40 protein-coding genes (1 of these 40 running past the window's edge) are annotated in these 57,671 nt (G+C 41.6%); 18 read left to right on the forward strand and 22 right to left on the reverse strand.

Features of this window, described 5'->3' with window-relative positions; genetic code table 11:
- Positions 1-296, forward strand: a 296-nt coding sequence (locus tag KKA81_08560; GenBank protein MBU2650973.1) for a hypothetical protein, incomplete at its 5' end; no start/stop codon positions are given.
- A 34-nt stretch (positions 297-330) separates the two neighbouring features.
- Here KKA81_08560 and KKA81_08565 read toward each other — a convergent pair.
- A complete protein-coding gene (locus tag KKA81_08565; protein MBU2650974.1) occupies positions 331-864 on the reverse strand; it encodes a hypothetical protein in 534 nt (177 codons plus the stop codon).
- A 276-nt stretch (positions 865-1,140) separates the two neighbouring features.
- Here KKA81_08565 and KKA81_08570 point away from each other — a divergent pair, with 276 nt between their 5' ends.
- Entirely contained in the window at positions 1,141-2,349 is a 1,209-nt protein-coding gene (locus KKA81_08570) for an ATP-binding protein (protein ID MBU2650975.1), read from the forward strand.
- A 291-nt stretch (positions 2,350-2,640) separates the two neighbouring features.
- On the opposite strand, the gene KKA81_08575 is transcribed toward KKA81_08570, so the two are convergent.
- The 15 genes from KKA81_08575 to KKA81_08645 all read right to left on the reverse strand — a co-directional run bounded on the left by KKA81_08575 (position 2,641) and on the right by KKA81_08645 (position 23,828).
- Positions 2,641-3,057 carry a hypothetical protein gene (locus tag KKA81_08575; protein MBU2650976.1) on the reverse strand — a complete coding sequence of 139 codons (417 nt, stop codon included), beginning with the start codon at positions 3,055-3,057 and terminating at the stop codon, positions 2,641-2,643.
- A 39-nt stretch (positions 3,058-3,096) separates the two neighbouring features.
- Positions 3,097-3,288: a hypothetical protein gene (locus tag KKA81_08580; GenBank protein ID MBU2650977.1), complete on the reverse strand. Its 192-nt coding sequence runs from the start codon at positions 3,286-3,288 to the stop codon at positions 3,097-3,099.
- A gap of 1 nt (position 3,289) precedes the next feature.
- Positions 3,290-4,912 carry a toll/interleukin-1 receptor domain-containing protein gene (locus tag KKA81_08585; GenBank protein MBU2650978.1) on the reverse strand — a complete coding sequence of 541 codons (1,623 nt, stop codon included), beginning with the start codon at positions 4,910-4,912 and terminating at the stop codon, positions 3,290-3,292.
- A gap of 9 nt (positions 4,913-4,921) precedes the next feature.
- A complete protein-coding gene (locus KKA81_08590; protein ID MBU2650979.1) occupies positions 4,922-6,448 on the reverse strand; it encodes a hypothetical protein in 1,527 nt (508 codons plus the stop codon).
- Positions 6,449-6,451: 3 nt separating this feature from the next.
- On the reverse strand, positions 6,452-6,667 hold the full coding sequence (locus KKA81_08595) for a hypothetical protein (GenBank protein MBU2650980.1): 216 nt from the start codon (positions 6,665-6,667) through the stop codon (positions 6,452-6,454).
- Positions 6,668-6,787: 120 nt separating this feature from the next.
- Positions 6,788-8,617, reverse strand: a complete 1,830-nt coding sequence (locus KKA81_08600) for an NAD-binding protein (protein ID MBU2650981.1) — start codon at positions 8,615-8,617, stop codon at positions 6,788-6,790.
- Between the two features lie 262 nt (positions 8,618-8,879).
- On the reverse strand, positions 8,880-12,533 hold the full coding sequence (locus KKA81_08605; GenBank protein ID MBU2650982.1) for a hypothetical protein: 3,654 nt from the start codon (positions 12,531-12,533) through the stop codon (positions 8,880-8,882).
- 10 nt (positions 12,534-12,543) lie between these two features.
- Positions 12,544-13,533 (reverse strand): hypothetical protein, encoded by a 990-nt coding sequence (locus KKA81_08610; protein ID MBU2650983.1) that lies wholly within the window; start codon positions 13,531-13,533, stop codon positions 12,544-12,546.
- 22 nt (positions 13,534-13,555) lie between these two features.
- Complete coding sequence (locus tag KKA81_08615) at positions 13,556-14,869, reverse strand: SUMF1/EgtB/PvdO family nonheme iron enzyme (protein ID MBU2650984.1); 1,314 nt, start codon at positions 14,867-14,869, stop codon at positions 13,556-13,558.
- Between the two features lie 122 nt (positions 14,870-14,991).
- Positions 14,992-15,345: a DUF4062 domain-containing protein gene (locus tag KKA81_08620; GenBank protein ID MBU2650985.1), complete on the reverse strand. Its 354-nt coding sequence runs from the start codon at positions 15,343-15,345 to the stop codon at positions 14,992-14,994.
- Between the two features lie 9 nt (positions 15,346-15,354).
- Positions 15,355-17,583: a DUF1566 domain-containing protein gene (locus KKA81_08625; protein ID MBU2650986.1), complete on the reverse strand. Its 2,229-nt coding sequence runs from the start codon at positions 17,581-17,583 to the stop codon at positions 15,355-15,357.
- 17 nt (positions 17,584-17,600) lie between these two features.
- The gene (locus KKA81_08630; GenBank protein MBU2650987.1) at positions 17,601-18,107 is read right to left on the reverse strand and encodes a hypothetical protein; all 507 of its coding nucleotides are present in this window, start codon (positions 18,105-18,107) and stop codon (positions 17,601-17,603) included.
- A gap of 142 nt (positions 18,108-18,249) precedes the next feature.
- On the reverse strand, positions 18,250-19,857 hold the full coding sequence (locus KKA81_08635) for a sigma 54-interacting transcriptional regulator (protein MBU2650988.1): 1,608 nt from the start codon (positions 19,855-19,857) through the stop codon (positions 18,250-18,252).
- A gap of 114 nt (positions 19,858-19,971) precedes the next feature.
- Positions 19,972-21,894, reverse strand: a complete 1,923-nt coding sequence (locus KKA81_08640) for an ATP-binding protein (protein ID MBU2650989.1) — start codon at positions 21,892-21,894, stop codon at positions 19,972-19,974.
- A gap of 29 nt (positions 21,895-21,923) precedes the next feature.
- Positions 21,924-23,828: an ATP-binding protein gene (locus tag KKA81_08645; protein ID MBU2650990.1), complete on the reverse strand. Its 1,905-nt coding sequence runs from the start codon at positions 23,826-23,828 to the stop codon at positions 21,924-21,926.
- Positions 23,829-24,330: 502 nt separating this feature from the next.
- Between KKA81_08645 and leuS the strand changes: the two genes are divergently transcribed.
- The 3 genes from leuS to KKA81_08660 are packed head-to-tail and all read left to right on the forward strand — an operon-like array spanning position 24,331 to position 34,066.
- Positions 24,331-27,117, forward strand: a complete 2,787-nt coding sequence (gene leuS / locus KKA81_08650) for a leucine--tRNA ligase (protein MBU2650991.1) — start codon at positions 24,331-24,333, stop codon at positions 27,115-27,117.
- Positions 27,118-27,161: 44 nt separating this feature from the next.
- On the forward strand, positions 27,162-27,971 hold the full coding sequence (locus KKA81_08655) for a DUF3108 domain-containing protein (GenBank protein MBU2650992.1): 810 nt from the start codon (positions 27,162-27,164) through the stop codon (positions 27,969-27,971).
- A gap of 23 nt (positions 27,972-27,994) precedes the next feature.
- Entirely contained in the window at positions 27,995-34,066 is a 6,072-nt protein-coding gene (locus tag KKA81_08660) for a hypothetical protein (GenBank protein MBU2650993.1), read from the forward strand.
- A gap of 96 nt (positions 34,067-34,162) precedes the next feature.
- Here the strand turns inward: KKA81_08660 and KKA81_08665 are convergent, their stop codons facing one another.
- Positions 34,163-34,321 (reverse strand): T9SS type A sorting domain-containing protein, encoded by a 159-nt coding sequence (locus KKA81_08665; protein ID MBU2650994.1) that lies wholly within the window; start codon positions 34,319-34,321, stop codon positions 34,163-34,165.
- Between the two features lie 211 nt (positions 34,322-34,532).
- Between KKA81_08665 and elbB the strand changes: the two genes are divergently transcribed.
- The 6 genes from elbB (at position 34,533) to KKA81_08695 (ending at position 40,813) form a co-directional block, all read left to right on the forward strand.
- Positions 34,533-35,180, forward strand: coding sequence for an isoprenoid biosynthesis glyoxalase ElbB (elbB, locus tag KKA81_08670; protein MBU2650995.1), 648 nt, complete (start codon positions 34,533-34,535; stop codon positions 35,178-35,180).
- 87 nt (positions 35,181-35,267) lie between these two features.
- A complete protein-coding gene (locus KKA81_08675; protein ID MBU2650996.1) occupies positions 35,268-36,410 on the forward strand; it encodes an acyl-CoA dehydrogenase family protein in 1,143 nt (380 codons plus the stop codon).
- Between the two features lie 61 nt (positions 36,411-36,471).
- Positions 36,472-37,218 carry an electron transfer flavoprotein subunit beta/FixA family protein gene (locus tag KKA81_08680; GenBank protein ID MBU2650997.1) on the forward strand — a complete coding sequence of 249 codons (747 nt, stop codon included), beginning with the start codon at positions 36,472-36,474 and terminating at the stop codon, positions 37,216-37,218.
- An 18-nt stretch (positions 37,219-37,236) separates the two neighbouring features.
- Positions 37,237-38,214, forward strand: coding sequence for an electron transfer flavoprotein subunit alpha/FixB family protein (locus tag KKA81_08685; GenBank protein ID MBU2650998.1), 978 nt, complete (start codon positions 37,237-37,239; stop codon positions 38,212-38,214).
- A 217-nt stretch (positions 38,215-38,431) separates the two neighbouring features.
- Entirely contained in the window at positions 38,432-39,451 is a 1,020-nt protein-coding gene (locus KKA81_08690) for a VWA domain-containing protein (protein ID MBU2650999.1), read from the forward strand.
- Between the two features lie 309 nt (positions 39,452-39,760).
- Positions 39,761-40,813 (forward strand): T9SS type A sorting domain-containing protein, encoded by a 1,053-nt coding sequence (locus KKA81_08695; protein MBU2651000.1) that lies wholly within the window; start codon positions 39,761-39,763, stop codon positions 40,811-40,813.
- A 67-nt stretch (positions 40,814-40,880) separates the two neighbouring features.
- Here the strand turns inward: KKA81_08695 and KKA81_08700 are convergent, their stop codons facing one another.
- Positions 40,881-42,965, reverse strand: coding sequence for a (Fe-S)-binding protein (locus KKA81_08700; protein MBU2651001.1), 2,085 nt, complete (start codon positions 42,963-42,965; stop codon positions 40,881-40,883).
- A gap of 188 nt (positions 42,966-43,153) precedes the next feature.
- Here KKA81_08700 and KKA81_08705 point away from each other — a divergent pair, with 188 nt between their 5' ends.
- Both KKA81_08705 and KKA81_08710 read left to right on the forward strand, forming a co-directional pair.
- Positions 43,154-46,525, forward strand: coding sequence for a methylmalonyl-CoA mutase family protein (locus tag KKA81_08705; GenBank protein ID MBU2651002.1), 3,372 nt, complete (start codon positions 43,154-43,156; stop codon positions 46,523-46,525).
- Between the two features lie 21 nt (positions 46,526-46,546).
- The gene (locus tag KKA81_08710; GenBank protein MBU2651003.1) at positions 46,547-47,158 is read left to right on the forward strand and encodes a hypothetical protein; all 612 of its coding nucleotides are present in this window, start codon (positions 46,547-46,549) and stop codon (positions 47,156-47,158) included.
- Here KKA81_08710 and hflX read toward each other — a convergent pair.
- From hflX to KKA81_08730, 4 genes are all read right to left on the reverse strand, one after another.
- Positions 47,151-48,368 carry a GTPase HflX gene (gene hflX / locus KKA81_08715; protein MBU2651004.1) on the reverse strand — a complete coding sequence of 406 codons (1,218 nt, stop codon included), beginning with the start codon at positions 48,366-48,368 and terminating at the stop codon, positions 47,151-47,153. The two genes, KKA81_08710 and hflX, sit on opposite strands and share 8 nt — an antisense overlap.
- 50 nt (positions 48,369-48,418) lie before the next feature.
- Entirely contained in the window at positions 48,419-49,414 is a 996-nt protein-coding gene (gene trpS / locus KKA81_08720; protein MBU2651005.1) for a tryptophan--tRNA ligase, read from the reverse strand.
- A 70-nt stretch (positions 49,415-49,484) separates the two neighbouring features.
- On the reverse strand, positions 49,485-51,035 hold the full coding sequence (locus tag KKA81_08725) for an Rne/Rng family ribonuclease (protein MBU2651006.1): 1,551 nt from the start codon (positions 51,033-51,035) through the stop codon (positions 49,485-49,487).
- 250 nt (positions 51,036-51,285) lie between these two features.
- Positions 51,286-51,570, reverse strand: a complete 285-nt coding sequence (locus KKA81_08730) for an integration host factor subunit beta (GenBank protein MBU2651007.1) — start codon at positions 51,568-51,570, stop codon at positions 51,286-51,288.
- Between the two features lie 136 nt (positions 51,571-51,706).
- Here KKA81_08730 and mutY point away from each other — a divergent pair, with 136 nt between their 5' ends.
- The 5 genes from mutY to KKA81_08755 form a co-directional block, all read left to right on the forward strand.
- Positions 51,707-52,822: an A/G-specific adenine glycosylase gene (gene mutY, locus KKA81_08735; GenBank protein MBU2651008.1), complete on the forward strand. Its 1,116-nt coding sequence runs from the start codon at positions 51,707-51,709 to the stop codon at positions 52,820-52,822.
- 78 nt (positions 52,823-52,900) lie between these two features.
- Positions 52,901-53,323, forward strand: a complete 423-nt coding sequence (locus tag KKA81_08740; GenBank protein MBU2651009.1) for a single-stranded DNA-binding protein — start codon at positions 52,901-52,903, stop codon at positions 53,321-53,323.
- A 125-nt stretch (positions 53,324-53,448) separates the two neighbouring features.
- The gene (gldE, locus tag KKA81_08745; protein ID MBU2651010.1) at positions 53,449-54,786 is read left to right on the forward strand and encodes a gliding motility-associated protein GldE; all 1,338 of its coding nucleotides are present in this window, start codon (positions 53,449-53,451) and stop codon (positions 54,784-54,786) included.
- Positions 54,787-54,796: 10 nt separating this feature from the next.
- Positions 54,797-55,381, forward strand: a complete 585-nt coding sequence (gene gldD / locus KKA81_08750) for a gliding motility lipoprotein GldD (protein ID MBU2651011.1) — start codon at positions 54,797-54,799, stop codon at positions 55,379-55,381.
- An 89-nt stretch (positions 55,382-55,470) separates the two neighbouring features.
- Positions 55,471-57,671 carry the 5' portion of an immune inhibitor A gene (locus KKA81_08755; GenBank protein ID MBU2651012.1) on the forward strand. It continues 142 nt past the right edge of the window, so 2,201 of the gene's 2,343 nt are visible here — the first part of the coding sequence; the start codon lies at positions 55,471-55,473; its stop codon lies off the right edge, out of view.

Here is a 57,671-nt window from a genome sequence, read left to right on the forward strand (position 1 = left end):
CATGGACTTTAACGATTTCTGACAATATTACTGACGACACATCCCATCAATCAATAAATCTTATTCAATTAAAATCTATAAAGTTTATTGGGGAAAATTTTGAAAAAATGACAAATAATAGAAGAGCAATTAAAGCAGAGTTAACTTCTTTGTCAAATGAGAAATCTGAATGGTATATTATAAGTCCCCAAAATAGCCTTTATGGTAAAAAAATTAAAATGGGTTTAGAGATGGATCAATATATTCCAATAGCTAATATTAACAAAGTCACATTTTATTTTCCAGAAAAGAAATAGGCAAAGGAGTTAATATTAAAATATCAAACCGTCCTTAAGGTGCCACAAATTTAATTTTCTGCTTTTTGCATTTACCCTCCAGATACAGATCGGTATCATAGTCCCTTATCCTAATAACCTCCAACCACAATTCTGTTCCGCCGGGCTGTTTTAAATAATTATAAAACTTGATGGTTGACTCGAATTGAGGGAACAGGACAATATCTCCTCCTTTAAATCCTGCTTTTTCGAACACTCCACCTTCATTTAAATTGTTGATCATAATTGGTTCTATGGGAGGATTTCTGGATAGATAAGGTGTAGTGATTGTAAAACCATATCTTCTTTCGGTTTTGTTCTGGTACGTATCCAGTAAATAGAAAAATCCTAAAATCAAGCCTCCAAAGAATAAGATTTGCACAAGCCTGTAAAAAAACGTTAGTATGTACTTGATTATAGCGTAGAGTTTAGCTTTGATACGGATAGAACTAATTTTATTAAGGTCATCAACCTGACCATCAGGTGAAAGGGGAGCTTGCATAATTGCCACTCTTCTGGATGACAAAAAGATTATGATGGCTTGTTTCATGCGCATGACGTTATTATTCGGATTTAGAAACAGAACAATTGTGCCACATATTTTAAGATACTGAAATTTAGCGTAATAGTAGTCCTGCCTGATTGGGATCGCGCGAAAATTGCGAGGGCTTATATATTTTCTATAATTTGTGAAAGTATAAAAAACTTTTAGCTGAAACAGGTTAGCATCATACAAACTAAAAACAAAACTAAATAATTTACGTTTATAAAATAAATTATTGTACGTTTGTAACATAAACTATTTTGCAGGAGTAAAAAATCAAACATGCTTAAAGAAGTTTTGAAATCAATTTTTCTTTCACAGCAGGAATGGTTGGTGGAAGAAGATCGGGAAATAACCCGGGATCAGCTTACAGCGTTCACATCGCTTACACCCTTTGGATATATCTTAACGGGAGTAAGACGCTCGGGTAAGACTACCTTATTGAAGCAATTGATGCGGCATCATGGTTCGGTTAACTATTTCAATTTTGAGGACAGCCGGACTGCAGGTTTTGAAGTTAATGATTTTTTGGTTGTAGAAGAACTTTTTTCTGAGCTTTCCGGTACCCCGCAAATGTTATTTTTTGATGAGATACAAAATGTTACCGGCTGGGAACGGTATATCAGGGATGCTATAGACAGGAAAAAGACAGTAATAATTACCGGTTCAAATGCCAGGCTTTTAAGCAAGGAGTTGGGTACCAAATTGATAGGACGACACCTTGATTTTGAGGTATTCCCCTTTTCCTATAATGAGTTCCTGAGGTTTTTCAACCTGCTGCCAGGCCCGGAGTCATTCTCGTCCTTTATCTCAAAAGGGGGATTCCCGGGATTTTTAAATATGGGCAACAAGGAGATGTTATCAACCCTGGTTTCGGATATTCTGGTGCGTGATATTTTTTCAAGGTATAATCTGAGGAACCAGGAGGTTTACCGGATGATCGTACAATTCCTGTTGAGTAATACCGGCAGGGAGGTCTCGTTCAACAAACTGAAAAATACCTTTGAGGTTGGTTCGGCTTCTTCTGTAATGGAATTTCTGAATTATCTGATGGATGCTTACCTGATCTTCCTGGTGCCGAGGTACGATACTTCCCTGAAGGTGCAGGCAAAGAATCCGCGTAAAGTATATGGCATTGATCAGGGGTTGGTCAATTTTTCCTCCGTTTCCGGATCTCCTGACCTGGGAAGATTACTGGAAAATACCGTGTATTTAAACCTCAGGAGGACCAAAAACGAAATATGGTATTTTAAGGGCAAAAAAGAATGTGATTTTATCTGCCGTGAAGAAAAAAACAGGTATTCGGCTATCCAGGTTTCCTGGCAGCTTGGCCAGCAAAACGAAAAAAGGGAAATCGAAGGGCTGCTGGAGGCCATGAACCGGTTAAACCTCTCCGAAGGTACCATCATCACTTTTGACCAGGAAGATCAGCTTGTAAAAGAAGGAAAGACCATCAACCTGATCCCGGGATGGAAATGGATGGGAACATGATAAATTATTAAGATTTCTATTCCCTGGAAACAAACGGATTAAATTTCAGCCTTTCTCCACATTTAGGGTGTCCAATGTCAAACTTTCATCACCTTCAGGTTACATGGATTCACAAAGATCCAGGTGCGTATGGTCCATCTGGTTTTTGTTCCGTTTTATTACATCCGCGGCTTTGCAGAAAAACTCCACAAACTGCTTGTCCGATAAACCTTTTGCCCATAATAGTACTTCCAGGTCGGTAATTGTTATTACTGTTAGATGGTTATGTAAATTCCCATGATATTCAAATAGTTATTTTTTTCCTGAAAATACATAAGCCCAGTTAATATCTGTGGCTTTTTTTAGTTCCTCCCGCAAACGTTTAAAAGTAATATTAGTACGGATCATCTTTGACAAAGGAACAACATCTGCATCCGGGAGCAACAGTTTAATTTTTTGCGCCCCTGTGGAATTCATTGAATGCACAATAACCTTCGGATTTGTTATTTTGGATTTTGCAATAAATTCCGCTACGGCATCACCTTTTCTTATTCCCGCAAGGTCGTAATCCAGCGAGATTAAATCGAATTGATAAACCTCCAACAGCCGTATGGCCCGCTCTGCAGTATGCACCATTATCCAGGCATGATCTTTATAAAGATCTTTAAGTATCTTTTGTCTTTCTTTGGTATCTTCTACTATAAGTATTCTATATACTGGTAAATTCATCTTTATTTCTTCTTTCCGTTTTGCTATCAACTTTTGCCCTCAATTATTTTTGAATACCGGTCCATTATAATCTCCCCCTGCAATAAACGGATTAAACTTTAGTTTCTCTTTGCATTTTGGGCATTCTAAAAGCAGGCCGGGGTGTTCCCAGGCTTCATCGGGGAGTTCGAGACAGGGGGATTGATCAGGTACTAATAGATACTTTTTCTTAATGGAATCAAGGGTTGCCAACTTACTTTTGTTTCTCCATAGCATTTTGAATATATCCGAGCAAATTCCTGAAACTGACATCCAATGAATGGCCTGTGATCTGAATATTCTCCCTTGATCTTAATCCTACCGGCAGATCAATGGGGTTGATGTTTTGAGTCAGGGTAAATAATTCACCTTTTTTATGTTGCGACAATAACAACATCTGAAAGGTTCTCCATTCATAATCAACCCAACCGGATTCGAAACACTCGATATCTGACCCTATTAATACAAGGCAAACAGACTGTTCCAAAGCGCTGTCAATTGCTTTGGAATATTCACTTGTTCCTAAAAATTTAATGCTTTTACTGCTGCAAAATACATTATAGTTATTCTTCATCAGGAAATCGTACAATAATTCTGCTATGGCCTGGTCCTTTGACTTGAAACTAATAAATATATCAAAACAATCTGACCTGCCTATTGTTTTCGGCTTCTGCTCAGACTTTACTATCAATGAATCAATTTGGTTTTTTTCATCTTTTAACCAATCCTGATATTTTTTGGCAACTGCGCGGGTTATCGGGCAAAGGTCCAGATCAGTTTTTAATTCAACGGATTCGAGGTATTTGGCATGCTGTTTTTCTGTTCTGAAATCACTTTTAAAATGTCGTTTTAAATATTGACTTTTTAAAATCCTATCGAATTCCTTTACTGAATATCTTTCTCCGCAATAATAAAAAAACTCAGGCTCAAATCTATTCAAATGAAGGTTACTAAGAAACTTCTTTACCGGGAAAAGTCCAATTATCCGATCCAAAATAAACCCTTCTGAATGCCCATTCTCCTTTCTGATAAATCCAACTTCACCATCGTAAAGACTAAATTCCCCTTTTAGATTGATCAGTGCAATCTTATCTATTTCAATGGCATTGTCTTCAGGGGTTATATTCACCCAAAACCCATCATGAACATATTGTTCTTTTTCATATTTTAGTTTGAGTATATCATTTCCTTCAATCCATTTCAAAGGGATTGATTTTCTTTTATACTTTGAAAGATCATATTTGACCAGTTTCTTATTCCATAACTTCAAAGCTGTTTCCTGTGTGCCACTCATCGTATATTCATTATCAACATCAAAAATGTACAGAATCATATTTTCATGATCGGCAATGATAAATTCTTCACTAAATTCACGATAAACAATTCTTAAAGGATTTCTGATATCATCCATATTATTTGCAGCCCCGTTTGCAATGTTCCAGCCTACAGGGAAAACAGCACGGTAAAACAGGCAGAAGTAGTCATGTCCATTGATCTTCATAATGGGTAATACCCCACCATTGGCATAACGAAATGGAAATGATATGCTGTTAAAGTTGTAAGAAAGTATGTGAGGATCTTCTTCGAACTTTCTAAGCTGGTTAATTATCGGATTCTTCTTACCCTCCTTAAATCTATCAACTAAAAAATCGTTTAACTGATGCCTGGCTTTGGGATCCCTGATAGCCATGGTATTGTTTTCTACTCTGAATTGCAAGCACTTACCATTTTCATGGCGTGAAAGTACAAATTCATCAACCAACACCTGGATAAATTCATCATAAGAGTCACCGAACCGATGAATAAAGGGTTGTGATTTCAGGTTATTTGTTTTCATTTTCTGAATTTAGTATTCAATTTTAGTCAGCCTTGTTGAATATTGCAAATCTTGTGAAATTAAACCTAATAGGGTATGATTTTGAAGGAATTCCAGATTGTTTTCAATAAACCGCCTCAACATGACATATTGAATGCCTCCAACTTCCTTATTGTTGAGAAGAACATCTTTTTGTATTGCGTTGATTGTTCCCTCACGAACCTTACGTTCATTGCCCGAATCGGCATAGGCAATGATTTTATACCAGCGAAGATAACTCTCTTCACGCTCATCAATAGCTTGTGACTCGTCAATTTTAAGGATTATGCTAATGTATCCCTCTCGGTCATAGCGCTGGGTGGAACCCTCCTGGATTCTTTTAAGAATTAAAAGGCGTAGGTAAAGCTGAGCTATTCTTCCTACAGGTCTTTTAGTTTTGTCATCGATGCCTTTAACAGATTCAACAGCTTTTTCAAGGTTTTCAATTGAATTCTTCAGTTCTAAGGTTGACTTTGTAATATGCCATTTCCACAAATGGAGGCCCCCAATACTATTATATAAACTGAATATTTGATATGGGTTGTTATTTTCAGATTTAACTTTACTCTGTGCTATTTCGAGACCCATTTTCATCTTTTTCAATCCTTCATCAGCTGCTACTTTGGAATGGTCACGCTCTGAAATAACCGATCCGAATTTAACGTAATCCTCGGGTGTAAATTTATATCCTCCTGGTTTACAGTGCAATTTGTCCAAAATTCTGAAGCTTAGATCATATTGCATTTTGAAGTACAGCAATACAGCTATTTCGACTATCTGCTCACCTTTTAGATCAGAAATCATGCACAGCTCCCCAAGTGCTCTCGCACCAAATAGGCTGTCACCATATTGTTTTATCAGTTCTCCGGGCTCCTTCTTTTGCTCAACCCATTGTCGTGCTGCCATTTCTTCAAAGATCTTGTTTTCAGTATTTTCGGTTTTTGGCATTTCAATTTCGCTTGCTGAAGCCTGGTATTGTTGTGTAGGGTTTTGGCATTCAGGGAACACTTTTTCTAGTAAGGCATGTACAGGACTATCCGGTCTTTTTTCCTTTGCAGACATCAGAGCATCCTTAAGACGGAGAACTACTTCCTCGACAACCTCCCAGTCAATATCTTTTCCATTATACCTATAGAATATTACCCTCGATAATCTTATGTCAAAAGGAAGCTCAGTACCCTCCCGGCACATTAAAATAGTTCCGCCTGGTGATAATACATGCCTAATTCCTAATTCGTAATAAACATTCGGATTTCCCAAGGACAAATCTGCAAGAACGAATGCCCTGTCCCGCAGCTCTTTGAACATTTCAGAATGAATGATGTGTGAGCCTGTTTGCTCATCTGCCCGGATGGGCTCCATGCCGGCTTCTTCTATCGCACGTCGTATCACAATGCGATAGACCTTGTCAAAATCAAAGTAATGATTAGGTTCATCCGGAATGGGTTTAACGCCAAAGGGCATTACTACAAAACACTTATCTTTTGCAATGGCTTTTTCTTCTAATACTGTATTCATGTTTTAACTTATTTGATAAAATAGTATTTCGGTTTGATCATATCGCAGTAAAGGGAATCTTCTTTCGCTATGAATAGCGTATACATCTTCAAAAATCATCAGGCCCAGTTGCTCCACCAGCTTCCTTACATTTGGCTTTTTAAAATTTTCTCCATCCAAATAGAGGGGTTTGGATTGGAAGTAGGAGGCGAGGGTAATATGAACATCTTTTCTTTCCACTTAGTTAAAAGTATGATATATTGATTAAAATTGTTGAAGCCATTCACTAAAAAAAAGCAATTAGCACTGATTGACCAATAAGAAGAATGTATATGGCAAATCATATGCTTGTTAATTATATCAACCTTCCAATTTGCAAATCTTCATTTTGAATTCTTCTGATTTCAATATTATTGGAATTTCATTAATTGCATCAATGTCATACTGTTGTATATCACCTAATTCTGCCCAGGAAACTAAATTGTCGTGTATTTTCATTTTGTCATTCCGTTTTCCATATTTCCATCCCGACAGAAAACGGTCAGCATTCCAGCGGCGATGTTCCATATTGGCTAATTGATCGATTAATGTCTTATTATTAGGGAATGGTGACTCAGGCCTTAGATCATTCATATCGCATTTCTCACAACCAATTGCACGAAGTTTTACATCTATGTGTGCTGCCAGGCTTCGATTGCTTTGCTTGCATTCTTCACTCAACTGGTTCCATTCAGTCATACAAGATTTTGGTTGTGGCTTTTCAATTTCTTCACCCTTTCCCCTTTTTTCTTCATATTTTTTCATTTTCTCTTTGAAGCGTTTTCGTTCTTCCATGAACCACCTGTTATGGAATTTTTCTGCCAGTCTTTCAATTTCCTCTTCAATTATATTATTATAATTACATGCATCAGTAAAAGGATCATAAATATGATATTTGTTTTCAGGTTTAACCCATTCAGGGACGGGGACATTATCCGGTTTACAGATTACTGTGTTAACATCATTGTTGTATATACTCTTGATTCTATTTAGGGTCATGGTTTGTAAAATAACATCTTCATGGCACAGATAGATCACTGAAATCGGTACTTTATTTTTGAATGTATTTATGATTTCCCTTGTGAGAACTTTGGATTTACAGTTGATCAATTCAAGTTCTATCACCTCATTTATGTTCTCATATCGATCGAGGTAATGAACTTTAAGTTGATCCATGTTTTGATCAATAACAGTAAGCTGTGTTTTCTTGTCATGCAGAAAATGTGCTGAACGCCCCATCATTGTTACAAGTGACTGAGCAAATTTATTGAAACCAATGATCAAAATATGTAACGGTGGTGCATTTACATCCCTGACAGGTACAAAAATATCAGGGGCATATTTCTTGAATACCAGTCGTGCAGCAATTTCATCCGCATTAAAAATCCTACCATCAAAATTGTTTTCAGTAATTTGAAACAATGAATATTCCTGAACATTATCGATAATCTCAAAATTATCAACATGAGCAAACGCTCTCAACACTTTTTTTGGGTTACTATTTTTCACCAGTATTTTTGCATTCGAAAGAATGCTGAAGTTTTTTAGATCATTTCCGGTCACTGTAATTAAATCCCTGGCCTCATGTATTCCTGCCCTTATCAATGAGGTATCAATATTGGCATCCTGCCTTATTAAAATACAATGAGTTTGATCATCCGTATAAAAGTGGTCAGTCTCAATGGTCGGATCAATAACAACTACTTGTTTATCGTTATCAACCAAATTTTTTACAACCCGTTTTCCAATTTCGCCATATCCGCAAACAATGGTGTGATCTTTCCATTTTTTAATGCTTTTCATTTTCGATTCATTTTTCCATAGCCTGAAATATGCAGAAACAACCGCCCAAACCAGCGCCAAAGGAAACAACCAGCGGGAGAACCATAACAAGGGATTTTGAATAGCACTCCCAAATTTATCTGTATCATATTCAAATTGTGATAATTGGAAAGCCTGGTATATGGATTGCTCAATCTTTGCCAGATCATTAAATAATCCCTGGACAGGAGCTGATGATCTTAAATTGTCAAGAAAACCGGGCCAGCCAAATTTTTCAAGTATAAATCCAAATATGCCAGATACCAGTGCAATACCTCCAAGGATGATTGGAATTCTATAAATTCTGGTTTTTTTGATTTTTTGCTCCATACTAATCTATGTTTTTTTCGAATTAACATGTTTTATTTTTGCTCATAATAACAGCACTAATACTCATCTCCTCCGGCAATAAACGGATTAAACTTTAGTGCTCATCACAATTATGGAATTTGTTCAGTAGAATGTCAGAAAATCATTTATCTTAATCACGTTCAATTATTTTTACCGATAGGTCTTTGACTTTTGTAATTCTCTTAAAAAATAACTCTTACCACAATATTTCGAGTGTATTTTGATTTGTGCAAGTCTCAAATCAGTTTTTAAAATTATATCCCTCTTTAATATTGATTTTAAGAATAATATCCTTTATATCCATTGAAATGCTTTCAATTGGATAACTTTCTTCTATTTCTTTCTTCATTGATTCTAGCTCAATCTGTTGTTTTTTTGTTACCAAAGCAATATCCCTGAACATTAACAACAATTCAGAGCTTACATTTTTTCCGAAAGCGTTCTTCGTTATATTTGGAGACAATCTTGCTGGTGTATAAGCAAGGATATAAACAAAAACAGCTAAATTCTCAGAAATAATTCTTTGCAAGAGTCTTGTTCTCGGAGGAGTGTTAATGGAAGCTCTTAAAACTCTATAAGCAAGCGATGATCCTTGAGGATGTAGGCTTGTGGTTCTAAATGCGATGCTCTCGATTTCTCTTTTTAAATGTCTTAAAGTTTCATCCTGTGCATTTTTAAATTCGATGATCACGAGTTTTTTATTCTCATGGTTGTATACTGTTAATTCATTATTGGCTATTTCAATTTTTGAAGGGATAAAGGCACCTTTCAAATTCGTATCAAGGTTTATTTTATAATCACTTATCACTGCACCAACAGGAATTTTATGCTTTACTAGTCCTTTTAGGATATCAACATATTCTGGCTCAGCTAAAAATTTTAGCTCAATGAATTTTATGTAAGCAGGAGTATACAAAGGAAGATTTAGATAGCTAATTTTAAAACGTTCACTACTTTGAGAGGCGAAATGGCTAATTAAATTATTCGCTTCAGATAAAAGGTCAAAGCGGGTATATGAGTCTTCCTTGAATGGATCCTCAATTAGTGGTTCTATTTTTGAGTTTCTTAATACATCTAACTTCTTTTTATCGTCCCCCTCAATTCCAGGTTTGATACTTTCAATATTTCGGATAACAGTATTGAATGATTCTGCGATTAACTTATTCTCGTTTATTTTAAAATCATTTTGCTCGATATACCAGTTGTTCAATTCGACAACAATTTGCATTTTTCTGTCTGCAGTATTTAAGTAAAAATATGGCTCATATTCATTGTTAAATTTATAGGAGAATTTCAGGATTTTATCATTTAGTATATTAAGCACAAACTCATTGTCTATTTTCTTTGCATCATCCAGATATTTGCTGGTTTGAAATTCATTCCAGATTTCCTCATCAATAGAATTTAATGAATCAATAATCCTACTTATCTTCAAATTTCTGCTATCTTGATCCATTTTCAATGCAATCTGAAATTGATCTTTTAGTATTTCGTTAATTACTAATTTCTGAATGTCAGATTGAGTTAATGCGGCATAATTTCTTACAAATGACACTTCTTTAACATATTCCAGAATCTCCATGCAATTCATATCCTTGGTATGAAACAAATGATGTCTGTATTTATCTATTATGCTATCATTAAGCTCTGCAAGAAATATTTCGGATAGTTTAATAAAGCCTGCTATATGTTTGAAGCATTCGTTATCCTGAATCATTTGGCCTATCTCCTGGAAATATTCTTTCTGTTCATTTGTAGCCTTGTTTAAATCATCTATAAGAATCAGTTTGTCTTTATATTTTTCACCATAGTATGCCAGCCTTACGGGAGTATCAGCTAGATCATAAGGAAACAGTTTGTAAAACTTCTTTAATCTTGCATATCCTGTATCGAATGTTTCAATACTACCAATTTCTTCCAAAGCCAGCTGAAATTCATGAATCGTTTTTAGGTTTTCGTCTTTAATTTCACCAAAACATTTCCAAAACTCATTAAAAAACTTTGAACATGATAATATTGGATTAATCTTTAGTAAATCTCTGATAATACTAGTGGCACCATCAAAATTGTTAGAATTTACTGCTTTCCTGAATTCTTCTTGCATATTATCGATATCCTTATCTGTTGTTGTAACTGTATTTTTATAAACCCAAGGAAGAACAGGATGTATTGTTCCAATTTTTTTATGGAAAAATATACAGTTCATTTCCGAATTAATACCAAAATAAGGTGTTAGAATGATATCATTTTTCTTGATAGAAACGTTAAAGCTAACATTTGGCTCTAAAAAAGGCATCATATTTATTCCTGCTTTCCTAAGTTGCATATAGATTTCATGCCAAATCTTTTCACGGACCTCTTCATTCCATAGTTTATATAAATCACGAAGTTCTGTAGTTCTGAGAAAAAATGAAGGCCATCCTCTTACTAATGCCTCAAATAATACAGTTTGATTAATTTTTTTGTGAAATGCAACTCTTTGCTGACGCTTGCTTGCATCCCGCTTTTTATTTAACTTTTCAAATATAACTGGTATATTCTCCTGTAAATATATTGGTAATGTTTGAGAGTACTTTTTAACTATCTCTTCTAAAGCATATTGTAAGTTATGCCATAAGTCACTTAATGATTTTGTAGTTCTAGGGTTGTAAATATCTCTTAAATCTATTGATATAACTGGATCAGGAAGTCTGCTGATTACATCCTGGAAAATTTCCCATATTTTTGGAATGGCATCTCTTTCATCTTCATAATCCAGGATAAGTATCTCAATCATTTGAATAATCCAATCAAAATCGTGAAAAATAAAGTAAGGTGCTGTTCTTTCAAACCTATCTTTATAACTTGTTGTTCCGTAGTCTAAATCCTTAATATTCTTTGTATTGCGAGTCCATTTTTCAACGCTGGTTAAAAGTTTCCTAAATTTGTCCTGAATAGCAAAATCCTCAATAACAACTCCTTTTATTTTTGCATTGTCAAAATCATTTCTCCATGATTGATAATACTCTTCTATTTCCTGGAAATCTATGTCTTTTTTCTTTTGTTCCATTGAGGTTGTAGCAGTATAATAGTCTCTGGTTCCAGAATAAGGAATAATACTGGTATTCCATACTTCATCTGACATATTTTCTCTATCCCTGATAAGCCCCAAAAGTTCAAAGATGTCATTAACTATCCATTTCCCATAAACTTCAGCTCTTCTTTTAATATCTTGAATTCTAAAACTGTGAAGTGAGTTTGCATGAAGCTTTAGAAGTTTTTCATAGATTGCCGTTCTGTAAATACTATGATTAATCTTAAATTGAATTGGCTTATTAAAGTTATTTGTTTTAAATTGCAAATAGTCCAAAAGACCAATATTCATTTTATTGTCGCTAATATTACTAATCGTTGCAATCATTTTTGAGCCATTAAACTTCTTGCAAGCTTCAATAGTATTAATTCGAAAATGACTCAATTTTGCATGCCTTTCATTAACAACTTTTACCAGGCCTGTTTTTTGTTCTAAAACTGAAAGATCATTTCGTAGTTGCCTTAATATCTTTTGGTCTTCATTATTGGTATTCTCAGTTTTGATCCATAAGCTTCCCGCTGTAAACAGTTCTAAATTATATGATTTTAGTTGTAGGATAGCTTCAATAAATAATGAAGTAGCTTTTCCGCAAACATAAGAATTAGAATGACCAGCTTCCATTACTTCAATGATTTGGCCTTTTTCATCCGTATAAAACCATACACTTATGTTACTTCCATTTATTAGTCCATATGGTTCTTCAGTCCACTCTAATAGTTGAGGTACATTATCCTTTTCGTGAAATGGAGGCATACCAAATGGGTATCTTTTGCCTCTTATTGAATCGATTATAGTATGGATCTTTCTTACAAGCTTATTCATATATTTGGTTTTAATGGTTTAACTTTATATTTAGAAGTATTGGAATTGCTACCAAACCTTCATTTGAAAAAGTATTTAAGCTAATTGATTCACCGGCATCCAGACGGGTTAATAGGGCATCCTGATTCAGAAAAAATCTGTCACTTATTGTTTCACCATATAGTCGAGGAATAAAGCTTAATTTCTGATCCTCTGACATATACGTTGTTGCAATATCCAGACCTACATTTCTACAATATGAAAGAGTGTTCTTAAGGATTTCTTTATTCCCGGGATTCTCTTCGGAAACTTGAAGAATTACCTTTGTTACTTGCTCATTGAGATCAACGTTTTGCTTCATTAGCTGACCAACTGTTCTTCCAAAATCTGAATTTTCATTCATCTGTTCGGCTAGTGTTACCATTACTTCTGTCATATCTGAATTTGACATCAGGTCTTTAAAATGTTTTAACAGAATATCTGGATCAGGTTCTGTATTATGTTCATTTGGATCAGTTATTCTTTCATAAGATATACGGAGAGCATCACCTTTTAATATTTTATAATCAATATGAGCATCCGTTGGAAAATCTGGATCAGTTTCCAATATTTGTTTAAGAATCTCACCTGCTCTGTCATCTACATCCAGGTTCATTAATGATAAAACATCTGCTTTCACTACATCATTTAAGTCTTCACTTAAACTGTCAATTGTATTATCTGATAAAATCTCCTTCATAAGATTTTGAGCATTTGGACAATCAGACAATGTCAGCTTACTAATAATATCATATTGAATGTTTGAACCAGGATTGTTAGTATAAACATCAACAAGAGCATTAAAACAATCTGAATTATATGCTGATGAATCCAATCCACTTATTAATGCATCTACTACTCCAGACTCTAATTTTATATTACCTGCTTCATTATTAACTATTTCGATTGCCTTATCAATTGAAATACTACCTGAAATGTTAAATGATGGCAGATAAGAACCATCGCCAAATAATCTTTCCATAATATTTGTTATTTGTTTATTGCTATTTTTTTCGTTTAACACACCGAAATCCAATTTCTCTATACTTATGATTTTTATGTCTTCTATTCCGTTTTGCTACATTTCCATTGTCCCAGGTAAGCCATGAAGGACCTCTTACTACTGCTTTTCTTAAAGTACTATCAATATTAACAGGATTGAATTCCGTAGATTCACGATAATAGTTTTTTTCGTAGCCATCCAAACACCACTCACTTACATTACCATTTAGATCAAAGACATTATTGTGATTCGCTTTAAAGGTTCCAACTGGTGATGTAAAAGGAAATTTATCATTTTTTAGGTCCACAGGCTGATAATCTGGGAAGTACTCCAGGATTGAACTGTCTGGATAATTCGTCTCAAATGGAAGAAATTGGTATGTCGAGTTATTCTCAGAGTTTCTTGCAGCTGATTCCCATTCTGCTTCAGTTGGAAGTCTTTTATTCTGACGCTCACAATACAATTTCGCCTCAAACCAGCTTATATTAACAACTGGGTAGTTAGACCATTTTGGATCTGTAAAATAATCCGGCATGTTTGGGAAGTTTGGGTCAGCAGGAATCTGTATATTCTGCTCCTTGCAATATTTCAGATATTCTCCAACAGTAACTTCATTTTTATCAATCCAAAATGGAGATAGTGTAACATTGTGTGAAGGGTTATCTGAATTAATACCTGACTGACCTATTGTTACTAATCCTCCATTTATCATTTCCATATTTTTCATTTCCCTATCTGGATCTGATTTGAAGATATCGCTTATTGGATTCCAGAAATATATAATTGCAGCAGCCAATAGAACAAATAATAATAATTTGACAAGGCCTTTTTGGGGGAAGATTTTAGGATCGACTATTGGTTCTGAGGGTGAAGGGTTCTCTCCTAATGCATTCCTAATAAAACCTAAGATATTCTCTTTTGATTTATTGCTATGAATAAATGCCTGGCGTATACGAAGTGGTCGAGGCAGTTCTTCTATTGACATGCCATCAATATATGAATATATTTGACCAACGGGCTTTCTTAAATTTAATATATCATCATAAAAACTCTCCCATTCAAATTTTACTTGCTCCGATTCTATGTGATCTTTTGAAGTCCCTACAACTATGAGTATGCTTGATGTATCAAGAGCATCATTTATTGCTTTTTTATATTGAGATGTTCCTGTTTTTTTAATAGATTCATTACTAAAAAACACGGTATACCCAGATTCTGTCAGGTAATCATATAGTTCTTTCGCTAACTTACTATCTCTTGTTTGTTTTCCTTTACTATCAAGATTCTTAAATGAAATAAAAATATCGTGTGACATAATAATATATATATGCTATTTCAATACAAATCAATCACCACAAAAAAGGAAATCATTTACTAGAAAGACTTAAAATTGTTCTAATTTATGATTTACCTGCTCCCCTCGGATCAATGCTAACATTAATGTATACTTTCTTTTCCCATCACCGAACATATCCATCTCCACTCCGGAATTATTTCCGGAACAGGTTGCCAGCCATACCGGTTTCCCAGCAATACAAGGAAGTTAGGTTTTGGAGAAAGTTTTTGGCACCTCGAGATCTCGTTTAGACAAATGTCAACCGTTTTCTGGTTCAACTGTGATTCTTCATTCACCCCCCAGCGTAAATCTACTGCCTGGAAACGGGCGCCATTTTCTTCACAAAACTTTTCAAGTCTCGGAAATACATCTTTTTGTAAAATCCATCGCTCCTCTTTCATATCCTTAAAGGTAGAACTTACAAATACACGGAATACTTTGGTTTGTTGTGGCATAATATAATATTATTTTTGTTTCTGCAAGAACTCATCAATTAGTTTTACTATATTTTCAGAAAAATTTTTCTGGTCTTTCAATTCTTTGGTTTTAGCTACTAAGTAATCACCTCCTTGCCTATGGCGATAAACATTTAAGACTCCTTCAACATACTCTTCCGTGCCCTGATCCAATAATTTTAGAAAATATCTTTCCTCTTCTTCAGGATATTTTTTATTTATTAAATGAAAGGCATACAATCTTGCATACCTGTCTGTTTCAATTTCTATAAAAGAGGCTATTGTTTTAAAATCTATTTCTAATGGATATTTGTTCAGAGTCATTAATGTAATTGTCTCTGTTCTGATTTTACTGTCAGGATCTTGCAACAAATCGGATATTTTATCAGAATAATACGTGATTCTAAATTCTTTTAGCGTTTTTATTGCGGTATATCTTATTACTAAGTTAGGATCATCAGTTAGCTCAAAAAGTAATTCGATTATCTCTTTATCAGATTTGTTTGATACCTCAGACAAGAATGTGATTGCATCCCTGCGCCCTACAATTGATTTGCAATGCAATGCAAAAGCCTTGTAAATTTCTGATATTTCATTTTTATTTGAGGGAGAACTTACAGCCCTGAAGTACTTTAAACACTCCAGATGGATTAAATCTGTCTCCCTGGGATGCTTGAATTCAACATTGGCCAATAATTGCACATTGTTCATGCACATAGGTGATCTGTAATACGATAATAATTTTAGCACTTTCATTACCAGTACCGAATCTTCAGTCTCGTCTTCAATGAGATTACATAATATTTTTATTATCTCCGTATCCCTTTTTAATTTTCTTAAATCACGAAAAACAAGTTCAGAATTTTTATCTACTATGTTTGTTGAACCACCACTTCCCGGATAATATCCTCCAGAATGACTGAACCGTAAATCCATATCATCGATAATTTCTCTTACCTGCTTATCGAGGTTAACATCAATAGAGTTAAAATCGGATTTCCTATTTGCCTCAATTTTATGACCTAGATCATATTTACTGTTCTCTTTATTCTTTTCCTTACTTGCTTCTTGTAAAAGTTTTTTTATATTTTCTTCTGCAGGGTTGAAGTTTCGAACCCCCATTACATATCTTCCACCAAAAGGTCCTTCTAATAAGTACTTTCCACTGACAAAATCAATAAGTATCCCCAACTTCTTTCCCTCTACTTCTAAAGTTTTTTCTGTCCAAATTCTCAAAAAATCAGGAAAAATATCTGTATCTAAAAAAATCTCTTCACCTCCTTCTGCTTTGTGGTACTTAACATCTTGTCTTCTTTGCTTTTTTTTACTGATAATGCTTGTTCCTTCGTCAATAGTAGGTAATCGCCAATCGCTAAAACCGGCATAGGATATTGCATTTGATGTAGCTATCCAATTTATGGCCTCTTTAAAAAAATAAGCACTATTAGGTAAATTACTAATCTGCCACATTAATCGAGTCTCACTATCTATAACAACAGACTCATTGCCAAGTTTTAACTCAACAAATCTGCTTTCTCTAAATTCATCCTTTATTTTATATGAATTTTCAGATGGTATGGGTTCTATTTTGATTTCTTTTCTTACGTTTTCATTGCCTGGTGAGGTATTTTCTCTTTCTTTATCGAAACTTTCAGGTTTTGCAATTGCATTCTTATTTTTTTCCGGAGTACCTGATTGTATTTCTTCTGCTTTAGGAGGACTATTTTTACATGATCCTTTGTATTTTATCCTTTCAATTGTTCTTTCCAATGAGGTTAGAATGCTATTTCTGGCTTTAAGAAAATTTCTTTTCGAGTCAGTAAATTCAATTAAAGGAGTTGGATCTCCTGGGATAATTTGGGTCTTTACTAACCAGGATGCTGGATGTCCTGAAGGAAGTGTCCATGGCTCAACTAAAATAGGCACAATCTCTAATGTATTCTCATTATTCCTTTTTTTAATCCATGGAAGTTCGTTGTTTATTATGAAATCAGAATTTATAAAATCCCTGCTAAGTAATAGAATGGCAATATTTGCTGTATCAATTTCATTCTTTATTTTTTCCTCATACTCAACTCCGGGTAGAGTCTTTAAATCAGTATCATACCAAATGCTCACTCCCAACCATTTTAGGCTCTGCTCAATAAATGGGATTAAATTAAATTCGGCTGATTTATCTACCCAAGCAGAATTTTTGTGAGAATAACTTACAAAGATTTTAATTTCGTTATCATTCATAATTAAATCTTTTAGTTTTAATACAAATCAATCTCCAGATAAACCAGCGAATCATTTACCAGCAAGACTTCAAATTGTTCTATTTTATAGTTGACCTGAGACCCTGAAAGATCAGTAGCTACGTCAATATATAGTTCTTTAATTCCATTTGAATCTATGTCATCATAACCGGAAACCGGACCAATATTAAATGCGGTGTCTTGAGTTACTTTTATGATGTTCAATCCCATAGCCCTGCAATAGTTTCCACCAGAAAAATAGGGAAAAGCATAGTAGTTCTCGTAAAGGTATTGCAGGTTTTCGTTTATGTATTCTATGGTTGTTTCAAAGAGAAAATAGCTATTTCCAGTTTTTGATAGTTGGACAAAACATTGGTATTCTGATTCGGATGAATTGTCTTTTAATTCAAAGATGTTAAAGTTGAAGTTTGTAAAATTTTGGGTGTGAATAAGTGTGTTGTCAGTGTTTTTTACTTTATTGCAGTTTTGCTTATTTTGGATATCCTCACAAGAATATATAACCATATAAATGGGAATTATCATTATTGAAACGTGCCATATATTCGTTCGGCTTTTCATCCAATAGTAATTTAAACCAAAGATTTTCAACCCTGTAATAATCTTGTTGACTCTTTACATAATGATGCAAATTGTCAAAATAATAGTTCTATTTTGGATCAGCAATTGAAAACTCTACAATTCTGATCCCTTCCCCAAATATCAGCTCATTACTCAGTTTATCACCTGTGAATATAAACTTCAGCGGGTTCCAATATTTTAGCATTATTTGCAGGGTATTTAAGTCTTCGCGTGATTTGAGTTTGTGTAGGTTGTCGAGAATAAATATTGGATTTTTTTTCTTGCTGAAGTAATGATCAATATAACCGGACATTGCCGCAGCATCAATATCTAACATAAATGGCTTGAAGAAGGGAAGCTCTTCCAATTGTGTATATCCTTTATCAATCAGGAATTGAATCATTTGCTTTATGAATGATTTCATCCCCAGTTCTTGCAATTCGTGATAGTAAACATCCCTGTCTTTTAGTAAACTTTTACCAGTTAACAAGGCCAATGTTGTTTTTCCTGATTGGGGTTCGCCACTGAGAAAGATATGGTCCGTTTTTCCAAGAAAATCAATAACATCCTTTATTTCTTCTTCTCTATCATCAGAGGGAATTAACGTATCAGGAAGTTTAAATAGTTTTTCTTTTACCTTTTCGTCTATGTGGATTTCTTTTTGAACTTTTAATCTGCTTTGAACTGCCTTATACCGGTCATTCCGATTCCCAAAGTTCTCAATGATATTGGCTTCCAGCAATTTTTTGATCCTATCCTGAGCTGTCCGGCTTTCAAATGAAAAGAGATTATCAATATCCCTTCGCATAAATGGCTTACTGCCAAGTTCTGACAATATCTGAACCCATTTATCTTTTTCTTCCTGTTTCCAGGTAATATCCAGGTTGTCAAAAGCTGCCTTAATATCTGGATTTATTGGGACAGTCTTCCCAATTGTTTTGTATTCATTTTCAATTAAAGAAAAGTATTTGTTAAGATTCGAAAGAAATTTTTCTGCATTTGGATCATTTGCATTTATAAGAGCAGCGCGGATAAAATTGTTCAAATCCCTGAAATTTCCAGGCCAGTTTCTTTTTTCTACCAGAGGGATGAGCAAATCAACTATTTTGTGTTTAAGTTGGTAGACTACTTCATGAAAATTTCTATCATTGGAAAGAAAACTATTAACAAAAAAAGAAACTGCTCCAGGTATATCACCCGGACGTTGATCAAGTCCTGGAATTTCAACAACTTGGCCCAGCCTGAATAAAAGTTGGGGAAGCAGATCATCGGGTGAACTATCGGTAGCACCAATGATAATCACATCTTGGGTGTTATAATGTTTGTTTTCGCCAAGCCTTGTGGCTTCACCGGGATCAATAGCCCTTAATAAAAGTGCCTGGACATCTTTGGGGAGATGGCCTATCTCATCTAAAAAGAGTACTCCATTTTTAGCCTCCTCGAATAATCCTTTTCTGTCATTCATGGCACCTGTATAGGATCCTTTTTTATGACCAAACATCTCGCTTCTTGCCATTTCGGATGTGGTGGCAACACAATTATACTTTAAATAAATCCCGTGTTTGGAGTGAGATTTTACAAATTCATCATAATAATATTGAGCAATAAACTCCTTCCCAGATCCCGTAGGGCCAAGTAATAAGCAATTCTGCCCATGCACTGCGTATTTCCTTATCTGATTGTAAATTCTTTTCATTTTAGGGTCTTTAATAATAAAACCCTTAGTAGGCTGATTGCTGTTCATAAGGAATTCCTGCTATTTTCAGGTAAAAATAGCAGGAATTTTCAAATTAACAAATTTTGGTTAATATTAAGATTGCCTTTCACTCAACATTTGTTTGATGAGGGCTTTTCTCATTGCAGCAACGGTTTTTTCCTTAACAAAATGATAGAATGGTGAGTACGGCACCAGTAGTTTTTGGCATAAAGCCAGCTCATGGGCAATATAGGTTAAGGTGTAGTATGCTTTGTGCTCGTTTTTACTATTTACCAGGAATTCGATAAAAGGATGGTTGAGGCGCAATCCAAGTAAGATATCTGTCCCCATAACATCTTGTTTTTTAGTTTTTTCACCTTCAATACTTACGAAATTTGAAACATAATCTTCAGAAAGAGGTTGCCCTTGCTGATTGAACAATCCGGTTGAGATATAGGCCCCTTCTTCTTTTACTTCAAAAAAAGTTGCTTGAATATTCCGTACCGATATCCTAATGTTATTTGAAATGGCTTCTTTCACATCCTTATTTCTGAGAATTTCATTAATTTCGATGATCAACTCAAACTGCTCCCTATCCAGTTTTTTTTCACCTACAAATTTGCAAAGCGGTGTCAGGGCTGATTTACTGACGATTTTTCTTTCCACCAGTTCACTGATCATTTTATTGTCATTTTGTATATAATCCAGATCAACAATATCTTTAAAAATGATGCTGAAGATGCTTTTATAAAAATCGGGAGCTCCATGAAAAGTCAGGCATGGCTCAGGTATGACAATAAAATCATGTTTGAATGCCCCTCCCAACCACCTGAGATTCTTTAGTCTTTCTGAATAAAATAATGGTATACCTTCAGTTAGCGAATGTTTCATTTCTTCAAGTGACATAAGTTCATATTTATCAGAAAGTTTATAAACTTTTGCCTTGGCCAAACTTTTAACCACAGCGTTTTTTATAGGATCTTTACTGTCATATTTTTCAGGATCTGCCAGGTAATCCCTTATTGGATACCGAAGAATGTATTGATTTGCCAGTATCACCTGGCTATCAAATGATCGGTTGAGATGATCATTTAACTTGTCCATCATCATTTTTCGGAGTAAACCAATTGAATAGTCAAAGTTATAATCAAGGTAATAGCTGTCGCGGCTAATTGTCAGCCGAAGGTTATTGTTATTGATGGATGCATTATATCCTTTGATATAGGGAATGCCTTTGGCTTCAAAATCCCTCAAATCGGAGCATATACCATGCCCCCCCTTGGGGAATATTGATAGATCAATGCTCTTGATGTATTCGTATTTGCAAAGTACCGTTATATGCTCATACCAGCCGCTCCTTTCAAGAAAACCGGAAACAGGGCCCTCATTGTATATTTTCAAACCTTGTCTTTTGGCATCTTCCCATATTGATTGAAAAGGTGCGCCATTAATGGTCATTTTGCAGGGATAATACCTAAGGCTCTTTTCTGCATAATGCAGACATTTGTCAACACTTGCATTTCTATCGAACCAAACTTCAATACGGGTACTGTAATTAATTTCTTTTTTTAATATCTGTATATCAATTTTTGGTTTTCTGTTTGGGTCAGTAATGGTAAAGGTCATTTCAACTACCTGCTTTTCGCAAAGGGTTGTTACAACAACTTTTTTTGTGTATAATCCTGGATTGAAAATTGAAAAGAAACCAATACCAAACATCCCTATCTTGCTTGAATCTTTATCCTTATCTGTTCCTCCAAGGGTGAGCAATAGTTTTAGCTTATCAAGGGACAACCCGGTACCATAATCGGTAATACTGATTGTGTTATTTCCCGTTACTATCTCACCTTTTCTCTCTTCCATGGGAATATCAGAAGAGTAACTATCAATATGGTTTTGGATCAATTCTTTAAATCCTTTTCCCGGATCGCCACCAAACTGGCTTGTTATGATTTTAGGATAACCCTCATCTACATCTACATCCAATCCTTTATCGAACTGAAAGGATTCGAGAATATTATTAATCTTTTGTTTCATAGTGTTTAAATATTATTTTTTCAAATCTGTTAATTCAAGCCAAAGTCAAATCCTGAATCCTTAAGTAAATCGCGAATGGATTTTCTCATCTTTTTGAATTCCTTTACTTTTAAGATGGATGCGGAATCACTTGAAGTATTTGCTTTTATCATGGCATCTATAAGCAGTAAGTCTTCGCGAGATTCGGCACTCAGAAAAGAAAGTATCCGGTTATCTTCAGTTAAGCACATTGCTACTGCCCAATGGCCGGCAAGCTTGGGAGCTGTTGCGGTAAGATTTACCAATTCTTTAACATCAGGATGATGCAAATTAAGGATTACGGTATTTTGATTGATAATAAAGCGGTGGGTCAAACAAGGCGTTTTTCCATCACGACTTACAAGGTAGTTCACCTTCCAGGTTAAATTGTTAAATGCCTTAGCTGCATCCTTCTGCTCAGGTGTGCCGTAATCAGAAATTTTTCCCTGGCCACCAAACAAGCCGAAACCATCGGATTCTCCCATCCTGTCATATTGCTCGAAAGATGACTTTCCCTTGTTTAATCTTAGAATATCGTCTGCAAGGCCAAGGTTCTGTTGAAAATCAATTTCTTCTTTCGAAAGTTTTAATCCTGAGGTCGCTGGTGCTTCAATAACTACATCATTAAGGCTTAGATTGATCAACTCTTTTTTAAAATATTCCTGCAAAAATGCTATCCCGCCTTTAGGTTGATTTTGAAGTAAAATAGGTGCATCAAAAAATGAGTAATCAACGCCGGTATTTTCACTTTCTTCAAGGTAGATTTTTCCGGCCGCAGTAACCAGTTTTTCCAACCTTACAAGCGATACCCTTTTGTCTGGGTATATTCTGAAAAGCGGAATATTACACCATTGTTTATTATGATCGGGAATTTGGAAAACAAGAGCTGCGGCTATATCCTCCAGCTCATTTTCCAATCTGGCATACTTACCTGGCTGAGATGTAAAAATGTCCAGTAGGAAATTAAAGTAGTGCGGTATAATATCCTCCCTTATCTTTCTTGATATGGGGGCAAGAATATATTCATTCCTCAGGCAATGCCGTCCAAACGGCAATTCAAATCCACTGCTATTAATTCGTATTCTCAGATGGGGCAATTTCATTTTGTTTGATATATCATGTGATAACAGATTATATCTATCGGAAACCAATACTTTGTTCTGATAAATCTCATTGGCGGCAATGCCCACACCTAGTACGACATCGAATTGATATCCATGTAATTGAATGCTATATGACCTTCCATAGTCTTCACTATCAGCCGACCAGTCCTGCCTGATTTTTTCAACAACACCATGAATGCCTGTTTCTGGATCAGCCGGAAAATGCAACTCTGTTGTAAAAGGCAAGTAAGAAGTGTATTTCCTCAATATTTTTGATAATTTCAACATCACCTCATCGGCTGTTTCCTTTGTTTCGAAGGTAATCTCGAAAAGTGTACCATGAGGAGGAACATCGCTGATACTATATATTTGAATAGGTTCTTCAGATAATAGGTTGCCAGCTTCGGCAATCCAACATTCCATTCCGTTGGATGTTTTAACTTTGAATTTTTTCTGTCCTGGGATGGCTGCCACGCTTAGTTTCCCAATCCCAAACTGACCGACAGTTTTACCGGGCGCTCCTTGCTTTCGCGAACGGTAAAGCGTGCAAAAATCAATGATGCCCTGCCTGTCCATTCCATGCCCATCATCTGATACAATCACTGTAATTTCACCATCACTGCCTTTTATATATACCTGGCACATGGTGGCCTGTGCATCGTAACTATTTACTACATATTCCCGGATCCATTCATTGGGGTCGGTAAACTGGGCGCACATGTCCCTTTTAATATGAGCATTATCGGCCTGGATACCGGCCTCTTGAATTTCGCGTAATGTTGTTTCGAATTGCTGATTTGATTTTTTATTCATAGTGTCCTCCTTTTTCTTGCTTTATTTATGTTTGCTTAGGCAAGTTGGAGGCCAGAAATTATAGCTTGCTCAATACTAAAGTTTTAGGGAGACCAGGTGTTGAAAAATGGTTTGGGAATGCGTGGTTTTTGCGTGAAAATCTTTAATAAAAGCATATTTTAGATGAAGATATTTAAAATAGATATTGACTTTAATAGTAAATGGATACCTCTTTTGACAAGTTTTAATAATAGTAAAGGCTTGTTGAAATTTGCAAATGTTGAACCGAAACGGAAAAGGATTAACCTGTCAGGGACGAGTTCTCCTTAACAAACGCTGTCAGGTCCTGCGGATGCTGACAGGTTTGCATCCCGGCAGCACCCGGAGGGTATGTCGGGCAGGAAGGAAGTAGGAAGGAAATAAGATTGGATAGGGCAGGTTGGAACTCATCCGATGATTATTGAAATCGCCGTGATGCCCAAATTTATTTAACTTTGCAACTTTCCAAAAAGAAAGTTGCGTAATGGACTATAACCACAGGGAAATAGAGGCTAAATGGCAGAAATACTGGAGTGAGAACCAGACCTTCCGGGCGTATAACCGATCCGGCAAACCCAAATACTATGTTCTCGATATGTTTCCGTATCCTTCAGGAGCCGGACTTCATGTTGGTCATCCTCTGGGCTATATTGCTTCTGACATATACTCGCGATATATGCGTCACCGGGGTTATAACGTTCTCCACCCCATGGGCTACGATGCTTATGGTTTGCCGGCCGAGCAGTATGCTATCCAAACCGGCACACACCCTCAGGTCACAACCTTCAAAAATATCGACCGTTACCGGGAGCAGCTCGACAAGATTGGCTTTTCCTTCGACTGGAGCAGGGAGGTAAGAACCTGCGACCCGAAATATTATAAATGGACACAATGGACCTTCATCCAGCTTTTCCATCACTGGTACAACAACAGTACCGGCAGGGCGGAGCCCATCGATGTCCTGATCGGGTTATTTGAGAAAGAGGGCAACAGCGGTATTGATGCTGCCTGCGGCACTGTTGAGCCTTTCACTGCTGATGAGTGGCAGGGTTATAGCATACGTGAACAACAGGATATCCTCATGAACTACCGTCTGGCATACCTATCCGACACCTGGGTCAACTGGTGCCCTGCCCTGGGTACGGTACTGGCCAACGATGAGGTCAAAGACGGTTTTTCGGAGCGCGGAGGGCATCCGGTGGAGAGAAAGCTGATGAAACAGTGGTCGTTGCGTATCTCGGCCTATGCCCAGAGGCTGTTGGACGGGCTGGAGCGTATCGATTGGTTTGACAGCCTGAAAGAGGTGCAGCGCAACTGGATTGGCCGTTCTGAAGGAGCATCGGTCAATTTCAGGATAGACGGGCATCCGGATAAGCTGCTGGAAGTATTCACCACCCGGCCCGACACTCTTTTTGGTGCAACATTCATGGTTCTGGCGCCGGAACATGAGTGGGCAGAAGAGATTACTACGAAGGACAAAAGCAACGAAGTAAGCGAATACATAGCCTGGGCCAGGAACCGTTCAGAGCGTGAGCGTCTGACCGAGGTCAAAAAAATTACCGGTGTCTTCACGGGAGCCTACGGGATCAATCCCCTGAACGGTGCCAAACTGCCCATCTGGATAGCCGATTATGTGCTTTCCGGCTATGGAACCGGCGCCATCATGGCCGTACCGGGCCACGACAGCCGCGACTTTGCCTTTGCCAGGCATTTCCGTTTGCCCATCATACAGGTAGTTTCACGAAAAGGCGAAGAGCCCTCCGATCCCTCTTCCTGGGAAGAATCTTATGACGCAAAAGAGGGTGTTATGATCAACTCGGGGTTTATTAACGGGATGGAGGTGATGGATGCCATCCGGGCTACTATTACAAAACTGGAGGCAAACGGCACGGGGTACGGACAGGTGAATTTCCGCCTGCGGGATGCCATCTTCAGCAGGCAACGCTACTGGGGTGAACCCTTCCCGGTCTATTACAAAGACGGTATCCCTTACACGCTCGACGAAAGCGAACTTCCGCTCGAACTACCCGAGGTAGACAAATACCTTCCTACCGAAAAAGGCGAGCCCCCGCTGGCACGTGCCAAAAACTGGGTCAACAAAGACGGCTACCCGCTGGAAACCAATACCATGCCCGGATTTGCAGGATCCAGCGCATATTATTACCGTTATATGGACCCCTGGAACGATCAGGAATACTTTTCGAAAGAAGCCAATGAATACTGGCAGGATGTAGATCTGTATATCGGAGGTGATGAGCATGGAACCGGGCACCTTATTTATGCCCGTTTCTGGAGCATGTTCCTTTACGACATCGGGCTGGCCTGCAAGGAGGAGCCCTTTAAAAAACTCATCAACCAGGGGAAGATACAGGGCCGCTCCAGCCTGGTTTACAGGATCAAGGGCACAAACACCTTCGTGTCTTTCAATCTGAGAAAAGATCACGACACCGTGGCACAGCATGTCGACATCGGCCTGGTTCATAACGATGAACTCGACCTGGAAGGTTTCAAAAAATGGATGCCCGATCTCAAAGATGCAGACTTCATCCTGGAAGACGGTAAATATATCTGCGGCTGGGAGATCGAAAAAATGTCGAAATCCAAACATAATGTAGTAAATCCTGATGAGTTGATCGGGCAATACGGAGCCGACACCCTGCGGCTGTATGAGATGTTCCTGGGCCCCCTGGAACACCATAAACCCTGGGATACACAAGGGATTGAAGGTGTGTTCCGCTTCCTGAAAAAACTGTGGAGGCTGTTTTACGACGAACATGGTAATTTTAAGGTGAACGACAACGAACCTGTTGCCGCTGAGCTCAAAGCACTTCATCTGACTATTAAAAAGGTCAGGCAGGATATTGAGCGTTTCTCCTTTAACACCGCTGTGAGCACTTTCATGATCTGTGTCAACGAGCTAACCGATCTCAAATGCCATAAGCGCGCCATCCTGGAACCCCTGGTAATATTGCTTTCACCCTATGCCCCGCATATTGCGGAGGAGCTATGGAACCGGATGGGGCACCAGGTAACCCTTGAATATGAGCCATATCCCGACTATAACAACCAATACCTCGAAGAAAGCACCTTCACGTATCCCGTATCGTTCAACGGGAAGCTCAGGTTTAAACTGGAACTGCCTGTGGATATGCCCGGGGAAGAGATAGAGAAGCAGGTTAAAGCTGCACCCGAAGCCGAACGATGGCTAAGCGGGAAGGAGCCGAAAAAAATCATTGTGGTACCGAACAAGATCATCAACGTGGTGGTTTAATATTTGGCACAGTTTTCGATTCAAGAATACTAACGCCCTTTCCTATGATAAAAAAAACATTGAAGGCCCTGGCTCTTGCACTGGGTTTTATCGTTTGTTTTTCAGCCTCATCGCCCGAACCCGATCTGCGCAGGATCGCAGATGCACCCTTCCAACGCGGTGAGGTCGGCAGTTACCGTGTTTTCTATGATTCCTGGCTCACCGCGGGGATCACCGCGGGTGTAGGCACCATTTCCATCCTCGATGAAAAGGAAAAGATCAATGGGAGGGAAACCTATCATATCAAGGTGGAGGCCAGGTCGGTAGGGATGTTCAACTGGTTCTTCAAAGTGCGTGATATCTATGAATCGTGGGTGGATACCGAAGCCATCATGCCCTGGAAGTTTTATCGTTATCAGCACGAAGGTGGTTACAAACGCGAAGAGACCATCGAGATCAACCAATATGAGCAATGGGCGCAAAGCGAGCGTAAAAAAGTGAAAACGCCGCCTTATATTCAGGATATCGTTTCCGGATTTTATTACATGCGTACCCTGGATTTCAGCCACGTACAGCCGGAACAAGTCTTTCCCATCGACTTCATCCTCGACGATTCCGTCTACCATTCGCGGGTGATATACCAGGGTAAGGAGATCGTGGAAACAAGGATGGGAAGGTTCCGTTGCCTGAAGTTTAAACCCATGGTAGCGCAGGGTGAGGTCTTTGACGAACCATACCCCATGACCCTATGGGTGACCGACGACAGGAACCATGTGCCTGTGCTCGGGAAATCGGCTGTAATCGTCGGATCCATCAAAATCGAACTTACTGATATCAAAGGACTGAAATATCCTATGGAAGCCAAACTGGATTGACTTCCTGAAAAACAAAACACTTTATGAGAACAAAACTTTTCATTTTTATTGCCCTTATCAGCATCATGTTGCTGGGATCGGCATTCACAAGCAACAGGAATTCTTCATCAAATAATATTGTAATGCAAGACGATGATTACGCCGGTTTATGGAAAGAGGTCGAGGCCCTCAGCAATAAAGGGCTTCCCAGGTCGGCCCTCGACCTGGTGGAAAAGATCCTTGAAAAAGCCGCTTTCGAAAATAATTACGCTCAATACCTGAAAGCCACGCTGTACAAGCTTAAGCTACAGTCGGACTTTGAAGAGGATTACCTTCCCAAAGCCATACGGGAGGTACAGGATGAGGCCGGCAAGGCCGGCGAACCGGTGAAACAGATACTTCATTCCGTCCTGGCTGAGTTATACTATGGCTATTATCAGGTCAACCGTTACCGTTTCCTGGAAAGAAGCGTCACAACAGGAATGGAGCAGGATGACATTGAAACGTGGGATCTGAAGAAGATCATGGAGGAGATCACCGGAAATTACCTGGCATCGCTGGATAATGCGGATTTATTGCAGAAAGTAAAACTGGAAAGCTTTGATCCCATCCTGGAAACCAGGGAGGGATCGAAGAGATTCCGGCCAACCCTGTACGATTTCCTGGCTAACCGCGCCGCCGACTTCTTCATGAATGATGAAAGCGCTTTGACACGTCCGGGTGAGACTTTCGAGATTGACGACCCCGCTTATCTTTCTCCGGCAAGCCAATTCTCCGGGATCCAACTGCACACAAGCGATCCATCGGCCCTCAAATTCTATGCACTGGAGATACTCCAGGATCTTATCCGCTTTCATCTGAACGACAAAAACCCACAGGCACTTGTCGACGCCGATCTCAAACGGCTGAATTTCGTGAAAGACAACGCCATCTTTGCATACAGCGACAGCCTTTACGTTGGTGCACTTGAAAAGCTGCGTTCCCAGTATACCCGCGACACAGTTTATGCCGAGGTGAGCTACTTCCTGGCAAAACAATACCTCTCCACCGGAAGCCAATATCAGCCTTACGGAGAGACGGGAAACCAGTGGGACCTTAAAAAGTCGCTCGATTATTGCGTTCAGGCTTTACAAGCTTTTCCAGGATCTTATGGAGCCAGGAACTGCCAGGTTATCAAAGAACAGATACTAAATAAGTCACTTTCCATCACTTCCGGCTACGCCGTACCAGGCGGTGAGCCTTTCCTGGCTCTTCTTTCATTCAGGAATACCGGCAAGGCCTACTTCCGGATCATTACAATGGATTACAGGGAAGACAAGGAAATCCAGGCGAATTACCGCAGGGAGGCATTGATAGAGAAGTACAGGAATTTTGACCCATTGATAGAGTTTTCGGTCGATACCCGTGATCCGGGTGACTACCAGAACCACAAAGCGGAAGTGGCCTTCCCGGCCCTGCCGGTGGGTTATTATGTCGTCCTTGCCTCGACGGAAGCCGGGTTCAACGCGGGAAGCAGCATAGTCGCCTGGCAATCGTTCTGGGCCAGCGACATAAGCTACCTGAGCCAGAAACCGGAATCGGGCGCCACGGATTTCCATGTGCTGAACCGCACAAGCGGCCACCCAATGGAGAATGTTGAGGTCAAATCGTGGTTCGAAGAATATGATTACCAAAGCAGGAAATACAACTGGACCGAAGGCCCGTCCTACCGGAGCGACGCCCAGGGTTACTTCAGTATCCCTGCATCAGGCAGTCAGAGCCGCAGGTTCATGCTGGAGTTTATCAAAGACAAGGATAAAATAGTCACACCCAATTATTTCTACCAGAACCCTACTTACCGCAAACAGGAAAAAACCATCCTGAAAACCTTCTTCTTCACCGACAGGGCCATATACCGTCCCGGACAAACCGTTTACTTCAAAGGGATCATCCTGGAATACGACGGCAAGGAATACAGGATCAAATCCGGGGAGCCGACAACAGTGAGTTTCCTCGATGCAAACAACCAGAAAGTGTCGGAACAGACCTTTACCACCGGCGATTACGGGTCCTTCCACGGTTCTTTCATTGCGCCCATGGGAGTGATGAACGGCAACATGCAGATCAAAGATGCTTACGGAAGCGTTGGTTTTTCCGTTGAAGAATACAAACGACCCGCTTTTGAGGTCACATTCGAGCCTTTGCAGGGAACCTATAAGCTCAACGAAACCATCCACCTTACCGGGGAGGCAATGGCCTACGCAGGATTTAATCTCGACAATGCCAGGGTAAGCTACCGGGTTACACGTCAGGCCAATTTCCCTTACTGGCGCTGGTGGTATGGCTACTTTCCGCAGTCGCAGGTGACCGAGATTGTTAACGGTGAGACATCTACGGATAAGAATGGGCAATTCCACATCGATTTCAAGGCCATTCCGGATTACTCGGTAAATACCAGGTACAAACCGGTGTTTACCTATAACATAACGGCCAGCGTTACGGACATCAACGGGGAAACACACGAAAACACCACCACGGTAAGTGTCGGCGCCACGGCCATGATCGTGGAAATGACCGTTCCTGAGCAGATCATGAAAGAAGATCCGGGAAAGATCCTTTACACCACGCGCAATCTGAACCGGCAAAAAGTGGAAGCCGGGGGTACCATTAAGGTCCAACTGCTGAAATCGCCCGAAAAGCCTCTCAGGCAAAGGGAATGGGATCGGCCCGACATTTTCCTGATGAGCAGGGACGAATTCTCCAAAAAATACCCGAAAGACATCTACGACAATGAGAACGATCCCTCCACCTGGGAAACGGAAGAGGAAATTATGAGTCTTTCCTTTTCCTCCGGTCGCGATTCCATCCTGGATCTTAGTCCTGCAAAACAGTGGAAAACAGGCAAATACCGTATCGTATTAACGGCAAAAGATGCCTTTGGCGAAGAGATCCGGGAAGAGCGATTTTTCACGCTCTATTCAACAACAGCAACCGGGCTTCCGCTTCCTGCCCTGAACTGGTTTGCCATGCACCAGGAATCCGGTGAACCGGGCGAGAGCATATCCCTGTATATCGGTAGCTCGGAAAAGAGTGTTAAAGTCATTTTTGAAGTCCTCAGGGGCGGTGAGGTCAGCAGGAAAGAGTTCATCACCCTCAGCAACGGGCAGAAAAATATATCTATTCCCATCCTGGAAGAGGACAGGGGTAATTTTGCCATCAACCTTACCTATGTTTTATGGAACCGTAGTTTCCAGGAACAACGCGTGATCAGGGTGCCCTATACCAACAAGGAACTGGAGATGGAATTTGCCACCTTCAGGAACAAACTATTACCCGGGCAACAGGAAGAATGGCAGATCAGGATACGCGACAGCAAAGGTGAAAAGGTAGCTGCCGAGATGCTTGCTGCCATGTATGACGCTTCGCTGGATGCCTTCCGGGTCAATCAATGGTCGTTTTCGTTGTATGCCCAGCGCTATTTCTTCCCGGGCTGGAACGAGCGTGATGCTTTTACGACCCGTAACAGTCAGACTTACAGTCCTCCCGGAGGCATCGGAGCTGCCCCCGCAATCCGTGAATACGATCAGCTAAACTGGTTCGGGTTCCGTTTTTATTCATATCCCTCGCCAATGATGCTGAAGCAGGGACTGCGAAGCACAGCCATGAATGTAGAAGATGATTTGGCAGCGGGAGCTGCATTGGAAGTATTTGATGGAGAAGGAGGAGAAAAAGGGGAGCCGGAAACAACCGGTATGGAGTCAGCCCCTCCATCTGCACCAGAGCCGGAACCACCCTTGCAGATCCGCCGCGACTTCCGGGAAACCGCATTCTTTTTCCCTGATCTGAAGACCAACGAGGAGGGGGATGTCATCCTGTCGTTCACCGTTCCCGAGTCGCTTACCCGCTGGAAGATGATGGGGATGGCCTACACACAGGATCTGAAGACCGGCAGGATGGAGAAGGAGGCTGTCACTCAGAAAGACCTGATGGTGATCCCCAATCCCCCCAGGTTTTTCAGGCAGGGCGACCGCATGGATTTCAGCGCCAAGGTTGTCAATTTATCGGATAAGACCCTGGAGGGGATGGCAAAGCTGGAGTTCTTCGATGCCATCACCATGAAACCATTACAGATCTTCGCAGGCGATGCAGAAACGCGCACCTTCAGCGTCAGCAAAGGAAACAGCCAGGCTCTTTCCTGGGAGATAAGCATACCCGGGAACCTTTCCATGCTTACCTACCGCATTGTAGCCACCGCCCGCAACTTCAGCGACGGGGAAGAAAAGGCCATACCTGTGCTGACCAACCGCATGCTGGTGACAGAAACCATGCCTATGCCGGTGAACGGCAAGGAGACCAAAGCGTTTACCTTTGAAAAGCTGGTGAAGCAGGAATCCAAAACATCAGGAAACTACGGCCTGACACTGGAGTTCACTTCCAATCCGGCCTGGTATGCCATACAGGCTCTTCCCTACCTGACGGAATATCCCTACGAATGTTCCGAGCAGATATTCAGCCGTTATTATGCCAACAGCATTGCATCGCATATCGCCAATTCCGACCCGAAGATCCGGAGGGTTTTCGACAGTTGGAAAAGCCTCACACCGGATGCCCTGCAGTCGAACCTCGAGAAGAACCAGGAATTGAAAACGGCTGTTCTGGAGGCCACACCCTGGGTTCTGCAGGCAAAGAACGAGACGGAACGCAAGCAAAGGATAGGGTTGCTGTTCGACCTCAGCCATATGGCATCCGGACTGAGATCGGCCCTGGGCAAGCTACAGCAGGCACAGTTGCCCAATGGCGGATGGCCCTGGTTTGAAGGCATGAAGGATAACCGTTACATCACCCAGCACATGGTAACCGGGTTCGGCCATCTCGATCACCTGGGCGTGACAGAGATCCGCAATGATGCAGCCACCTGGAACATGCTGACCAAAGCAGTATTCTACCTTGACGACCGTATGCGTGAAGACTATGAAGACATCAGTAAGAATTTTGAGAAATTCAGGGAAGAACAGCATATCGGAAGGTTGCAGATACAGTATCTGTATGCGAGAAGCTATTTCCTGGAAGACATCAAACTCAGCAAACGGAATGAGGAAGCATTTGCCTATTTCAGGGAGCAGGCCAAGACATACTGGTTGAAGCAGGATAAGTATATGCAGGGCATGATAGCACTTGCCATGAACCGTCTGGGTGTGAAATCGTTGCCGTCGGAGATCATAGCCTCATTGAAGGAGCACGCCCTGTATGACGATGAGATGGGCATGTACTGGAGGAAAGAAGGTGGATACTACTGGTATGAAGCCCCGGTAGAGACACAGGCATTGATGATCGAAGCCTTTGATGAGGTGGCCCATGATATGATATCGGTGGAGAAGATGAAGATCTGGCTGCTGAAGCAAAAGCAGACCCAGGACTGGGAGACCACCAAAGCCACGACAGAAGCCTGTTATGCTTTGCTGCTCCGTGGCAGCGACCTGTTGGCCAGCGATGAGCTTGTTGAAATTAAGGTAGGGGATAAGGTATTTGATCCCGGGAAGATGGATGGCGTGCAGGTGGAAGCCGGCACGGGATATTTCCAGACATCCTGGATGGGAGGAGACATTAGCCCGGAGATGGGCCATGTCACCGTGACGAAAAAAGACGAAGGCATTGCCTGGGGAGCCATGTACTGGCAGTATTTCGAGGATCTCGACAGGATCACCCCGGCAAAGACACCCTTGAGCATCAACAAGAAGCTTTTTGTGGAAGAGAACACCAAATCCGGGCCGGTGATAAGAGCACTTGAGGATGGTGAAACCATCAAGGTGGGCGACAGGATCAAGGTCAGGATAGAGATCAGCAGCGACCGCGACATGGAGTTCATCCATTTGAAAGACATGCGTGCAGCAGGATTTGAGCCTGTAAATGTATTAAGCGGTTACCGTTACCAGGATGGGCTTGGCTATTATGAATCAACCCTGGATGCTTCAACGGATTTCTTCATCGGCTTTTTACCACGCGGAACCTATGTATTCGAGTATCCGTTGGTTGCTTCCCAGGCAGGTGATTTCTCCAACGGGATCACAACCATACAATGCATGTATGCCCCGGAGTTCAGCAGTCATTCGGAGGGGATACGAGTTAAGATACAGTGAATTTAAAAGGGACTCCATCCCGTATAACTCTTCATCGCCGGCAGGTCCTTCGGACGCTGCCGGGATGATGCTACTTTAAAACCTGTCAGCCTTCAATTAGTAAACCACCACCTTTTCCCTCCCCAAAACTTTTTCTCCTTCCTTCAGCACCACAAAATACACCCCGGGCGGGTAATCTGAAACATCGATCTGGATTTGGGATTGATTGGGAGGCAGGATGAGAGATTTGATTGTTCTGCCGTAGATATCGAACAAATAAATTGTCGATTCTGTATTCTGTATTCTGTATGTGCAATAGGATATACGATTGAGAATTTACTATTTACAATGCATTGACAATATAAAATCGCATATTGCCAATCCTATTGTAAATACAGAATACAGAATACAGAATACAGAATACAGAATACAGAATTCCCATTTTCCGCCTTTTTAGTATTTTTGGGAAAATTTAAAAATTCCAATCATGAAAAAATTTGCAGTCGTTCTGGCTGGTTGCGGGGTCTTCGACGGGGCAGAGATCCATGAGGCCACGCTTACGATGCTTGCCATTATGAAACACGGCGGAACCTATGAGGTTTTTGCCCCCGATATTGACCAGTACCATGTGATCAACCACCTGACCGGAAAAGAGATGGATGAAAAACGAAACGTACTGGTGGAATCTGCCCGTATTGCACGGGGTAAGATCCGGGATCTTACAGAGTTTCAAGCTTCCGGCTTTGATGCCCTGATATTCCCGGGTGGCTTTGGTGCGGCTAAAAACCTCTCTACCATCGCCTTCGACGGCCCGGATGCTTCCGTAAACCCGGAAGTGGAAAGAGCCGTGAAGGACATGCTTAAAGCGCAAAAACCCATCGGTGCCTTATGCATTGCTCCTGCAATCATTGCAAAGATCATAGGAGATGTGGTGGTGACCATCGGAACCGATAAGGGAACCATACAGGTGATCGAAAAGATGGGGGCCACCCATGAGGAAACCGGGCATGGGGAAGTTGTTATCGATGAAGAACATAAGGTGTTTACCACCCCTTGTTATATGCTGGATGCCAATATCCTGCAGATTGCCGAAGGCGCTGATAATGTCGTGAAAGAAATGATGGAAGCTATGTAATGAAAAACTATTTTTTGTTTATAATGGTTTTTTTTTACATTTGTTTTTCCTTCATGTCACATAAATTTATACACATATAAAATTACTATGAATTTTGCGTATACTGAGGAACAGGAGATGATCCGTCAGGCAGCCAGGGATTATGCCCAGCGGGAATTGCTCAAAGACATCCTGGAAAGGGATGCAAAAGCGGAGATTCCATGGCAGCATATTAAGAATCTCCGGGAACTGGGATTTTTCGGAATGATGGTTTCCCACGAATGGGGAGGAGGAGGGATGGATACACTGTCGTATGTCCTGGCCCTTGAAGAATTATCCAAAGCAGACGCTGCTACTGCAGTAATCCTTTCTGTTCACAATTCCCTGGCTTGCTGGGGCGTGGAAAAGTATGGGACACAGGAGCAGAAAGAAAAATATTTGCGATCTCTGGCAAGCGGGGAGAAGCTTGGTGCTTTCCTGCTTTCAGAACCTGAAGCAGGTTCGGATGCTACTCACCAGAAAACGACCGCTGAAGATAAAGGTGACCATTATCTGGTAAACGGCACCAAGAACTGGATCAGCAATGCCCAGGTTGCTTCGGTTTATCTGGTTATTGCACAAACACATCCCGATAAGAAACATCATGGGATCAATGCTCTCATCATAGATAAAGATACCCCCGGGATCTCACTGGCTCCTCATGAAGATAAAATGGGCATGCGGAGTTCCGAAACCCATTCGGTGATGTTCAGTGATGTGAAGGTTCCCAAAGAAAACCGCATCGGTGATGACGGATTCGGCTTCAGTTTCGCCATGAAGGCCCTGGAGGGCGGACGGATCGGTATTGCAGCCCAGGCACTCGGAATAGCCGGGGGTGCAATGGAAAGGGCCATTCAATATTCCAAAGAGAGAAAAGCTTTCGGAAAGTTTATCTATGAACACCAGGCCATTGCCTTTAAATTGTCCGATATGGCCGTGAAGATTGAAGCAGCCCGGAACCTTATTCACAAAGCCGCATGGTTGAAAGACAACGGCCTGCCCTACGGCACCATGAGCGCCATGGCTAAACAATATGCCGCGGATATAGCCATGGAAGTGACCACAGAAGCCGTCCAGGTGCACGGAGGCTACGGCTACGTGAAAGAATATCACGTGGAAAGACTTATGCGTGAAGCCAAACTGACCCAGATATACGAAGGTACCTCAGAAATTCAGAAAATCGTAATTTCGCGGGCATTATTAAAAGATTAAAAATTGTCAAATCTTAATTGTAATAACCCCAGCCATATAACAATATAACAATATAATCCCCATGAAAATCCTAATTTGTATCAGCAACGTACCCGACACTACTACCAAGATCAAATTCACCGGTGACAATACAAAATTTGACGCTGCAGGTGTTCAATGGATCATCAATCCCTGGGATGAACTTGCCCTCACACGGGCGCTGGAATTAAAAGAAACCGGTACTCCCATTGAGAAGATCACTGTGATGAATGTCGGAGGAAAAGAAACGGAACCTACGCTCAGGAAGGCGCTTGCCATTGGTGCGGATAATGCCGTAAGGATAGATGCCGAGCCGCTGGATGCTTATTTTGTTGCCTATCAACTGGCTGAAGCTCTGAAGTCGGACCCCTATGATATCATCCTTTGCGGGATCGACTCCAGTGATTTTAACGGATCCATGGTGGGTGGGATGCTTGCAGAATTGCTTGACATGCCTTCCGTTTCATCGGTATCCAAACTTAACATTGAAGGCTCTGCCATAAAGCTTAATCGTGAGATCGACGGAGGATCGGAAGTCCTGGAAACACAAACTCCCTTTGTTGCCATAGTGCAGAAAGGCATCGCCCTGGAACCGAGAATTCCTTCCATGAGAGGGATCATGATGGCAAGGCAGAAACCTCTTGAAACAAAAACTCCGGTTGCTGCCGAAGCTCTTACCTCCTACGTGTCGTTTGAGCTTCCTCCTGCCAAAGCCAAATGCAGGATGGTGGATGCCGAAAATGTAAAGGAGCTGGTCGACCTGCTCCATAATGAAGCTAAAGTATTGTAAGATTTAATCCTGATAACAATGTCAATATTGGTTTTTACAGAAAACTGGGACGGGCGTTTTAAAAAGCTCAGTTTCGAATTGCTCACCTTTGCGAAAAAGGTGGCAACCCAGGCCGGAGATGATGTGATAGCACTTTCCATCGGTAAAGTACCCGATGAAGAGTTGGCAAAGCTTGCTGCTTATGGCGCTGACCGCATCATTAAAGTTGAAGACGACAGGCTCAACGCCCTCGTAAATAAGGCATACTCCGCAGTGATTGCCCAGGTGGCAGCACAAACGGATGCCAATGTTATTATCTTTGCCCACAATTTTACAGGAAAAGCGCTTGCACCCAGGGTTGCCGTGAAAATGAATGCAGGCCTGGTTACTGGGGTTACTGAAATTCCTGCGAAAATGGATCCCTTCACGGTAAAGAAAAAGGTCTTTACCAATAAAGCATTTGCAAATGTTGAGGTGAAATCAAGCGTTAAAGTCCTTACCTTATTTCAAAACTCCGTGGGTGTTGAAGAAAATCCAGGAAAAGGATCTGTTGAAAGCTTTACCCCCCAATTGAGCGATAAGGATTTCCTGACAAAAGTTGTTGAAGTTAATAAGGTTACAGGAAAGGTCCTTCTGACCGATGCCGAGATTGTGATTTCAGGTGGAAGAGGGATGAAAAGCCCCGACAAATGGGCTCCCCTGGAAGAACTATCCGGGTTGCTGGGAGGTGCTTTGGCATGTTCCAGACCTGTTTCCGATGAGGGCTGGAGGCCTCATACTGAACATGTAGGACAGACCGGGAAAATTATTGCTCCCAACCTATACTTTGCCTTTGGAATCTCCGGTGCAATACAACATCTGGGCGGCGTTAGCTCCTCAAAATGTATTGTTGCCGTCAATACCGATAAGGATGCACCCATCTTCGAAGCTGCCGATTACGGAATAGTGGGAGATGTGCATGCGGTACTTCCTGAATTTGTACAGGCCGTCAAAGATCTCAAGGAATCTCAGGGTTAATACTCCGGTTTAAATAATAAATAGAACCCTGCACTTATCCTGCTTTTCATGTCGTTTAATCAAATTGCCGGTAGGTGCAAGCTTTAGGTTTGTATCTTTGGAAAAACTTACAAAAGCCAAACTCCTGACAAGAAACTTTTTAAAGCAATAATTCTATCCCCTGAGCAGGGTTAGGATTATTGATTTGATGATTATAAACTTAACTAAAATCAACACTATGAAGAAGATCAACTATTTATTTCTTATTGGTGTGATGGCCCTTTCGGCATCACTGTTACTTGTTTCCTGTGAGAAAGACGAAGAAGAAAGCACGCCAACACCACCTGCGGGACAGGCGTATTCCAATACATCCGACTTGCAGACTACAGCGGTGGAACTTACCATCCCACGTATCGAGGTTAATCCTGCCAGAGCTACTGACATTAAGCTTTACCTTTCTGTAACCAATCAGGATGGAGCTCCGCTTCAAAACTTTAACCAGTTTAATTTCGTGATCAAACAGGTTTGTGCAGGATCAACGGACAGCGTGGTGGTTGCAAGTGCTTCTTTCGGCACCATTACCCAGCAGGGCAGCAATATTGCCGCTTCTTCCACTATGGATTATTCAGGAAGTATGAGTTCATACGACATCCTGAATATGGAGAATGCTTTGCGTTTCTTCATCAGGGAAAAGCAGGCACTGGATCAGATGGAGATCATCAAGTTTGCTGATGATGTTCAGCGTATGACTGAGTTTACTGCCGATACTACTTTGCTTATTGATGCTGTAAATACCTACGCTCCCGTTGGAACCTACACTTCATTCTATGATGCGGTTTTCATGGGATTGGAAGATGCTGATAACTTCGTAAATACAAATCTGGATTATCTGCCGGCTGTTCTTGGTTTCACCGATGGCTACGATAATGACTCCTACACTTCTTTCAGTTCCATTGTTTCCACAGCCAATTCATTCCAGATCCCGGTTTACACACTTGGTTTCGGAAATGCTGACTCTGTAACCCTGAGAAACCTTGCTGACCAGACCGGTGGACGTTATTTCTATTCTCCTGATTCCGGTGAACTACAGGAACTCTATAACATCATCAGCGGTCAGCTGAAGAACCTTTACATTGCAAACTGGGTTTTCAGCCTGAACAATTGTTACGATGGTGTTATTTCTGTAAAAGTAACTTACACATGCGGTAATGGGACCTTTACAGCTCATGCTATTAAATACTTCGAACCTCTGAAATAGACTTTTTCAGGCTTTTTATTTGGCCGCCATCAGGGTATTATGTAAGAGTTGTTTTTGATAATACCGGATGGCGGTTTTTGTCATGTACAGAAGTGTCGGATCAAGATTTTGTTATTGTTTTTAATACCCACCCCCTGGCTGCCGGCAGGGAGGGGGCCGGGGGGTGGGTAATCTCAGAACACCAAACAGTATTTTATGCTAAACTTCAGTTATTTTAACCCAAGACTTCCATAGATTTAATGATTCTGACATTTGTTAATCCTATTTCCTTATTTTTGCCGCTTGATCAAAACTCTAAAACTACTAACAATGAGAAGATATATCCTGGCAATTGCTATTGTTATAACCGCCCTGACATCCTACGGGCAGATAACCATTACCAGCGCCAATATTGGTGGCCCCGGTGATTCATACCTGATGGCTTACGACAATGAGATCCCTCCTCATATTCAGCCCGGCCCGGCTGGTCCTGCACAGACCTGGGATTTTACCTCCCTTACTGCAGACGAGATCGATACGGTTTTATTCCTCCATCCCGATTCAACTCCCTATGTCGGCTTTTTCCCCGGTACCAATCTTGCAATTTCCCAGAATGATGAAGAAATGTGGGGTTTCCTTGCAAAAAACATGCTTGAACTTTCCATTCTTGGGGCCGTCATTCCCGTTCCTGAACTGGGAGTAATGCCGGTCATCCTTGAACCCAAAGATATTATGGCCGACTTTCCGGTGAACTACCTTGATTCCCTTGAACATTCGTTCAAAGTGGATGTCAGAATAGCCAGTCCTGAACCCGGAATCGACTCCATCCGCTACAAAAGCACAACCTTTAAAACCAGTATAACAGATGCCTGGGGAACCATGAACCTTCCCATGGGCAGCTATGATGTGCTGAGGGTGAATGAACAAAGGGTGATGGTGGATAGTGTATGGACGAAGTTGCTATGGTTTTGGATTTTTGTCAGCAGAACAGTGGATACCATGGAAATGTACTATTGGTGGTCGAACGCACCAGAAGCCGGGTATTACCTCGCCAGCATGGATGTAGATCCAGGTACAACACAGATCAATACCCTCAGCTTTATGCATAATCCTGAAGTCGGATTATTTGAAAGAAACGATTTTGAAGTCAATGTATATCCGGTTCCGGTTAGAGATAACCTGCACCTTGAGTTTCCATCAGTCCTCAACGCCAACCTCAGAATAATGAACGCTGCCGGCCAGCTTGTTCAGGAAGGATCATGGGAGAATGAAAACAAAATAACGGTGAATACCGGTAACCTGCAGGCAGGAGTTTACTTTTATGTGCTTAGGGATGAAACCGGCCGTTTTCTGCAGTCTGGTAAATTTCTGAAAACAAGGTGATTTGAATCGCAGATCGGAGATCGGAAATGTAAGATCTGCGATCTTCGATCTTCGATCTCCGATCATATCATATTCCCATTTGCATTGCCACGATTTCTGCAATGTCATAGTTCTTCATCGACTCTTCCCTGTTTTTGTATTTGATGCCGTCGGTCATCATTACCATGCAGAAGGGGCAGGCTGTTGCAATAATATTGGCGCTGGTTTCGAGCACATCTTCCATGCGTTCCAGGAAAACTTCCTTGTTTCCTTTTTCGGCTTCCTTGAACATCTGTCCTCCCCCGGCACCGCAGCAAAGGGCAAAGCTTTTCGTGCGCTTCATTTCCTTTAAATTACAGCCCATGCTTTTCAACACCTCACGGGGTGCATCGTATTCATCGTTTGCCCTGCCGAGATAACAGGGATCGTGGAAGGTAACAAGGTCGCCGGAGAATTTGCCATTACCGCTATGAATTACGCCTTTCCTGATAAGATCTTCCAGGAAACGGCTGTGATGGATCACCTCAAAATCTCCACCCAGATCGGGATATTCGTTTTTAAAGGTATTGTAGTCGTGGGGACAGCAGGTGACAATCTTTTTAACCCCATAGGCCTTCATTAACTCGATGTTCATCATGGCCTGCATCTGGAATAGCATTTCATTTCCGGCTCTTCTGGCTACATCTCCGCTATCGGTTTCTTCTGTCCCCAGCACGGCATAATCAATATTCAGATGATTGAGTATCTTGACAAACTCACGGGTCACTTTCTTGTAACGGTCGTCGAAAGCCCCTGCCGAGCCAACCCAGAAAAGATACTCCGGGGTCTTCCCTTCGGTTTGCAGCTGTGCCATGACCGGCACCTGCAAGCCTGCATCTTCAGCCCATTTCATCCTGTCATCAGGAGAGAACTGCCAGGGGGCACCGTTGTTCTCAATATTGGTAAATATGGAATTCAGCTCACCCGGTCCTTTTGATTCCTCCATTACCAGGTATCGTCGCATATCGACAATCAGAGTAGGGTGGTTGATGTTGATCGGACATTCCTGGGTGCAGGCATTACACGTTGTACATGCCCACAACTCTTCCTCGGTGATGAAATCACGGATAAGCGACTTGCCATCACTAAAGGATTCATCATTGACAAGCCCGGGACCTTTTTCCTTCATGCGTGCCCGTACATCCATGATGATCTTCCTGGGTGAAAGCTTTTTACCGGTAATATTTGCCGGACATACCGCAGTGCATCTCCCGCATTCGGTGCAGGAAAGCGAATCGAGATAATTTTTCCAGGTGATGTCTTCCACATCCAGAACTCCAAACCTTTTCACAGGAGCCGCTTCATCTCCTGAAGGTTCTGCGTAAGCTGTGCTGGGGTCCATCATCAGCTTTACTTCTTTAGTGATCTCCGGCATGTTATATAGATACCCCAGTGGTTCCAAACGGCTCAGGAAAACGTTGGGAACCGACATGAACACATGAAAATGTTTTGAATAGGGGAGAATATTGGCAAAAAGGAAGATCCAGACAATATGTGCCCACCAGTTGATCTCATGCCAAAGAAAAGCAGAATGTTCCGGTAAACCTCCAAACCAGCCAGCGATAACAGCACTTATTGGAAACGTTCCATGTATGGTTTCGTCATGGGCTTCCGATAAAAGAATGTAAAAGGTGTTCATTCCCAGGAGCGAAACCATGAGCAGGAATATCAGGGTCAGCGCAAAGTTCGCATCCATATGCGAAGTATGCTTCATCTCCGCCCCGGTGAAACGCTTAATATGCATAAAAATCCTGCGGAATAAAAAGGCCAGGATCAAAACCAGGATGATAAAAGCAAAGATATCACCGCTGGCAGTGATTACGTCATAAACAGGGCCAAGAACCGATAGAACCCTGTCTGTCCCCACCAACCCGTCGATAATCATTTCAATGCTGCCTATCAGAATGATGATAAAACCCCACCAAACCAGGGCATGCATCAGTCCTATCACCGGCTTTCTCAATATCTTGGTTTGCCCGAAGGCCACCTTCAGCATGATCATGAACCGCTTCCCGAAGTTTTTGACAGGAAAGGGCCTGGTTAACCTGAAGAAACGATAATAACGGTAAGCTGTGTAAAAGAAAATGATCAGGGTGATCATTAATACCAGGGCGAAGACTATCTGTTTTGCCATATGCTGAAAGTGTTAATAATGAATTGGTTGTACTGCTTTATTCTTACGCAATGATAAGAATTTAATCATTTAGAATAAAAATAAATTGCATGTGTTTTCATGCGGCAAATCAATGTTATTCAGGCTATGAACCTTATGACCTGAAAAGAATTATCCATATATTTGCCTGATAACACGATCGTACTATTATGCAGAATCCGAGGATTTTCAAACCCAAAAACCACATCCGCATTGTTACGGCTGCTTCGCTTTTCGACGGACATGACGCGGCGATCAACATTTTTCGCAGGATCATTCAATCCACCGGTGCCGAGGTAATACATCTTGGTCACGACCGTTCGGTGCAGGAAATCGTTGATACTGCCATACAGGAGGATGCGCAGGCCGTTGCCATCACGTCTTATCAGGGAGGGCATATTGAGTATTTCAAGTACATGCATGATCTTTTCAGGGATGCCGGTTACGGCCATATCCGGATATTTGGCGGCGGTGGCGGGGTGATCCTCCCGGAGGAGATGGATGAACTGCACGACTATGGCATCACCAGGATTTATTCACCGGATGACGGCCGGCATATGGGTTTGCAGGGTATGATCAATGATCTGATGGAGAAATCGGATTTTCCTACAGGAAAGGACATTAAGGTATCCATGGATGACATTCGCAGGAAAGACGTTGGAGCTATAGCACGGTTGATCTCCGCAGCTGAGAATTTCCCGGAGGAGATTGGCGATATCCTGGAATCTATCAGGAATTATGAAAGAAAATCACCTGTATTGGGTATTACCGGTACAGGCGGTTCAGGTAAATCATCCATGGTGGATGAGATCGTTCGCCGTTATCTTGCCGATTTCCCAGTAAAAACGATTGCCATCATCTCCGTGGATCCTTCAAAACGTAAAACCGGCGGAGCTTTGCTTGGTGACCGCATACGCATGAACTCCATCCACGATTCCCGGGTGTTTATGCGTTCCCTGGCTACCCGGCAGAGTAACCTGGCCATGTCGAAATACGTGAAAGACGCTGAATCCATCCTGCAGGTGGCCGGTTATGACCTTATCATCCTGGAAACTTCAGGCATTGGGCAGTCCGATACCGAGATCATCGACCACAGCAACCTTTCGATGTATGTCATGACTCCTGATTACGGTGCTGCCACTCAATTGGAAAAGATCGACATGCTTGATTTTGCCGATATCATCGCCCTTAATAAATTTGATAAACAGGGTGCTTTGGATGCACTACGTGACGTCAAAAAGCAATACCAGCGTAACCATCAGCTCTGGGATCAGGATCCGGATACCATGCCTGTATACGGTACCATTGCATCACAGTTCAACGATCCCGGCGTAAATCAGCTTTACCGCGGGCTAATGGATAAGATCCGGGAAAAGACAGGCGTTGATTTTCACTCCAGCCTGGAGGTTCCTGAGGAGATGTCGGAAAAAATATATATTATTCCACCGCGCCGCGTAAGATATCTATCGGAAATCAGCGATACAGTGAGGAATTACAATTCCTGGGCTTTAAAGCAAGCGGAAATCGCCGGGAAACTTTACGCCATTAAACAAACTGCCACAGAACTGAAGTCAGAGAAAGATGATACGGCAAGCCTCACAGCTAAACTGGAAGACCTTTACGACAAAACGGGCCTTGACCTGGATCCCCGCAACCGGGAGATCCTGGAAAAATGGGAAGATAAAAAAGCAGCTTATGCAAAAGACGAGTTTGTTTTTGGCGTCAGAGAGCATGAGGTCCGTGTAACAACGTTTTCCGAATCGCTCTCCCATACCCGTGTTCCAAAGGTCATACTCCCGCAGTCGAAAAACTGGGAGGAGATCATGTTTTATGTGCTCCGGGAAAACGTCCCCGGAGAGTTTCCCTTTGCAGCCGGAGTTTTTCCCTTTAAGCGTGAAGGTGAGGATCCCATAAGGATGTTCGCCGGTGAAGGCGGACCCGAACGTACCAACAAGCGTTTCCATTATCTTTCGCTAGGCATGCCAGCCCGCCGTTTATCAACTGCCTTCGATTCGGTTACCCTGTATGGCCGCGATCCCGATATCAGACCGGACATTTATGGGAAAATAGGCAATTCAGGCGTTTCCATTTGCTGCCTCGATGATGCAAAAAAACTCTATTCGGGATTCAACCTTGCCGAACCCAAAACATCCGTGTCGATGACCATCAACGGTCCGGCACCCGCGATGGTGGGTTTCTTCATGAACGCTGCCATTGACCAGCAATGCGAGATATATATCCGCAATAACGGCATGGAAAAGGAAATCACAGATAAAATTGAGAAGATGTATCGCGATCGTGGCACGCTTAGGCCCCAATACCAGGGTAAACTGCCTAAGGGCAACGATGGACTCGGCCTCTTCCTCCTTGGCGTGACCGGCGACCAGGTGCTTCCTGCGGATATTTATCATAAGATCAAAGAAGATACCATTTGCCGTGTGAGAGGGACCGTTCAGGCCGACATCCTGAAAGAAGACCAGGCACAGAACACCTGTATTTTCTCTACCGACTTCGCACTTAAGATGATGGGCGATGTACAGGAATATTTTACTCTCAATAATGTCAGAAACTTCTACTCGGTTTCCATTTCAGGATATCATATTGCGGAAGCAGGTGCCAACCCCATTTCGCAGCTTGCCTTTACCCTTGCAAACGGGTTTACTTACGTGGAGTATTACCTATCACGAGGGATGAATATCAATGAATTTGCACCCAACCTCTCATTTTTCTTTTCTAACGGGATAGATCCTGAATACAGCGTGATCGGCCGTGTAGCCAGGCTTATCTGGGCCAAGGCCATGAAGCTAAAATACGGTGCCAACGACCGCTCACAAAAACTGAAATACCATATCCAGACTTCCGGCCGTTCGCTGCATGCCCAGGAAATAGAATTCAACGATATCCGGACTACCCTTCAGGCGTTGTATGCTATTTATGATAACTGTAATTCGTTGCATACCAATGCTTACGATGAGGCCATCACTACTCCTACCGAAGAATCTGTGCGCAGGGCCGTTGCCATTCAGATGATCATTAACCATGAACTCGGACTGGCTAAGAACCAGAATCCATTGCAAGGTTCATACATAATCAGGGAACTTACCGACCTTGTTGAAGAGGCGGTTCTGAGTGAATTCGACCGCATTACCGAGAGGGGAGGAGTACTCGGTGCCATGGAATCTATGTATCAGAGAAGCAAGATACAGGAAGAGTCCCTTTATTACGAAACCATGAAGCATACCGGAAAGCTTCCCATCATGGGAGTTAATACCTTCCTGTCGAGCGAAGGTTCACCGACCACTATCCCTGGTGAAGTGATACGAGCTACACCCGAGGAGAAGGAATACCAGATTTCCATGCTGGAAGAGCTGCATAAAACCTATCATAAGGAGGCAGATCAATGGCTTCACGAGCTTCAACTGAAAGCTGTCCATAACCGGAATATCTTCGAAGGCATCATGGAAGCCTCGAAATACTGTTCCATTGGACAAATATCCAATGCTCTGTTTGAAGTGGGAGGGAAATACCGTAGAAATATGTAACTTAACGTTAATTTCAGATTTATGTCACATTGGTTGGAAGAAGCCGAAAAGCGCCAGGATAGCAAGCTTAAGAAGGAAGACTTCAAAAAGATTGTTGAATACCGGAGAACGCGCATTCGTGAAAATTTCCGAAGACATGGAGAGGCTTACAATGTTTTCCGTGAAAAGATTGCCGGTCTTGTTGACAGGGTGAATGCCCTTCCTGCAAAGGAGAGAGAGCCTTTTGGTAAGATCACCCTTAAAATAAAAGATTCTAAGCTAAAAAACCAGTTTTATTTTCTGCGTACCAGCCTTCGACAACAAAGACTTGAATGGCATGGATTTAAGAGCTTAATCAAACCGACTCACTATAAGCATGTTCGTGCTCTTTACTTTTCTTTATCAACTCATGATGGGTTCATTCACATTGAACTCAGTGAACATGCTTTGCGCCGGGAGCGAATTACCGATGAGACACATGATCGGGGAAAAGGTCAGGAAGGGCAAAAGGAAAAGAACCGGCATCATTTTATGTATCGTTATGAGATTGCCCGCCTGGATGAGCCTACTGCACTTCAGATTATAGACTGGCTGACTTTCCATGTTGAAAAAGAAAGCCTTCCATTTACCAGGAAGGAATTCCTGATCAGGTAAACATATCCTCAGGATCTTTGTATAGAAGATTATCGTAAGGCCAGCGTTTGAGGTGCAGTTCTTTTACCTTGTTATATAAGAGCATTTTAAAGCTATCGATGTTTTGTTTCTGCTTTGCGGAGATAAAGATACAAGGATCATGGTCTCTTGCCATCCATGTGGCTTTCAGGTCATCAAGCGAGTAGTTGGCTTTGGTAAGGGGGCCCAGGTCGTATGGGTCTTTTTCCAGGAAAGAGTAAGCATCAATCTTATTGAAAACCATGTAAACAGGTTTGTCAATCACACCGATTTCCGCCAGCGTTTGCCGCACCACACGGATATGGTCTTCAAATTCAGGATGGGATATATCCACTACATGCAAGAGGATATCTGCTTCCCTGACTTCATCGAGTGTCGATTTGAAGGATTCGATCAGGCTGTGGGGCAGTTTTCGGATAAAGCCGACGGTATCGGAGAGCAAAAAGGGGAGGTTTCCAATTACAACTTTCCTGACGGTAGTATCCAGGGTGGCGAAGAGTTTATTTTCCTCGAGCACATCGGATTTGCTGATAAGGTTCATTATGGTTGATTTACCGGTATTGGTATATCCAACCAGGGCAACCCTGATGAGACTTTTCCGGTGTTTGCGCTGAGTGGTCTTCTGACGGTCTATCTCTTCCAGCTTGGTTTTTAACAGGGCAATGCGCTCACGGATGATGCGGCGGTCGGTTTCAATCTCTTTCTCACCAGGCCCTTTCAAGCCTATGCCGCCCTTCTGCTTGGAGAGATGGGTCCACATCCTGGTTAGTCTGGGCAGGAGGTACTCGTATTGTGCAAGTTCCACCTGCGTTTTTGCATGGGAGGTCCGGGCCCTGCTTGCAAAGATATCCAGGATGAGGTTGTTACGGTCAAGGATCTTGCATTGCAAATCTTTTTCGATGTTCCTGATTTGAGAAGGACTCAGTTCATCGTCGAAAATAGCCATATCGATCTCGTTGTTTGTAACGAAATTTTTTATTTCCGCCAGTTTTCCCGAGCCAACGAAAGTGCGGGAGTCCCGAATGGGTAAAATCTGAGTAAACTGCTTAACGGTTATTCCTCCTGCTGTGTCAAGCAGGAAAGCCAATTCGTTGAGGTGTTCCTGAAGTTTTCCCCGTTCTTCACGCGTTGTGGCTATCCCGATAAGGATGGCTCTTTCCTTGATTTTTTTTGTACTGATAGGTTCCGGCAAGGTATGCTTATTACTATAATAACAAGTGGGAAGGCAGATTGTTGATTGTCTTAAAATGGTTTGAATCCTATGATTTCCCTTACTTCCTTAATGGTCTTTGATGCGCTTATCCTGGCTTTTTCGCTCCCTTCCCGGGTTACTTTATGAAGATAATCCCTGTCTGCTATTATCTCCTTGATGCGTTCCCGGATGGGTTCAGTAAACCGGATCATATCTTCAGCCAGTTGTTTTTTCAGGTCACCGTAACGAATGGTGCAGGCATTGTACATCTCATCGAAATGGGTTATGGTTTCCGGTTTTGAAACAACCTCCATGAGAGTGAACAGGTTTTGTATCACTTCAGGCTTTTCCTGGTTCATTTGTTGCGGACCTGCATCTGTAACGGCACGCATTACTTTTTTCCTGATGACTTCGGGTTCGTCAAAGAGGAATACGGCATTGCCCTCGCCTTCGGATTTACCCATTTTTCCCGTACCATCAAGTCCGGGGATCTTTACCAGGGCTTTGCCAAAGTTATAAGCTTCCGGGATAGGGAAATATTCCACATTGTACATCCGGTTGAACCTTCTTGCAAAAGTCCGCATCATCTCCAGATTTTGCTCCTGGTCTTTGCCAACCGGGACTTTGGCTGCCTTGTGTATGATAACATCAGCAGCCATCAGGGTCGGATAGGTGAGGAGGCCTGCATTCACGTTGTCGGGTTGCTTCCTGACTTTTTCCTTAAAAGAAGTACAGCGTTCCAGCTCTCCGACATATGCATTCATATTCAGAAGTAAATACAGTTCCGTGACTTCTTGCAGATCACTTTGAATGTAAATGGTAGCTTTTTCAGGATCCAGACCGCAAGCCAGATATTCTGCCAGCACCTGCCTGACATTGCCATGCAAGTCGGCCGGTGTCGGATGTGTGGTGAGTGAATGATAGTCGGCAATGAAGAAAAAACAATTGTTTTCTTCCTGCATCCTGATAAAATTCTTGATAGCACCAAAATAATTGCCAAGGTGCAGGTTGCCCGTAGGCCTGATTCCGCTTACTACTGTTTCCATGCCGCGAAAATAACAATATTTGTGAAATCCGTTGCAAACTCAAAGGGTAGTGAAAATACCCGGTTTGATCTTACATTTTCAACTCGTCGTTGTTACGGTTATAAAACCGGTATTCCAGGAAATGGTAATTATTATTAGGTTGTATATGGATCCACTTCCTGAATTTGAAATACCAGCGCAGACGCATTGAGATCATTCCTTTCGTGAGAAAAGCATACAGGTAAGGATGCATGACGATTTTAATATAGTCCTCGTTTTGCTCCTTCAAAAGATACAGGATATTATTTTCAATCTCATCGGTAAGAATGATGCTTGGTTTGATTTTTCCGGTGCCTTCGCAAACAGGGCATTGTTCCAGGATTTCCACACTCATCTCGGGTCTGACTCGCTGCCGGGTTATCTGAACCAGTCCGAACTTGCTGGGAGGCAATATCGTATGCTTGGCCCGGTCTTTGGCCATTTCATCCTTTAATTTCTGATAGAGTGTACGCCGGTTCTTACCTTCAATCATATCGATGAAATCGATCACAATGATCCCACCCATATCCCTAAGCCTTAATTGACGAGCTATCTCTTCGGCTGCTTCCATGTTTACCTGCAGAGCATTGTTTTCCTGGGAAATCTCTTTATTCACCCTGTGACCGGAGTTGACATCGATAACATGAAGAGCCTCAGTGTGTTCAATTATAAGGTAAACACCACTTTTGATGGTGACTGTTTTTCCAAATGAGCTCTTGATTTGCTTGTCGATACCGAAGTGTTCGAAGACCGGGGCTTTTCCTTTGTAAAGCTTAACTATTTCCGTTTTTTCCGGGGCGATCCTGCTGATGAACGATTTGATCTCTTCAAAGAGCACAGGTTCATTTACAACGATGGAGTTGAAAGTGTCGTTCAGTATGTCACGCAGTAAAGCCGTGGTACGATCGAGTTCGCTGGCAACCTTTTGGGGCGGTTTGGCATTCTGAAGTTTGGTAAGGGCTGAATCCCAGCGGTTTATCAGGTTCCGCATGTCGGCGTCCAATTCTGCAACTTTTTTATTCTCAGCCACAGTCCGGATAATAACCCCGAAATTATTCGGCTTTATGCTCTGAATAAGCCTTTTAAGGCGATTCCTTTCTTCCGGGCTCTTGATTTTTTGAGAAATGGAAATACGGTTGGAAAAAGGGACCAGGATGATGTACCGACCGGCAAACGAAAGCTCAGAAGATAGCCTGGGACCTTTGGTAGAGATAGGCTCCTTAACTACCTGAACCAAAATAGGTTGATTGGACTTAAGAACCTGGGTGATTTTGCCGGTTTTCTCAATGTCTTTTTCCAGATTGAATGTACTCAGACCGGGAGGAGTGGGTTTACCGGATGTGGCGACCTTGGCAAATTTATTCAGAGACCTGACTTGCGGCCCCAGGTCCAGATAATGCAAAAAAGCATCCCGTTCGTATCCTACATCAATGAAAGCAGCATTTAGCCCGGGCATGATCTTTTTTACCCGACCAAGAAAAATGTCTCCTACGGAGTAATCATTTTTGTAATTTTCTTTCTGTAATTCAACGAGGGTTTTTTCTTCCAATAGAGCCATATTGACCTCATTGGGCCCGGCGTCGATAATAAGTTCCTTGTTCACGTTTTGTTAAATTTCAACATATACAAAAGCGAAACCAGGACCGTCAAATGGAATTGTCATTTCATGGACAGTGTTGCTGAAAGAAGGGATAGAATAATAATTACGCAATACTGTTCGAGCAGTATTGCGAAATTATCTTTATTTCTTCTTGTGTCTGTTTTTTCTCAGGCGTTTTTTCCGCTTGTGCGTCGCCATCTTGTGTCTTTTCCTTTTCTTACCGCTAGGCATACTTCAAAGTATTAAAATGTAATTACTTAACACTTTTTTTAACGTCGTTAATGAACGTTTTTGCAGGTTTAAAAGCCGGAATATTGTGAGCAGGAATGATGATTGTTGTGTTCTTTGAAATGTTCCTACCGGTTTTTTGAGCCCTTTGCTTGATTGTGAAACTTCCGAATCCCCTGAGGTATACATTTTCCCCGTTGATAAGAGATCCTTTGACTGTGTCCATGAAAGCCTCAACCGTTGCCTGTACTGCAACTTTTTCGATTCCTGTTTTGTTAGCTATTTCTGCTACAATTTCTGCTTTTGTCATGATTAATATTTTTTTAATTGATACAATTAAGTTTCAGCTTGATGGGCTGCAAAGATATAAATTTTTTATTTCCCAAATGTTTTGTCCGTTTTTTTTTCTGTTTGTAATAATCTCATAATAAAATTGTTTACGTCGTATGGAATTTTCACACTCTCTTATATCATGGTATAACCGTTCGAAAAGGGATCTGCCGTGGAGAACCACCAACGACCCATACAGGATCTGGGTTTCGGAGATCATTTTGCAACAGACAAGGGTGCAGCAAGGTCTTTCTTATTACAATCGGTTTATTGAAAAATTTCCTGATATACAAACTCTTGCCGGAGCTGATGAGAATGAAGTCCTTAAAGTTTGGGAAGGGTTGGGCTATTATTCCCGTGCCCGGAATATGCTGATTGCCGCCCGTCAGATTTCCAGCGGGCATGGTGGCCTGTTTCCTTCTACATATGATGATTTGCTGACACTCAGTGGTATTGGCGATTACACTGCAGCTGCAATTACTTCTATTGCCTATGGATTACCCTACCCTGTGATCGATGGCAATGTGAAAAGGGTCGTGAGCCGTTTGCTTGGGATACGAGGCCGGTTGGACATGCAGGAGAACCGAAAAATATTATCTGTTTTCCTTCAGGAAAATATTGATAAAGAGGATCCCGGAACATTCAATCAGGCAGTGATGGAACTGGGTGCTCTCGTGTGCAAACCCTCGTTGCCTGATTGCGGCCTTTGTCCGCTTTCCGTTTCCTGTGTGGCTTATAAATCCGGACTAACCCATCTTATTCCTTTCAGGAAGGAACAGACTGTAAAAGTGGAACTTTACCGGGATTATTTTGTGATTTTGTCGGGAGTTGAAGATGACCGGCAATTACTTATCTCCAGGAGTTCAGGTTCCGGAATATGGAAGGGCCTTTTTGGGTTCCCATACCGGGAAAGTTCCGGTAGTTTCCCGGATGCCGGTGAATTGAAGCATTTTTTATTGAGCCTTTTGCCTCTCCGGAAAGTCAGGCATGTGTCAATTGCAGATAATGCTTACCGTCATGTGTTATCCCACCGAATAATTCATGCCCGGTTTCATTTCATCGAGGCTACAGGATTGAATGCTGACCCGGAAACAGCCTATCCGGTTCACTTAAACTCAATACACCAATACCCTTTTCCAAGACTTCTGAAACGCTTTATGGAAGAGCATCCTGAAATGTTTGTTAAAAAAATTGCTTCGGAACGGGGGACAAAATCGGATTTCAGGGACTAATGGTAAACGGACAATGGAAACGATGTTTTATTGTCTATTTTTGTAAATTATTGGTTGAACTTTAAAATCTGATGTTTTATGGCTGGAGTAAACAAAGTAATCCTGGTCGGGAATCTTGGTAAGGATCCGGAAATCAGGAGCCTGGAAGGCGGGGCAAAGGTTGCAAATTTCACCCTTGCAACCAACGAAAACTACAAAAACAAAAATGGTGACAAGGTGGAACATACCGAATGGCATAATATTGTCCTTTGGCGCGGCCTTGCAGATATTGCCGATACATACCTGAAAAAAGGGAATCAGGTATATATTGAGGGACGTCTCAGGACCAGGGCCTGGGATGATAAAGATGGTAACAAACGTTATACGACTGAAGTCTATGCTGATAACATGGTTATGCTCGGAGGTCGTCAGAATGCTTCTACCTCTTCGCCTGAAATGAAGGAGAGCCCGGTTATAACCGATATCCCGGAACCCTCTAAGGATGATGATCTTCCCTTTTAATCAGTTTTGCGTTATTTCAAAAAAATCCCGGTCCATCCTGCATCCGATAGATACCGGTCAGTGGGATGGTCCGGCCTTTTGGATATTTTTATAACTTTGCATCCGAAACTTTAAATATTCATTCCTTGGAAGATACTGATAGTACTTCACTAATTATTGGCCAGGGATGGATCATGGCTGAAACAATGATGAATCCGTTTACCATGTCCATTTTCTGGGGATTATTTGCCATAGCATTTTTACTCCTTCTCTCAGCCTTTATCTCTGGCTCGGAAATTGCATTTTTTGCTCTGAATCATTCTCAGATCAAGGATGTTCGGGAAAACCGAAATCCTGGCAATCTTCGTATTATCACTTTACTGGAAAGGCCTAAACGATTACTGGCAACTATCCTGATAGCAAATAACCTGATCAATGTATCCATCGTGATCCTTGCGGTTTTTATTTTCAGGATATGGTCGAATTTTTCTCCTCCGTTGGAGTTTATTATCCTGGCTGTTGCTGTAACAATTCTGATCCTGGTCTTTGGAGAAATTGTACCCAAGATGTATGCCGCCAAACATAGTATCAGATTTGTCCGGTTCATGACTCCTGCCATGGCTGTACTTATAAGATTGTTTTATCCCCTTAGCTCCATCCTGGTGAGATCGACAACACTGATCGACAGACGCCTGGCTGGGAAAAAACCGGGTTTCTCTATCAGCGACCTCTCTGATGCCATTGATATTACTGCCGGAGCTTCAACCCAGGAAGAAGAGAAAAAAATACTGAAGGGTATCGTTAAATTCGGCGACATTGACGTTAAAGAGATAATGAAATCCAGACTTGATGTTGTTGCTGTTGAAGTGAATACACCATTCTCCGAGATGCTTGATACTGTCAGGGAATCAGGATATTCCAGAATACCGGTATACTCAGATTCTTTCGACAATATCGTTGGGATTCTTTATGTGAAAGATCTATTAGCCCATCTTGATGAAAATCCCGGATTTCAATGGTCGAAACTCATTCGGGAGGTTTTCTTCGTTCCGGAAAACAAAAAGATCAAAGACCTTCTAAAAGAATTTCAGGAGAAGAAGATACATATGGCTGTCATCGTTGATGAATACGGTGGTACCGCCGGAATTGTCACTCTGGAAGATATAATTGAAGAGATTGTTGGTGATATCAGCGATGAATTTGATACCTCAGAAGATGAACCGGATTTTAAGAAAATCGACGACAATAATTATATCTTCGAAGGGAAAACAACCATTAACGATGTTTGCAAGATCATGGGCATCGATGATGATGTTTTTGATGAGGTGAAAGGAGAAGCAGATTCCCTGGCAGGATTGATCCTGGAACTTGAAGGGAATATTCCTCCCAAAGATACTGTGGTTCTATACCGGAATTTTGAGTTTAAAATCCTTGCTTCCGACCACCGCCGAATAAAACGGATAAAGATTATCATCAGAACATGAACCGGAAATAATGAGAAAATTCATCCCTTTATACTTCGTGTTTTTGTTCCTGGCTTCCTGCTCATCCAATGAATTGCCCAAGCCAAGGGGCTATTTCAGGATAGAGTTGCCGGAGCACAGTTACAGAGTCCTGGATACTACATTTCCCTATAGCTTTGAATACCCGGCGTATTCCAGCATCATGTCCGACCCCTATGCACCGGAAGAACCTTACTGGATTGATGTATACTTCGCCCAATTCAAAGCGAAACTACATCTGAGCTACAAGGTTGTCAATGATACCAATCTCATTTATTACCTGGAGGATACAAGAAAATTTGTGGTCAAACATATTCCCAAGGCCAATGCCATCGAAGACAGCCTGATTTTCGACAGAGAAAAAAATATTTATGGCCTTCTTTATGAAATTCATGGAGGTAACGCCGCTTCTCCTGTCCAGTTTTTTGTTACCGACAGCACCCGGCATTTTGTAAGAGGAGCATTGTACTTCAATGTAAAACCCAATAATGATTCCCTCCAGCCTGTCATAGATTTCCTCAGGAAAGACATTGATCACCTCATTAGCACATTTCGTTGGAAGAACGGTGCAGAATAAGCAACTTAATCATTACATTTGCTGTCTTGACCCCGGTTTTGGTTCATGGAACCAACCTTTAAAAATTGTCAAACTTTAATTATTGTCTAATGAAAAAGACTGCCTTGCTTCTATTGCTTTCCTTACAAATCACTTTTCTTCTTGCTCAGTCCGATATCTATTCCAGAGTGGAGATCAGGGCCGGCAAAAGTCAGATAATTAATATGCTTAATCAGGGAATAGCACTTGATGATGCTTTCCTGGAGAAGGAAAACCTGATTATTGCCGAACTACCGCAATCTGATTTGCTGAAGCTTTCATCTCTTGGTATCGATTATGAGGTTCTTATTTCTGATGTGACGGCATTTTATATCCAACGAAATGAAATGACCGGTGATTATGTGATAGAACGCGGGATAGGAGAATACCCGGTTCCGGAAGATTTTGAACTGGGTTCCATGGGCGGGTTCTGTACTTACGATGAGATGATTACGCATCTTGATAACATGCATACTAAGTATCCTGATCTCATCACCGCAAAACAGGTAGCAGGAACTACCCTGCAAGGACGCGATATATACTGGGTGAGGTTATCCGATAACCCGGATCAGAATGAAGATGAGCCGGAAGTATTATATGACGGCCTGCATCATGCCAGGGAAGGGATAGGACTGCAACTCCTGCTGTATTATATGTATTATCTCCTGGAAAACTATGATACCGACGAAGAGGTGCAATACCTTGTGAATAACACGGAAATGTATTTTATCCCGGTTATCAATGCCGATGGCTATGTTTACAATCAGACTACCAATCCAAATGGTGGCGGCATGTGGAGGAAAACACGCCGGGATAATGGTGACGGTTCCTATGGGGTTGATCCGAACAGGAACTATGCTTACATGTGGGGATATGATAATAATGGCTCTTCTCCCATCCCTTCTGATGAAACATACCGGGGTCCCTATGCTTTTTCTGAACCTTGTATCCAGACTTTAAGAGATTTTACTATTGATAACGAGTTCGGGATAGCCATGAACTACCATTCTTATTCCAATCTTTTACTCTATGCATGGGGATATACGGAAGATCCTTGTCCTGATGACGATATATTCTCGGCCTTCGGACAGATTATGACAAGTGAAAATGGCTATGCTTATGGCGCCGGTAGCACAACCATTTATCCTACCAACGGTGGTTCCGACGACTGGATGTATGGCGAACAGGGTGAAAAACCGCTGATCTTTGCCTTTACCCCTGAAGTCGGAAACTCCAACGATGGATTCTGGCCTTCGGTCGACAGGATCATTCCCCTTTGCCAGGAAAACATGTATGCCAACCTGATGGCTGCTCATTTCGTTGGCTACTATGCCAGTGTTGATGAGACATCCCCGGCCATTATCAGTAGTACCGAAGGGAGTATTAGCTTTACCATAAAAAGACTGGGACTAAAAGACGGAGCTACGTTTTCCGTATATCTGGCCGCTATTTCACCTGAGATTATTTCGACAGGTATGCCGTTGGTTTTTAATGACCTTGCTATGCTGCAAACCGAAGAAGGTTCTGTTTCCTTTACTCTGGATCCCAATATTCAGAATGGCACACCTCTTTCATTCCTGTTACAGGTGGATAATGGATTGCATGTTACTTCCGATACCGTAAACAAAGTATTCGGACAAGCCCAGGTACTTTTTGAGGATGATGGCTCCAATATGAGCAAATGGACCTCTCCTAAATGGAATATCACATACGAAGCCAGTCATTCGGCTCCAACTTCCATCACCGATTCTCCTAATGCTAATTATTTAAGTAACAGCAACAGCAGCGTTACCACAAATACTGAAATTGACCTGAGTGATGCAGTTTTTGCCGTTCTGAATTTCTGGGCGAAATGGGAGATTGAAGCAGGATGGGATTATGTTCAGGTAAAAGTTTCTGATAATGGAGGAAGTACCTGGACGGCACTGGATGGTATGTATACCAAACCCGGCAACAGTAACCAGGCTCTGGGCCAGCCCTTATACGACGGGTACCAGACCGATTGGGTAAAAGAAGAAATTGATCTTAGTGATTACCTGGGTGAACAGATAAAAATCAGATTTACAATCCGTTCTGATGGTTACATTGAAGAAGACGGTTTCTATTTTGATGACCTGACGGTAATGGCAATACCCCAGAACGGAGTGGGTATGCCCGATCCAACCGGTGATAATGATTTGTATTCCATTCACCCTAATCCCGGAAACGGTATTATTTTCCTGGAAACATCGGAAGATATGAAGGCAGGAACGGAATTTACTGTTTTTAGCCT

Source organism: Bacteroidota bacterium (genome assembly GCA_018831055.1).
In the GTDB taxonomy this organism is placed as follows: Bacteria; Bacteroidota; Bacteroidia; order Bacteroidales; family B18-G4; genus M55B132.

What these genes read in the sequence shown, in the direction of transcription:
- KKA81_08565 (MBU2650974.1), bottom strand. Translation starts at nt 864, where the DNA reads ATGAAACAAGCCATCATAATCTTTTTGTCATCCAGAAGAGTGGCAATT.
- KKA81_08570 (MBU2650975.1), top strand. Translation starts at nt 1,141, where the DNA reads ATGCTTAAAGAAGTTTTGAAATCAATTTTTCTTTCACAGCAGGAATGG.
- KKA81_08575 (MBU2650976.1), bottom strand. Translation starts at nt 3,057, where the DNA reads ATGAATTTACCAGTATATAGAATACTTATAGTAGAAGATACCAAAGAA.
- KKA81_08585 (MBU2650978.1), bottom strand. Translation starts at nt 4,912, where the DNA reads ATGAAAACAAATAACCTGAAATCACAACCCTTTATTCATCGGTTCGGT.
- KKA81_08590 (MBU2650979.1), bottom strand. Translation starts at nt 6,448, where the DNA reads ATGAATACAGTATTAGAAGAAAAAGCCATTGCAAAAGATAAGTGTTTT.
- KKA81_08600 (MBU2650981.1), bottom strand. Translation starts at nt 8,617, where the DNA reads ATGGAGCAAAAAATCAAAAAAACCAGAATTTATAGAATTCCAATCATC.
- KKA81_08605 (MBU2650982.1), bottom strand. Translation starts at nt 12,533, where the DNA reads ATGAATAAGCTTGTAAGAAAGATCCATACTATAATCGATTCAATAAGA.
- KKA81_08610 (MBU2650983.1), bottom strand. Translation starts at nt 13,533, where the DNA reads ATGGAAAGATTATTTGGCGATGGTTCTTATCTGCCATCATTTAACATT.
- KKA81_08615 (MBU2650984.1), bottom strand. Translation starts at nt 14,869, where the DNA reads ATGTCACACGATATTTTTATTTCATTTAAGAATCTTGATAGTAAAGGA.
- KKA81_08620 (MBU2650985.1), bottom strand. Translation starts at nt 15,345, where the DNA reads ATGCCACAACAAACCAAAGTATTCCGTGTATTTGTAAGTTCTACCTTT.
- KKA81_08625 (MBU2650986.1), bottom strand. Translation starts at nt 17,583, where the DNA reads ATGAATGATAACGAAATTAAAATCTTTGTAAGTTATTCTCACAAAAAT.
- KKA81_08630 (MBU2650987.1), bottom strand. Translation starts at nt 18,107, where the DNA reads ATGGTTATATATTCTTGTGAGGATATCCAAAATAAGCAAAACTGCAAT.
- KKA81_08635 (MBU2650988.1), bottom strand. Translation starts at nt 19,857, where the DNA reads ATGAAAAGAATTTACAATCAGATAAGGAAATACGCAGTGCATGGGCAG.
- KKA81_08640 (MBU2650989.1), bottom strand. Translation starts at nt 21,894, where the DNA reads ATGAAACAAAAGATTAATAATATTCTCGAATCCTTTCAGTTCGATAAA.
- KKA81_08645 (MBU2650990.1), bottom strand. Translation starts at nt 23,828, where the DNA reads ATGAATAAAAAATCAAATCAGCAATTCGAAACAACATTACGCGAAATT.
- leuS (MBU2650991.1), top strand. Translation starts at nt 24,331, where the DNA reads ATGGACTATAACCACAGGGAAATAGAGGCTAAATGGCAGAAATACTGG.
- KKA81_08655 (MBU2650992.1), top strand. Translation starts at nt 27,162, where the DNA reads ATGATAAAAAAAACATTGAAGGCCCTGGCTCTTGCACTGGGTTTTATC.
- KKA81_08660 (MBU2650993.1), top strand. Translation starts at nt 27,995, where the DNA reads ATGAGAACAAAACTTTTCATTTTTATTGCCCTTATCAGCATCATGTTG.
- elbB (MBU2650995.1), top strand. Translation starts at nt 34,533, where the DNA reads ATGAAAAAATTTGCAGTCGTTCTGGCTGGTTGCGGGGTCTTCGACGGG.
- KKA81_08675 (MBU2650996.1), top strand. Translation starts at nt 35,268, where the DNA reads ATGAATTTTGCGTATACTGAGGAACAGGAGATGATCCGTCAGGCAGCC.
- KKA81_08680 (MBU2650997.1), top strand. Translation starts at nt 36,472, where the DNA reads ATGAAAATCCTAATTTGTATCAGCAACGTACCCGACACTACTACCAAG.
- KKA81_08685 (MBU2650998.1), top strand. Translation starts at nt 37,237, where the DNA reads ATGTCAATATTGGTTTTTACAGAAAACTGGGACGGGCGTTTTAAAAAG.
- KKA81_08690 (MBU2650999.1), top strand. Translation starts at nt 38,432, where the DNA reads ATGAAGAAGATCAACTATTTATTTCTTATTGGTGTGATGGCCCTTTCG.
- KKA81_08695 (MBU2651000.1), top strand. Translation starts at nt 39,761, where the DNA reads ATGAGAAGATATATCCTGGCAATTGCTATTGTTATAACCGCCCTGACA.
- KKA81_08700 (MBU2651001.1), bottom strand. Translation starts at nt 42,965, where the DNA reads ATGGCAAAACAGATAGTCTTCGCCCTGGTATTAATGATCACCCTGATC.
- KKA81_08705 (MBU2651002.1), top strand. Translation starts at nt 43,154, where the DNA reads ATGCAGAATCCGAGGATTTTCAAACCCAAAAACCACATCCGCATTGTT.
- KKA81_08710 (MBU2651003.1), top strand. Translation starts at nt 46,547, where the DNA reads ATGTCACATTGGTTGGAAGAAGCCGAAAAGCGCCAGGATAGCAAGCTT.
- trpS (MBU2651005.1), bottom strand. Translation starts at nt 49,414, where the DNA reads ATGGAAACAGTAGTAAGCGGAATCAGGCCTACGGGCAACCTGCACCTT.
- KKA81_08730 (MBU2651007.1), bottom strand. Translation starts at nt 51,570, where the DNA reads ATGACAAAAGCAGAAATTGTAGCAGAAATAGCTAACAAAACAGGAATC.
- mutY (MBU2651008.1), top strand. Translation starts at nt 51,707, where the DNA reads ATGGAATTTTCACACTCTCTTATATCATGGTATAACCGTTCGAAAAGG.
- KKA81_08740 (MBU2651009.1), top strand. Translation starts at nt 52,901, where the DNA reads ATGGCTGGAGTAAACAAAGTAATCCTGGTCGGGAATCTTGGTAAGGAT.
- gldD (MBU2651011.1), top strand. Translation starts at nt 54,797, where the DNA reads ATGAGAAAATTCATCCCTTTATACTTCGTGTTTTTGTTCCTGGCTTCC.